Annotated in this window: 48 protein-coding genes and 2 tRNA genes (2 of these 50 cut by a window edge); 32 read left to right on the forward strand and 18 right to left on the reverse strand. The window is 71.3% G+C overall.

All coding sequences use genetic code 11. The annotated features are described in order from the left end of the window. Positions 1-986, reverse strand: partial view of a hypothetical protein gene (locus tag ACH4LD_RS02010; RefSeq protein WP_398053268.1) — the 5' portion only. The gene continues 76 nt to the left of window position 1, outside the view; the window shows 986 of its 1,062 coding nt (coding positions 1-986); its start codon is at positions 984-986; its stop codon lies beyond the left edge, outside the window. 207 nt (positions 987-1,193) lie between these two features. Beyond that, positions 1,194-3,773 (reverse strand): aminopeptidase N, encoded by a 2,580-nt coding sequence (gene pepN, locus ACH4LD_RS02015; RefSeq protein ID WP_398053270.1) that lies wholly within the window; start codon positions 3,771-3,773, stop codon positions 1,194-1,196. Between the two features lie 137 nt (positions 3,774-3,910). Between pepN and ACH4LD_RS02020 the strand changes: the two genes are divergently transcribed. Further along, a complete protein-coding gene (locus tag ACH4LD_RS02020; RefSeq protein ID WP_132786252.1) occupies positions 3,911-4,549 on the forward strand; it encodes a DsbA family protein in 639 nt (212 codons plus the stop codon). A 113-nt stretch (positions 4,550-4,662) separates the two neighbouring features. Here ACH4LD_RS02020 and ACH4LD_RS02025 read toward each other — a convergent pair whose 3' ends face one another. From ACH4LD_RS02025 to ACH4LD_RS02060, 8 genes are all read right to left on the reverse strand, one after another. Further along, a complete protein-coding gene (locus ACH4LD_RS02025) occupies positions 4,663-5,310 on the reverse strand; it encodes a superoxide dismutase (RefSeq protein ID WP_103810377.1) in 648 nt (215 codons plus the stop codon). Positions 5,311-5,431: 121 nt separating this feature from the next. Continuing rightward, positions 5,432-6,817: an amino acid permease gene (locus ACH4LD_RS02030; protein ID WP_398053271.1), complete on the reverse strand. Its 1,386-nt coding sequence runs from the start codon at positions 6,815-6,817 to the stop codon at positions 5,432-5,434. A 123-nt stretch (positions 6,818-6,940) separates the two neighbouring features. Further along, complete coding sequence (locus tag ACH4LD_RS02035) at positions 6,941-7,831, reverse strand: TauD/TfdA dioxygenase family protein (RefSeq protein ID WP_398053272.1); 891 nt, start codon at positions 7,829-7,831, stop codon at positions 6,941-6,943. Between the two features lie 11 nt (positions 7,832-7,842). Next, positions 7,843-9,180: an LLM class flavin-dependent oxidoreductase gene (locus ACH4LD_RS02040; protein ID WP_398053273.1), complete on the reverse strand. Its 1,338-nt coding sequence runs from the start codon at positions 9,178-9,180 to the stop codon at positions 7,843-7,845. Next, the gene (locus ACH4LD_RS02045) at positions 9,177-9,911 is read right to left on the reverse strand and encodes an ABC transporter ATP-binding protein (RefSeq protein ID WP_398053274.1); all 735 of its coding nucleotides are present in this window, start codon (positions 9,909-9,911) and stop codon (positions 9,177-9,179) included. The genes ACH4LD_RS02040 and ACH4LD_RS02045 overlap by 4 nt, the downstream gene beginning before the upstream one ends. Further along, positions 9,887-10,732 carry an ABC transporter permease gene (locus ACH4LD_RS02050; RefSeq protein WP_398053275.1) on the reverse strand — a complete coding sequence of 282 codons (846 nt, stop codon included), beginning with the start codon at positions 10,730-10,732 and terminating at the stop codon, positions 9,887-9,889. The genes ACH4LD_RS02045 and ACH4LD_RS02050 overlap by 25 nt, the downstream gene beginning before the upstream one ends. Next, the gene (locus ACH4LD_RS02055) at positions 10,729-11,772 is read right to left on the reverse strand and encodes an ABC transporter substrate-binding protein (protein WP_398053276.1); all 1,044 of its coding nucleotides are present in this window, start codon (positions 11,770-11,772) and stop codon (positions 10,729-10,731) included. The genes ACH4LD_RS02050 and ACH4LD_RS02055 overlap by 4 nt, the downstream gene beginning before the upstream one ends. 206 nt (positions 11,773-11,978) lie before the next feature. Beyond that, positions 11,979-13,178 carry an ROK family protein gene (locus ACH4LD_RS02060; RefSeq protein WP_398053277.1) on the reverse strand — a complete coding sequence of 400 codons (1,200 nt, stop codon included), beginning with the start codon at positions 13,176-13,178 and terminating at the stop codon, positions 11,979-11,981. Positions 13,179-13,613: 435 nt separating this feature from the next. Between ACH4LD_RS02060 and ACH4LD_RS02065 the strand changes: the two genes are divergently transcribed. Continuing rightward, on the forward strand, positions 13,614-14,195 hold the full coding sequence (locus ACH4LD_RS02065; RefSeq protein ID WP_398053278.1) for a biotin transporter BioY: 582 nt from the start codon (positions 13,614-13,616) through the stop codon (positions 14,193-14,195). On the opposite strand, the gene ACH4LD_RS02070 is transcribed toward ACH4LD_RS02065, so the two are convergent. Both ACH4LD_RS02070 and ACH4LD_RS02075 read right to left on the reverse strand, forming a co-directional pair. Continuing rightward, positions 14,182-15,510 carry an FAD-binding oxidoreductase gene (locus ACH4LD_RS02070; RefSeq protein WP_398053279.1) on the reverse strand — a complete coding sequence of 443 codons (1,329 nt, stop codon included), beginning with the start codon at positions 15,508-15,510 and terminating at the stop codon, positions 14,182-14,184. The two genes, ACH4LD_RS02065 and ACH4LD_RS02070, sit on opposite strands and share 14 nt — an antisense overlap. A gap of 77 nt (positions 15,511-15,587) precedes the next feature. Then, the gene (locus ACH4LD_RS02075; RefSeq protein ID WP_398053280.1) at positions 15,588-17,006 is read right to left on the reverse strand and encodes an amino acid permease; all 1,419 of its coding nucleotides are present in this window, start codon (positions 17,004-17,006) and stop codon (positions 15,588-15,590) included. A 214-nt stretch (positions 17,007-17,220) separates the two neighbouring features. On the opposite strand from ACH4LD_RS02075, the gene ACH4LD_RS02080 reads away from it, so the two are divergent. Next, a complete protein-coding gene (locus ACH4LD_RS02080) occupies positions 17,221-17,709 on the forward strand; it encodes a ribose-5-phosphate isomerase (RefSeq protein ID WP_103810387.1) in 489 nt (162 codons plus the stop codon). Positions 17,710-17,740: 31 nt separating this feature from the next. Continuing rightward, positions 17,741-18,550 carry an Fpg/Nei family DNA glycosylase gene (locus ACH4LD_RS02085; protein WP_398053281.1) on the forward strand — a complete coding sequence of 270 codons (810 nt, stop codon included), beginning with the start codon at positions 17,741-17,743 and terminating at the stop codon, positions 18,548-18,550. A 96-nt stretch (positions 18,551-18,646) separates the two neighbouring features. On the opposite strand, the gene ACH4LD_RS02090 is transcribed toward ACH4LD_RS02085, so the two are convergent. Beyond that, positions 18,647-19,888 (reverse strand): GNAT family N-acetyltransferase, encoded by a 1,242-nt coding sequence (locus ACH4LD_RS02090; protein WP_398053282.1) that lies wholly within the window; start codon positions 19,886-19,888, stop codon positions 18,647-18,649. 159 nt (positions 19,889-20,047) lie between these two features. Here ACH4LD_RS02090 and ACH4LD_RS02095 point away from each other — a divergent pair, with 159 nt between their 5' ends. After that, the gene (locus ACH4LD_RS02095) at positions 20,048-21,220 is read left to right on the forward strand and encodes a PP2C family protein-serine/threonine phosphatase (RefSeq protein ID WP_132786264.1); all 1,173 of its coding nucleotides are present in this window, start codon (positions 20,048-20,050) and stop codon (positions 21,218-21,220) included. A gap of 67 nt (positions 21,221-21,287) precedes the next feature. Beyond that, positions 21,288-21,734, forward strand: coding sequence for an HD domain-containing protein (locus tag ACH4LD_RS02100; protein WP_398053284.1), 447 nt, complete (start codon positions 21,288-21,290; stop codon positions 21,732-21,734). 88 nt (positions 21,735-21,822) lie between these two features. On the opposite strand, the gene ACH4LD_RS02105 is transcribed toward ACH4LD_RS02100, so the two are convergent. After that, the gene (locus tag ACH4LD_RS02105; protein WP_398053285.1) at positions 21,823-22,998 is read right to left on the reverse strand and encodes an acyltransferase family protein; all 1,176 of its coding nucleotides are present in this window, start codon (positions 22,996-22,998) and stop codon (positions 21,823-21,825) included. Between the two features lie 441 nt (positions 22,999-23,439). Here ACH4LD_RS02105 and ACH4LD_RS02110 point away from each other — a divergent pair, with 441 nt between their 5' ends. Next, positions 23,440-23,634, forward strand: coding sequence for a hypothetical protein (locus ACH4LD_RS02110; RefSeq protein ID WP_030648672.1), 195 nt, complete (start codon positions 23,440-23,442; stop codon positions 23,632-23,634). Positions 23,635-24,117: 483 nt separating this feature from the next. Here ACH4LD_RS02110 and ACH4LD_RS02115 read toward each other — a convergent pair whose 3' ends face one another. Continuing rightward, positions 24,118-24,597, reverse strand: a complete 480-nt coding sequence (locus ACH4LD_RS02115; RefSeq protein ID WP_398053286.1) for a hypothetical protein — start codon at positions 24,595-24,597, stop codon at positions 24,118-24,120. A 192-nt stretch (positions 24,598-24,789) separates the two neighbouring features. Next, positions 24,790-24,860, reverse strand: a tRNA-Gly gene (locus tag ACH4LD_RS02120). 159 nt (positions 24,861-25,019) lie between these two features. On the opposite strand from ACH4LD_RS02120, the gene ACH4LD_RS02125 reads away from it, so the two are divergent. The 5 genes from ACH4LD_RS02125 to clpX all read left to right on the forward strand — a co-directional run bounded on the left by ACH4LD_RS02125 (position 25,020) and on the right by clpX (position 29,750). Next, positions 25,020-25,096, forward strand: a tRNA-Pro gene (locus tag ACH4LD_RS02125). Positions 25,097-25,290: 194 nt separating this feature from the next. Next, positions 25,291-26,679: a trigger factor gene (gene tig, locus ACH4LD_RS02130; protein ID WP_398053287.1), complete on the forward strand. Its 1,389-nt coding sequence runs from the start codon at positions 25,291-25,293 to the stop codon at positions 26,677-26,679. Between the two features lie 274 nt (positions 26,680-26,953). Next, on the forward strand, positions 26,954-27,559 hold the full coding sequence (locus tag ACH4LD_RS02135) for an ATP-dependent Clp protease proteolytic subunit (protein ID WP_051009690.1): 606 nt from the start codon (positions 26,954-26,956) through the stop codon (positions 27,557-27,559). A gap of 67 nt (positions 27,560-27,626) precedes the next feature. Then, positions 27,627-28,292 carry an ATP-dependent Clp protease proteolytic subunit gene (locus tag ACH4LD_RS02140; RefSeq protein WP_030648613.1) on the forward strand — a complete coding sequence of 222 codons (666 nt, stop codon included), beginning with the start codon at positions 27,627-27,629 and terminating at the stop codon, positions 28,290-28,292. Positions 28,293-28,463: 171 nt separating this feature from the next. Next, entirely contained in the window at positions 28,464-29,750 is a 1,287-nt protein-coding gene (gene clpX, locus ACH4LD_RS02145; protein ID WP_030648610.1) for an ATP-dependent Clp protease ATP-binding subunit ClpX, read from the forward strand. A gap of 73 nt (positions 29,751-29,823) precedes the next feature. On the opposite strand, the gene ACH4LD_RS02150 is transcribed toward clpX, so the two are convergent. Beyond that, on the reverse strand, positions 29,824-30,783 hold the full coding sequence (locus tag ACH4LD_RS02150) for a hypothetical protein (protein WP_398053288.1): 960 nt from the start codon (positions 30,781-30,783) through the stop codon (positions 29,824-29,826). Between the two features lie 137 nt (positions 30,784-30,920). Between ACH4LD_RS02150 and ACH4LD_RS02155 the strand changes: the two genes are divergently transcribed. The 11 genes from ACH4LD_RS02155 to ACH4LD_RS02205 all read left to right on the forward strand — a co-directional run bounded on the left by ACH4LD_RS02155 (position 30,921) and on the right by ACH4LD_RS02205 (position 46,381). Further along, entirely contained in the window at positions 30,921-33,545 is a 2,625-nt protein-coding gene (locus ACH4LD_RS02155; protein WP_398053289.1) for a valine--tRNA ligase, read from the forward strand. 173 nt (positions 33,546-33,718) lie between these two features. Then, positions 33,719-35,233 (forward strand): folylpolyglutamate synthase/dihydrofolate synthase family protein, encoded by a 1,515-nt coding sequence (locus tag ACH4LD_RS02160; protein ID WP_103810397.1) that lies wholly within the window; start codon positions 33,719-33,721, stop codon positions 35,231-35,233. A 9-nt stretch (positions 35,234-35,242) separates the two neighbouring features. Beyond that, positions 35,243-35,605: a DUF4233 domain-containing protein gene (locus ACH4LD_RS02165; protein ID WP_132786271.1), complete on the forward strand. Its 363-nt coding sequence runs from the start codon at positions 35,243-35,245 to the stop codon at positions 35,603-35,605. Positions 35,606-35,670: 65 nt separating this feature from the next. Further along, positions 35,671-36,084, forward strand: a complete 414-nt coding sequence (gene ndk / locus ACH4LD_RS02170; protein WP_132786272.1) for a nucleoside-diphosphate kinase — start codon at positions 35,671-35,673, stop codon at positions 36,082-36,084. A gap of 261 nt (positions 36,085-36,345) precedes the next feature. After that, positions 36,346-37,365, forward strand: coding sequence for a rod shape-determining protein (locus ACH4LD_RS02175; protein ID WP_014672705.1), 1,020 nt, complete (start codon positions 36,346-36,348; stop codon positions 37,363-37,365). Positions 37,366-37,530: 165 nt separating this feature from the next. Next, complete coding sequence (mreC, locus tag ACH4LD_RS02180) at positions 37,531-38,469, forward strand: rod shape-determining protein MreC (protein ID WP_132786273.1); 939 nt, start codon at positions 37,531-37,533, stop codon at positions 38,467-38,469. Between the two features lie 13 nt (positions 38,470-38,482). Then, positions 38,483-39,160 (forward strand): rod shape-determining protein MreD, encoded by a 678-nt coding sequence (gene mreD, locus ACH4LD_RS02185; RefSeq protein ID WP_132786274.1) that lies wholly within the window; start codon positions 38,483-38,485, stop codon positions 39,158-39,160. Positions 39,161-39,351: 191 nt separating this feature from the next. Continuing rightward, on the forward strand, positions 39,352-41,604 hold the full coding sequence (mrdA, locus tag ACH4LD_RS02190) for a penicillin-binding protein 2 (protein ID WP_398053291.1): 2,253 nt from the start codon (positions 39,352-39,354) through the stop codon (positions 41,602-41,604). Further along, on the forward strand, positions 41,601-42,797 hold the full coding sequence (gene rodA, locus ACH4LD_RS02195) for a rod shape-determining protein RodA (RefSeq protein WP_132786276.1): 1,197 nt from the start codon (positions 41,601-41,603) through the stop codon (positions 42,795-42,797). The genes mrdA and rodA overlap by 4 nt, the downstream gene beginning before the upstream one ends. 49 nt (positions 42,798-42,846) lie before the next feature. Beyond that, positions 42,847-44,349, forward strand: coding sequence for a CHAD domain-containing protein (locus ACH4LD_RS02200; protein WP_398053292.1), 1,503 nt, complete (start codon positions 42,847-42,849; stop codon positions 44,347-44,349). 70 nt (positions 44,350-44,419) lie between these two features. Further along, a complete protein-coding gene (locus tag ACH4LD_RS02205) occupies positions 44,420-46,381 on the forward strand; it encodes a TIGR03960 family B12-binding radical SAM protein (protein WP_398053293.1) in 1,962 nt (653 codons plus the stop codon). 193 nt (positions 46,382-46,574) lie between these two features. Here the strand turns inward: ACH4LD_RS02205 and ACH4LD_RS02210 are convergent, their stop codons facing one another. Then, positions 46,575-46,817 (reverse strand): hypothetical protein, encoded by a 243-nt coding sequence (locus ACH4LD_RS02210; RefSeq protein ID WP_132786279.1) that lies wholly within the window; start codon positions 46,815-46,817, stop codon positions 46,575-46,577. A gap of 440 nt (positions 46,818-47,257) precedes the next feature. Between ACH4LD_RS02210 and ACH4LD_RS02215 the strand changes: the two genes are divergently transcribed. From ACH4LD_RS02215 to obgE, 9 genes are all read left to right on the forward strand, one after another. Then, a complete protein-coding gene (locus ACH4LD_RS02215; protein ID WP_398053294.1) occupies positions 47,258-47,413 on the forward strand; it encodes a hypothetical protein in 156 nt (51 codons plus the stop codon). 37 nt (positions 47,414-47,450) lie between these two features. Further along, complete coding sequence (locus ACH4LD_RS02220; protein ID WP_398053295.1) at positions 47,451-48,563, forward strand: hypothetical protein; 1,113 nt, start codon at positions 47,451-47,453, stop codon at positions 48,561-48,563. Between the two features lie 46 nt (positions 48,564-48,609). Further along, positions 48,610-49,380 (forward strand): TIGR03936 family radical SAM-associated protein, encoded by a 771-nt coding sequence (locus tag ACH4LD_RS02225; RefSeq protein ID WP_103810408.1) that lies wholly within the window; start codon positions 48,610-48,612, stop codon positions 49,378-49,380. A gap of 261 nt (positions 49,381-49,641) precedes the next feature. Beyond that, positions 49,642-54,186, forward strand: a complete 4,545-nt coding sequence (locus tag ACH4LD_RS02230) for an Rne/Rng family ribonuclease (protein ID WP_398053296.1) — start codon at positions 49,642-49,644, stop codon at positions 54,184-54,186. Positions 54,187-54,334: 148 nt separating this feature from the next. Then, positions 54,335-55,087, forward strand: a complete 753-nt coding sequence (locus ACH4LD_RS02235; RefSeq protein WP_398053297.1) for a sugar phosphate nucleotidyltransferase — start codon at positions 54,335-54,337, stop codon at positions 55,085-55,087. Further along, on the forward strand, positions 55,075-56,136 hold the full coding sequence (locus tag ACH4LD_RS02240; protein ID WP_165951520.1) for an iron-containing alcohol dehydrogenase family protein: 1,062 nt from the start codon (positions 55,075-55,077) through the stop codon (positions 56,134-56,136). Before ACH4LD_RS02235 ends, ACH4LD_RS02240 begins: the two co-directional genes overlap by 13 nt. Before the next feature lie 188 nt (positions 56,137-56,324). Further along, a complete protein-coding gene (gene rplU, locus ACH4LD_RS02245; RefSeq protein WP_030653874.1) occupies positions 56,325-56,645 on the forward strand; it encodes a 50S ribosomal protein L21 in 321 nt (106 codons plus the stop codon). A 14-nt stretch (positions 56,646-56,659) separates the two neighbouring features. Beyond that, positions 56,660-56,914: a 50S ribosomal protein L27 gene (gene rpmA, locus ACH4LD_RS02250; protein ID WP_010041940.1), complete on the forward strand. Its 255-nt coding sequence runs from the start codon at positions 56,660-56,662 to the stop codon at positions 56,912-56,914. Between the two features lie 118 nt (positions 56,915-57,032). Continuing rightward, positions 57,033-57,671, forward strand: partial view of a GTPase ObgE gene (gene obgE, locus ACH4LD_RS02255; protein WP_398053298.1) — the start only. Its footprint extends 807 nt past the window's final position; only the first 639 of its 1,446 coding nucleotides appear in the window; its start codon is at positions 57,033-57,035; its stop codon lies off the right edge, out of view.

Raw genomic sequence — 57,671 nt, forward strand, 5'->3', positions numbered from 1 at the left:
GCCTGCTGCTCCATGGAGTCCCGCAGCTTCCTGGGCGTGATGTACACGACCGTGATGCCGAGACGTTCCAGGTGCTCGCGCTTGCGGGCGTACTCGGACCACAGCGCGTCGTCGTCCTGCCCCCGGCCCTGCCCATGGCCTTGCCGGGGCGCGCGGGTGTCGAGTTCCACGGCGACCGCCTGGTCCGGCCAGTAGGCGTCCAGGCCGCCCAGATGCGGGCCGCCGGGCAGGCGCAGGTCGACGTTCCAGACCGGGTCGGGCAGGCCGTACTCACGGACCATCCGGTACAGGCGGTCCTCGGCGATCGAGCGGCCCTCCGCGAGCAGCGCGTCCACGGCGTCCACCACGTGCGGGCGGTTCAGCAGCTTGGCGCAGGTCAGCTCCCGGACGACCGCCGCCGGTTCGCAGTGGCCGCCGCGCACCGCCTCGGTCAGCAGCCGCCGCACCGCCTCGGCGTCCCTCAGCTCCGCGACCGCGTCCGCCAGCGCCCGGGGCACCGGTGCCACCGGCAGGCCGGTCACCGCCTGGGGGGCGGGCAGGTCGGAGGTGCGCAGGACGCGGACGTAGCCGGCGGAGCGCAGCCGGCGCTGGCGCGGGACCAGGACGTCCACGTGGTCCAGGGTGGTCAGCGGCGGGGTCGACGAGAAGCCGTGCAGGGTCAGCGCCGCCAGTCCGGTGAGCACCGCCTCCTGGTACAGCGGCCGGTGCGGGCTCCCGGCCGTCGGCTGGACCGGGACGCCCGGCTCCGTCGCGCGGGCCGCGTACAGCAGGGCCCCGTGCAGCCGCTCCTCGCCGGTGGGCGGGCCGGGGTGCAGCAGGATCACGTGGGGGAGCAGCTCCCGCCAGGGGCCGTCGGGGCGGCACTGCTCGGCCAGCTCCGCCGTCCTCACGCCGTGGGCGCGCAACTGGGCGGCCGTCAGGACGCGGCGGTGGACGTCGGAGAGGTGGCTCAGGGGGCGGGGGGAGAGCGGGGTGTTGTGGGTCATGGCCTCGGGATTCCCGCCCCCGGTGCGGACCGTAACCACTGTTACACGGCCGTCGAGAAATGCGGACAAGACGGGACTAAAGGTCAGGTGTTCGGATGCCGAGTAGGGAAGCAAAACCCCTGGTCCGATCGGGTGCGGACCAGGGGTTACGGCTATGTTTGACCGAATTTCGTAACGGTCACCGGCCGGGCAAGCTCAGGCCAAAGCTCACCGGCCGGCCGCGGCGTCGCACTCCTGCGCGCGCAGCGCCCGCGCCAGGTCGTCCCGCGCCTCCAGCACCAGCCGGCGCAGCGCCGGCGCCGCGTCCCGGTGCGCCTCCAGCCACGCGTCCGTCGCGTCCAGCGTCTCCGGCCGGTCCTGGTACGCCGGGAACAGACCCCGCACCACGTCCATGCCGATCTGGATCGACCGCTCCCGCCACACCCGCTCGATCGCCGCGAAGTACAGCTGCGCGTACGGCGCGGTCAGCTCCCGCTGCGACGGCTGCTGGAAGCCCGAGATCGTCGCCTCCACCAGCGCGTTCGACAGCGCGTCGGACTCCACCACCTGCGCCCACGCCTGCGCCTTGACCGGCGCCGACGGCCGCGCGGCCAGGCAGCGCACCTGGTGCCGCTTGCCGGACGCCGTGTCGTCCCGGACCAGCTCCGCAGCCAGTACCGACTCGTCCGCCGCCCCGTGCGCGGCCAGCGGCTCCAGGAACGCCCAGCGCAGCTCCTGGTCCACCTCCAGCCCGTCGATCTCGACCGTGCCGTCCAGCAGGTCCGTCAGCAGCTTCAGGTCCGGCTCGGCGGACGCCACGGAGGCGAAGAACCGCGCCCACGCGAGCTGGTGCTCGCTGCCCGGCTCCGCCTCCCGCAGCTCCCGCAGCGCCCCCTCGGCCAGCAGCTCCCCGCCGGTCTCCCGCCAGTCCGGCGCCGCGTAGTGCGCCAGCGCGGAGTTCGCCCAGGCGTGCAGCATCTGGAGCACCCCGATGTCCGACTCGCGGCCCGCGAAGCGCAGCACGAGATCGATGAAGTCCCGCGCCGGCAGCAGTGCGTCCCGGGTCATGTTCCACAGCGCCGACCAGCACAGGGCGCGGGCCAGCGGATCGGTGAGCGCGCCCAGGTGCGTGCGCAGCGTGGCCAGCGAGGTCTCGTCGAACCGGACCTTGCAGTAGGTGAGGTCGTCGTCGTTGACCAGCACCAGCTCCGGTGCCTCGGCGCCCGCCAGCTCCGCCACCACCGTGCGCGGCTCGTGCACGTCCGTCTCCACGCGCGCGTACCGCTCCACCGCGCCCTCGGGCGTACGCCGGTACAGGCCCAGCGCGATCCGGTGCGGACGCAGCTCCGGGTGCGACTCCGGGGCCTCCTGGAGGATCGCCAGCTCGGCGATCCTCCCGCCCTCGGTGTCCAGCAGCACCTGCGGGGTCAGCGAGTTCACCCCGGCCGTCTGGAGCCACGACGCCGCCCACGCCGTCATGTCCCGGCCGCTGGTCTCCGCCAGCACCGACAGCAGGTCGCCGAGGCGCGTGTTGCCGTACGCGTTCCGCTTGAAGTAGCGCCGGGAGCCCTCCAGGAACGCGTCCTGGCCGACGTACGCCACCAGCTGCTTGAGCACCGAGGCGCCCTTGGCGTAGGTGATGCCGTCGAAGTTCAGCTTGGCGTCCTCCAGGTCGCGGATGTCCGCCGTGATCGGGTGCGTGGACGGCAGCTGGTCCGCGCGGTACGCCCAGGCCTTGCGGCGGTTGGCGAAGGTGATCCACGCGTCCTTGAAGCGGGTCGCGCCCACGTTGGCGAAGGTGCCCATGAAGTCCGCGAAGGACTCCTTCAGCCACAGGTCGTCCCACCACTCCATGGTGACCAGGTCGCCGAACCACATGTGCGCCATCTCGTGCAGGATGACGTTGGCCCGCGCCTCGTACGACGCCTGCGTCACCTTTCCGCGGAAGATGTACTCCTCGCGGAAGGTCACCAGGCCCGGGTTCTCCATCGCGCCGAGGTTGTACTCGGGCACGAACGCCTGGTCGTACTTCCCGAACGGGTACGGGTAGTCGAAGTGGTCGTGGAAGAAGTCCAGGCCCTGCTTGGTCACCAGGAACACGTCGTCCGCGTCGAAGTGCGGCGCGAGACCCTTGCGGCACATCGCGCCGAGCGGGATCTCCAGCTTCGTGCCGTCCTCGAAGGTCCGGGTGTAGGAGTCCGTCACATAGTGGTACGGGCCCGCCACCACGCACGTGATGTACGTCGAGATCGGCTTCGTCTCCGCGAACCGCCAGACGCCGTCGGCGAGTTCACCGGCGCCGTTGCTCCACACCGTCCAGCCCTCCGGCGCCCGCACCTCGAAGCGGTACGGCGCCTTCAGGTCCGGCTGCTCGAAGTTCGCGAACACGCGGCGGGCGTCGGCCGGCTCGTACTGCGTGTACAGGTAGACCTCGCCGTCCTCCGGGTCGACGAAGCGGTGCAGACCCTCGCCGGTGCGGGAGTAGGCGCACCGCGCGTCCACCACCAGCTCGTTCTCGGCGGCCAGGTCCTCCAGCGTGATCCGGGAGCCGTCGAACACCTCGCCCGGGTCCAGGTCCCGTCCGTTCAGCGACACGGAGGTCACGCCGGGCGCGACCAGATCGGCGAAGCTGGACGCGCCCGGCTCGTTGCAGCGGAAGCGGATGGCGGTCACCGAGCGGAACGTGCGCGGCTCGCCGCCCGCGTCGCCGACGGCTGACCGCAGGTCCAGGGACACCTCGTAGCCCTCGACGGACAGCAGGGCGGCCCGCTCCCGGGCCTCGTCGCGGGACAGATTCTCACCGGGCACGGACGGCACTCCCTCGTGATCGCGTGGATGGCGGCTGAACAGCACCGATCCTGCCATGTGCTCCTGACGGGGGTGACGGGGAATGGCACGGCCGGCGGCGGCGTTTCTCTCAGAAAGTGTTCCCCGTGAGGAGAGACATGTCGGACAAGACCCCCGTCGACTTCTGGTTCGACCCGCTGTGCCCCTGGGCCTGGATGACCTCCCGCTGGGTGCTGGAGGTGGAGAAGGTCCGGGACATCGAGGTCCGCTGGCATGTGATGAGCCTCGCCGTGCTCAACGAGAACAGGCTCGACGAGCTGCCCGAGGAGTACCGGGAGATGCTCGCGACCAAGGCGTGGGGTCCCGTCCGCGTCGTCATCGCGGCCCAGCAGGAGCACGGCGCGGAGGTGCTCGGCGACCTCTACACCGCGCTCGGCACCCGCATCCACAACCAGGGCGAGGGCCCGGAGAAGTCGGCCGTGGCCGCCGCGCTGAAGGACGTGGGGCTGCCCGAGTCCCTCATGGACCACTGGGACTCCACCCCGTACGAGCCCGAGCTGCGCGCCTCCCACAAGGAGGGCATCGAGAAGGTCGGCCAGGACGTCGGCACCCCGGTCATCGCGGTGCCCGGCCCCGACGGCGAGCAGATCGCCTTCTTCGGCCCGGTGGTCACCCCGGCCCCGAAGGGCGAGGAGGCGGCCCGGCTGTGGGACGGCACGATCGCCGTGGCCTCGGTACCGGGCTTCTACGAGATCAAGCGGACCCGCACCAAGGGCCCGGACTTCAGCAACCTGTAGCCCGATCCGTCCCGCGCAGGGGAAGACCCCCGTGAGTCACGTCCTCACGGGGGTCTCCTCTCATCCGCCTGCCGTCGTGAAGGGTGAGAAGACGATCACGAGGCAGGACGTTCTCAGGGGGCCAGGAGCAGCACGTTCGCGCGGGACTTCGCCGCCTCGTAGCGCTTGGCGACGTCCTGCCAGTTGACGACCTGCCACATGGCCTCGATGAAGTCGACCTTCTGGTTCCTGTACTGCAGGTAGAAGGCGTGCTCCCAGGCGTCGAAGACCAGGATCGGGGTGGAGCCCTGGCCGACGTTGCCCTGGTGGTCGTAGACCTGCTCCACGACCAGCCGACCGCTCAGCGGCTCGTGGGCGAGGACGCCCCAGCCGGAGCCCTGGGTGGTCGCGGCGGCCTTGGACAGCTGGGTCTTGAAGGCGGCGAAGGAGCCGAAGGACTCCTTGATCGCCTCGGCCAGCTCGCCCACGCCGTCGGCGGCCAGCGGCTCGCCGCCGCCGTCCTTCGGGCCCGTCATGTTCTGCCAGTAGATCGAGTGCAGGATGTGCCCGGACAGGTGGAACGCCAGGTTCTTCTCCAGGCCGTTGATCGAGCCCCACGACTCCTTGTCCCGCGCCTCGGCGAGCTGCTCCAGCGTGTCGTTCGCGCCCTTCACATAGGCCGCGTGGTGCTTGTCGTGGTGCAGCTCGATGATCTCGGGACTGATCACGGGAGCGAGCGCCGCGTAGTCGTAGGGCAGGTCGGGCAGCGTGTAGACGGGCATGGGTGATCCCCTCCGGAACCTTATTGCAAGTATCTTGCAACTACACGCTAGCAACAACAGCGTCGGAGCAACAGAAAGACCCCCACGTGTCGCACGTGGGGGCCTCGCGGGGGTGCGGTGGTCAGCGCCGGGCCCGCGCCCGCTGCCAGGCGTACCCCACCGCTGCCAGGACCAGCGTCATCCCGCCCGTCGAGCAGAGCTGGACACGGGTGCCGGGCTCGCGGGCCATCAGGACGAAGATCGCGACCATTCCGGCCAGGGCGACCCAGGTCAGCCACGGGAAGCCCCACATGCGCACGACCAGCTTCTCGGGGGCCTCGCGCTCGATGCGGCGGCGGAGCAGCAGCTGGGAGACCGCGATGAAGATCCAGACGACCAGGATGACCGCGCCGATCATGTTCAGCAGCCAGGGGAAGACGTCGTCCGGGCGCCAGTAGCTGAGCAGCACGCACACGAAGCCGAAGAAGCAGGAGGTGAGGACGGCGGCGCGCGGGACCCCGCCGGACAGCCTGGCCAGCGCCTTCGGGCCCTGGCCGCGCTCGACCAGCGAGTAGGCGATGCGCGACGAGCCGTAGATGTTGGCGTTCATCGCGGACAGCAGGGCGACCAGGACGACCACGTTCATCAGCTGGCCCGCGCCGGGGATGCCCAGGTGGTCGAGGGTGGCGACGTACGGGCCCTTCGCCACGACCTCCTCGGAGCTCCAGGGGACGAGGGTGACGACGACCGCCATCGAGCCGATGTAGAACAGGGCGATCCGCCACATCGCCGTGCGGACGGCGGAGGCGACACCGCGCACCGGGTCCTCCGACTCGGCCGCCGCGATGGTGACCGTCTCCAGGCCGCCGTACGCGAAGACCGAGGCGAGCAGGCCCACCAGCAGGCCCTCGCTGCCGTGCGGCAGGAAGTCGGTGAGGTTCGACGCGCCGGGGGAGTCGGTGCCGGGCAGCACACCCGCGATGGCCAGCCCGCCCAGGATCAGGAACAGGCTGATCGCGCCCACCTTCAGCGCGGCGAACCAGAACTCGAACTCACCGAAGTTCTTCACGGCGGCCAGGTTCGCCCCGCAGAAGACGACCATGAACAGCGCGACCCACATCCACTGCGGGGTGCCCGGCAGCCAGCCCTGGACGATCTTCGCGGCGCCGATGCCCTCCAGACCCACCGCCGTGCAGAGCAGGACCCAGAAGGACCAGCCCGCGGCGAAGCCCGCCCAGGGGCCGATCGCCCGCTCGGCGTGCGCGGAGAAGGAGCCCGAGGACGGGTAGGCGGCCGACATCTCGCCGAGCATCCGCATCACCAGCATCACCAGGACGCCGGAAAGGGTGTAGGCGATCACGATGGACGGGCCGGCGGCGGCGATGCCCGCGCCGGAGCCGACGAAGAGGCCCGCGCCGATCACCCCGCCCAGGGCGATCATCGACAGATGGCGCTGCTTGAGGCCGTGGGAGAGGGAGGCGTCCGCCCGCTGCTGCGGTGGCGTCTCCGTGGTCGTGCTGCTGGGCATGGGGGGCGGCTCTCCCAGTGCGTATGGGCGGGCAAAAACCCCGCCAGTGTGGGCGGCCCGTCCGCTCGCACGACAGGGCCGCCCATCATCCGGACACCCGGCGTACGCAGGGTGAATTCCCGGTTACGCGGCCACGGGCGTGTAGTGCGAGGCGTCGCCCTCGATCGAGTGGCTCTCCTTGCCCTCGATGCCGACCGGGACGTCCCCGGCGACGGTCACCCGGTGCAGACGGCGCGGCAGGCCGTCGTAGTTGTCGATGGCGTAGTGCTGGGTGATGCGGTTGTCGAAGAGGACGAGCTGGCGCTCCGACCAGCGGTGGCGCAGCACGTTCTCCGGGCGGGTGACGTACGCCTGGAGCAGGTCCAGGATCTTGCGGGACTCGCCCGCCGACAGGCCGACGATCCGCTGCGCGAACCCGCCGATGAACAGCCCGCGCTCGCCGGTCAGCGGATGGACGCGGACCACCGGGTGGGCGGTGCGGTACCTGATGGAGGTGAACTGGGCCCGCTGGGCGGCCCTCTCCTCGTCGATCTCCTCGTCCGGCACCGCGTAGTCGTAGTCGTTCGTGTGCTCCGCCCACAGGGTGTCGGCCAGCCGGCGCAGCGGCTCGGGCAGGTCCCGGTAGGCCGCCGCCGCGTTGGCGATGAGCGTCTCGCCGCCGTACGGCGGGACGGTGAGCGAGCGCAGGGTGCTGGCCTGCGGCGGGTTGAGGACGAAGGTGACGTCCGTGTGCCAGTGGTTGGCGCGGCCCCGCTCGCTGTCGACCGGCAGCACGTTCGGGGCGCCGTCGACCGCGCCGACCGTCGGGTGCGCCGTGGTCAGGTTGCCGAAGTGGCGGGCGAAGGCCTGCTGGCCGGTGTCGTCCAGGCCGTCGGCGTCGAAGACGAGCGCCTTGTGGACGCCCAGGGCCTCACGGATCGCGGTGACCTCCTCCGGGGCGAGCGGCCGGGTGATGTCGACTCCGGAGACGCGCGCGCCGATACGGGCGGTGACCTTGGTGATCTCGATGGACATCGGGGTTCCTCTCAGCTGAAGGCGGGGGTCAGGTACTGGTTGGCGGGGCGGGGGAGGCCGTAGCGCTCCCGGAGGGTCTGCCGGGGCCCGTACTCGGCGCGGAACAGGCCGCGGGCGCGCAAGCGCGGTACGACGTGCTCGACGAAGGCGTCCAGGCCGGAGGGCAGCACGGCCGGCATGACGTTGAAACCGTCGGCGGCGTCGCGCGTGAACCAGGTCTCGATCCGGTCGGCGACCTGCTCGGGCGTCCCGGCGAAGGTGAGGTGCCCGCGCCCGCCGCCGAGCCGGCCGATCAGCTCCCGGACGGTCAGCCGGTCGCGCCGGGCCAGCTCCACGACGAGCGTGTAGCGGCTCTTGGCGCCCTCGATGGCGGACTCGGGAGGCAGGTCGTCGGGCAGCGGACCGTCCAGCTCCAGCGTGCCCGCCGGCAGACGCAGCAGGCTCTCCAGGCGGTCCACGCCGTGCTCGTACACGATGTGGTCCTCCAGCAGCCGTTCGGCGGCCCGTGCCTCGGCCTCGGTCGACCCGAGCACCGGGACGATCCCCGGCAGCACCTTCAGGTGCCCGGGGTCCCGGCCGGCCCGTGCGGCCCGGGACTTGAGGTCGGCGTAGAAGGCCTGGGCGCCGGCGAGGGTCTGCTGGGCGGTGAACACCGCCTCGGCGTACCGGGCGGCGAAGGCCTTGCCGTCCTCCGACGAACCGGCCTGGACGAGCAGCGGGTACGCCTGCGGGGTGCGCGGCACATTGAGGGGGCCGGCGACGCTGAAGTACGTCCCCCGGTGCCGGGGCGGGTGGATCTTGCTGTCGTCGCCCCAGACACCGGCCGCCTTGTCGGCGACGATCGCGTCGTCCTCCCAGCTGTCCCACAGCTTGAGGGCCACGTCCAGGAACTCGGCGGCGCGCGCGTACCGCTCCGCGTGCGGGGGCTCTTCGTCGAGCCCGAAGTTGCGGGCGGCCTCCTTGCCCGCGGTGGTGACGATGTTCCAGCCGGCCCGGCCGCCGCTGACGATGTCCAGCGAGGCGAACCTGCGGGCCAGGTTGTACGGGGAGTTGTAGGAGGTGGACGCGGTGGCGATCAGGCCGATGTGCTCGGTGGCCGTCGCCAGCGCGGTCAGCAGGGTGAGCGGTTCCAGGGCGCCGGCCGGCCGCTGGGCGAGGTTGCTCCACAGCTGGGGGCCGTCGGCGAGGAAGAGGGAGTCGAAGGTGCCGCGTTCGGCGGTCCGGGCGAGCCGGACGTAGTGGCTCAGCTCCACGTGGGCGTGCGGGTCGCTCTCGGGGAGCCGCCAGGACGCCTCGTGGTGGCCGGTGTTCATCAGGAACGCGTTCAGGTGGAGCTGTCTTCCGGTCACCGGTGGTCCTCCGTGACGCCGAGGGCGGCCAGCAGCCGCTCGCGGTACTCGCCCAGCAGCGGCTCGCGGTAGGAGCGCGGGTGGGGACGGTCGATGGTCAGGTCGAGGCCGATCCGGCCCCGGTCCAGGACGAGGACCCGGTCGGCGAGCACGATCGCCTCGTCCACGTCGTGGGTGACGAGCAGGACGGACGGCCGGTGGCGCGTCCACAGCTCGCGCAGCAGGTGGTGCATCCTGATCCGGGTGAGCGCGTCCAGCGCCCCGAACGGCTCGTCCGCCAGCAGCAGTTCCGGCTCGCGGACCAGGGAGCGGGCCAGCGCCGCCCGCTGGGCCTCGCCGCCGGACAGCTCACCCGGCCAGGCCCGCTCCCGGCCCGCGAGGCCGACCTCCGCCAGGGCGGCCCGGCCGCGTGCGACGGCGTCCTTGCCGTCCAGGCCGAGCAGGACGTTGTCCAGCACCCGGTGCCAGGGCAGCAGCCGTGAGTCCTGGAACACCACCGACACCCGCTCGGGCGCGGTGAGCCGCCCGCCGCCGGCCACGCCGTGATCGAGCCCGGCCACCGCCCGCAGCAGGGTCGACTTGCCGGAGCCGCTGTGCCCGAGCAGGGCCGTGAACTGTCCGGCGGGCAGGTCGAGGTCGATGCCGTCGAGGACGGTACGGCCCGCGAACGACCGGGTCAGACCGCGCAGTCGGACGGCGGGCCGGGTCAGTTGCTCAGTGTGCGGCGCCATGACAGCACCCTCCGTTCGATCAGACGGACCACGCTGTCGGAGACCAGGCCGAACACGCCGTAGATCAGCAGGCCGACCAGGATGACGTCGGTCTGGCCGTAGTTCTGCGCCTGGAACATCAGGTAGCCGAGCCCGCTGGTGGCGTTGATCTGCTCCAGGACCACCAGGCCCAGCCAGGAGCCGGTCACACCGAGCCGTAGTCCCACGAAGAATCCGGGCAGCGCGCCGGGGATCACCACCTGGCGGACGAAGGCGAGCCTGGACAGGCCCTGCACCTCGGCGAGTTCGACGAAGCGGCTGTCGATGCCGGACAGCGCGGCGTGCGTGTTCAGGTAGACCGGGACGTAGACGACGATCGCGATGATGGCGATCTTGAAGGTCTCGCCGATGCCCAGCCAGAGGATGAACAGCGGGATCAGGCCGAGGGTGGGGATCGCCCGGTTGAGCTGCACCGTCCCGTCGATCAGTGCCTCGCCGGCCCGGCTCAGACCGGAGGCGAGGGCGAGCAGCACCCCGGCGCTCAGGCCGATCGCGAAGCCGTAGCCGGCCCGCTTGAGGGAGGTCAGCACATCGGTGGGCAGGGTGCCGTCGGTCCACAGGTGGCCGGCGGTGCGCAGGACGGTCCAGGGCGCGGGGATCGCCCCCGGGTCCAGCGCTCCGGCGGCCGAGGCGGCGGCCCACACGGCGAACAGCACCAGCGGTCCGATGAGCCGGGCGGCGGGCAGTCGGCGGCCGGGGGAGAGCCGGCGGCGCCGGCGGACCTGGGGGAGGTCCCCGGCGGCGGTCCGGGGAACGGCGGTCGTGGTGGTCACGGCGGTCACCTCCGGTACTCCTCCGGTACGGCCTCGGCGGCGATGGACTCGAAGCGGTGGTCGAAGAGCGAGGACACGTCGAACTTCTTCACGAAGCCGCCCTCGGCGAGCAGATCGGCGGTCTCCTGCTCCCACTTGACCGCCTCGTCCCAGCTGGGCGGGAACAGCGGCTTGTTGGCCAGCTCGGTGATGCCCCGCGCCTGTGCGAGGGTCAGGTTCTGCGTCTTGACGTAGAACTCCTCGTTCCACACGTCCGGGTGCTCGTACTGCCACACCTGGCCCCTGGCCCACTGCGGGATGTAGGCGGCGATCGCCGCTGCCCTGGCCGGGTCGTTCAGCACGGACTGCGGCGCCCACAGCAGGTTGAGCAGGTCGACGACGTCGGTGGGGATGGAGCGGGCGCCCTTGGACGCGTACTGCTTCAGGTAGGCCGGCGCCTGGTTGATGGCGAGCGGGGCCACGTCCACCTGCCCGGACTGGAGGGCGGTGAGGAACTGGTTGCTGGTCAGCGGGACCAGCTTCACCTCGTCGTAGGCCAGGCCCGCCTTCTTCAGCGCCCGCAGCAGCACCACACCCTGGGCCTGGCCCTGCGAGAAGGCGAGCTTCCTGCCCTTGAAGTCCGTGACCGCGCGGATGTCGCTGCCGGGCCTGGTGGCGAACAGGTAGTTGGGCTTGCGGGTGATGCCGATCGCCACGATCTTCGCGTCGAAGCCCTGGTAGTGGGCCTGGATCGGCGGGATGCCGGCGTTGTTGGAGAGGTCCAGGGACCGGGCGCGGAACGCGTTGATCACGTCCGGACCCGCCCCGATGTTCACCCAGGCGGAGACCTTGAACGGCAGTGGGGGCAGCTTCGCCAGCCGGAACTGGAGTTGCTGCTGGTTCAGATAGGAGGCGATCTTCAGGCTGGTACCGGCCGGGACCTTGTCGGCGAGCGGCTCGGTGGCGGCACCACGGGTGTCGGCGGCGGCATCGCCCCGTGCGCAGCCGGACAGTCCGGCGACGGCGGCGGACGCACCGAAAACGGAGGTGAGAAAGGCACGACGGTGCATGGGAAGACTCCCAGGAGAAAACGAAGAGAAAAGCAGGAGGAATTCCGGGGGAAGCAGGCCGGAGGAAGAGGACTCACGCAGCGGGAAACACGCGCTTCATGCGCGGCAACATGTCAGCAACAGAGAGTGCGACAGCTCGTGAGATGGCTCATGACCAGGATGTTCGCGGCCATGCTCGACCCCTGTCAACATTCCGAGTTTCTGAATTAAATACCCTCAGGTGACGCGCCCAGCGGATCCCGGAACAACGCGTCCAGTACGACGGACCCGCCCGCCACCGCCAGCACGGAATCCGGGAAACTCGTCGGGAGGACAGCGGCGGAACGCGCCGGACCGACCGCGTCCCGGAACGCGTCGAGGCAGCCCTCGACATGGATGACACCGATCTCGGTGACGACGACCGTCTCCGGGTTCAGCACGTCCAGCAGCAGTCCGGCCGCCCGCCCGGTCGTACGCGCCCGCTCCACCAACAGCCGCCGGGCCACCGGGTCCCCGCCCGCCGCCGCGGCCACCACACGCATCGGGTTGGCCGAGTCGGCCACCCCGGCCGCCCGCGCCCGCCGGCACAACGTCCGCTCGCTCAGTTCCACCTGGAGGCAGCCGGTACGGCCGCACGCGCACGGCTCGGTGCCGCCCGGCACCGGCAGATGGGCGATCGCGCCGGCCGCTGACCGGGGGCCGTAGTGCACCCCGTCACGGGTGGCGAAGGCGGCGTCCACCACGTTGCCGACGAACAGGTGCAGCACGCTCCGGCTGCCCCGGGCCCGCCCGAACAGCCGCTCCCCGTGCACCAGCGCCCGCGCGTGCCCGTCCACTTCGACCGGCAGGCCGGTGCGGGCGCCGAGCAGCTCCCGCACCGGCACGTCCCGCCAGCCCAGCAGCTCGTGCTCGACCACGGTGCCCGTCTCCCGGTCCACCCAGCCGCCGACCGCCACCCCGACGCCCAGCGGGCGCCGGCCCGGCACCCCGGCGAGCAGCCCCGCGAGGCCGTCGGCGGCCCGCGCCACCACCCAGGCCGGATCGGTCCGTTCGTGCCGCAGCTCCCGCCGGGCCACCACCCGGCCCCGCAGGTCCAGCAGCGCCACCGTGGTGTACGGCACGGCCACGTGCACCCCGGCGACCAGGAAACGGGTGTCGTCCAGGTCGACGGGCACGTGCGGCCGGCCGACCCCGTTCGAGCGGCGGGGCGCGGCCGACTCCCGGATCAGGCCCCGCTCGGCCAGCCGGGCGCAGTGCTCGGTCACCGACGCCGGGGACAGTCCCGTCAGCCGGGCTATGGTGCTGCGCGCCACCGGGCCGTGCTCCAGCACGGAGCGCAGCACGACGCTGGCGCTGGTGCGCCGCCGGTCGCTGTCGGCGGCACGCGGCACGGGCGAGGGCAGGGTGGGAACGGCGGTACGGGGCATGGAGGACCGTCCTCGGGAGCGGGGCCGACACGTCTCGGAGGCTCGGAGGGGATGAGGCGTGCCGGACGGCCCGCCGCTATCCCGGACGGCGACAGGTGGCCGTGCCCTGGCGTCGCAGATCGACATAGCGACGCGAGGTGAGATAACGGGCCTGGGCAACCATGGCTGAAGGGTAGGGCAGGTGGAACGAATCCGACAGACGACCACGGTCCGTTTGGTGAGACCGCACAGTTCCGTCGGCACCGGCTTCACGTGAGCGAAACGTCCCTGCCTCAGTGATCAGGGTCACGCCCCGACCGGTGTAGCCGGCACTCTTTGTCCGGAGCCCACGAAGCTCTCGTTCCGTCCTTTGTCGGGCGCTGACGGTGATCGGCCGCGGCCGGCTCGGATAGCGTCACCCTGTCCCAGCATGTCCCCGTCACCCGCGGAGTCCCCATGAGCACCGCCACCGCCGCCGCCCGCCCCGGCGCCGTCCTCGCCGACCTGCTGCCCGCGTCCCGCGTCCGTGACGTCGCCCTCGTCGTCGGCGGCGCGGTGCTCACCGGTCTCGCGGCCCAGCTCTCCGTGCCGGTGCCCGGCTCCCCGGTGCCGGTGACCGGCCAGACCTTCGCCGCGCTGCTCGTCGGCACCACGCTCGGCGCCCGCCGCGGCTTCCTCTCCCTCGCGCTGTACGCGGTGGCCGGCGTGGCGGGCGTGCCGTGGTTCGCGCAGGGCGCCTCCGGCGCGGGCATGGTCTCCTTCGGCTACGTCCTCGGCATGCTGCTCGCCTCCGCCCTCGTCGGTGCCCTGGCCCGCCGCGGTGCCGACCGCTCCCCGCTGCGCATGGCCGGCACGATGATCCTCGGCGAGGCCGTCGTCTACGCGGTCGGCGTCCCCTACCTCGCCCTGGCCGCCCACCTGTCCGCGTCCCAGGCCGTCGCGGCCGGCCTCACCCCGTTCCTGATCGGTGACGCCCTCAAGGCCGCCCTGGCGATGGGCGCGCTGCCCACCGCGTGGAAGCTGGTCAACAAGCTCTGACGCCGTAGTTCCTGCGGAAGAGGTTCGCCGGGTCGTAGGTCTCCTTCACCCGGGCGAGCCTCTTTCGCGTTTCGGCGTCGTACAGCCCCGCGCCCCGGTCGCCCGCGCCGAAGGCGAAGTTGAGCGACCGGCCGAGCGTGTCGTCGGCCAGCAGCGCGAACACCGGGTCCAGCACGGCCCGCGCCCGCTGCCGGTCCCCGACCGTCAGCACCCGCACCAGGAACCGCCCCTCCCGGTACGGCACCGCGTTGGGCGCCGGCCGCGCGAGCGCCCCGCCCAGGTGGTTGACCTGCACCACACACATCAGGTCCGCCGCCGGCCCGGTCCGCCGCAGCAGCTCACCGGCCCGCTCGACGTCCAGCTCCCGCAGCACCGCGCTGTCGCCGTAGTAGGCGTGCGGGAAGTCCGGGTCGCTGTGGATGGTGTGGCTCTCGGCGTACGGCATCTCGCGCAGCGAGTCCGACAGCACCGGGCCGATCTCCCGCAGCGGGGCGACGATGTCCGGGCCGCCGGGACCCGTGTGGGCGACCCGGACCGAGACCACGTACGTGCCGCGCAGGTGCGGCGGCAGCGCGGGCACGTCCGGGTACGGTACGGCCGCGAAGGACGAGGTCAGCCCGTCCGGCACCGTCCGCGTCCAGGCCTCGTACGCCCGCAGCGCGGCCGCCGGGTCCACCGTCCGCCCGTCGAAGGCGAGCGAGCCGCCGTACAGCGTCCGTACCGGGACGAGGCCGATCTCCAGCTCGGTGACGATGCCCAGGTTCTGCCCGGCGCCGAGCAGCGCCCAGTACAGGTCGGGGTCGGAGTCCGGGGTGACCCGGCGGAGCGTGCCGTCGGCGGTGACGAGCTCCAGCCACCGCACGTGGTCGGCCGCGTACCCGAACTCGCGGGCCAGGATGCCGAGCCCGCCGCCCAGGGTGTACGACACCGCGCCCACGCCCGGCGCGGAACCGTTGAGCGGCGCCAGCCCGTACGGCTCGGCCGCCCGGACCACCTGCCCCCAGCGCACCCCGGCCCCCACCCGGACCGTACGCGCCCCGGGGTCGACGGTGATCCCGTCCATCCGTTTCGTCGTCACCAGCAGCCCGCCCTCGTAGCCGCCGGGCAGTCCGTGTCCGGTGGCCTGCACGCCCACGGGCAGGCCGCGCCCGGCGGCGTACCGTACGGCGGCTACCACGTCCCGCGCGGTACGGGCGGGCGCGATCACCTCGGGCCGCTGGACGAAGCCGAGCTGGAAGGCGGCGAGTTCGTCGTCGTGGCCGACGTCGCCGGGGCGGAGGAGGGTCAGGTCGGTGCGCCGGTCCGTGTGCGTCATGGAACGCAGCATGGCCGCATAACCTGACAGCTTCCGTCAGGTTATGCGGCCAGGGCGTGCGGCCGTGCGGGGCCGGATCAGCCGACGGACACCTTGTCGGCCGGGGCCTCGGCGGCGGGGGCCGGGCGGCCGGCCCGGATCCGCTCCTTCACCACGGCGATCACCAGCACGATCGCCGCGACCAGCAGCGACAGCAGCACGGTCTCGCGGCCGTCGTGCTCGGTGTCGGTCAGCATGTAGCCGAGGACGAACACGATCAGCGCGGCCGTCGCCCAGGTCAGGTACGGGTACAGCCACATCCGCACGACGAGCTTCTCCGGCGCCTCGCGCTGGATGATCTTCCGCATCCGCAGCTGCGAGAAGCAGATGACCAGCCACACGAACAGGGCCACCGCGCCGGAGGAGTTGACGAGGAAGAGGAAGATCTTGTCCGGGGACAGGTAGTTGAAGAAGACGGCGACGAAGCCGAACACCACCGACACGAGGATCGCCGTCATCGGCACACCCCGGCCGTTGACCCGAGCGAACGCCTTCGGCGCGTCGCCCCGCTCGCCGAGCGAGAAGGCCATGCGGGAGGCCGTGTACAGGCCGGAGTTCAGACAGGACAGCACCGAGGTCAGCACGATGAAGTTCATGATCTGACCGGCGTGCGCGATGCCCAGCGAGTTCAGCGCGGCGACGTAGGAACCGTCCTTCGCGATGGACGCGTCGTCCCACGGCAGCAGCGAGACCACGACCAGGATCGAGCCCAGGTAGAAGACGCCGATCCGCCAGATGATGCTGTTGGTGGACTTGGTGACCGCGCGCTGCGGGTCCTCGGACTCGCCGGCCGCCAGCGTGGCGATCTCGCTGCCCATGAAGGAGAAGACGACCAGCAGCACACCGGTGAGGATCGAGCCCGGACCGTGCGGCAGGAACCCTCCGTGCGAGGTCAGGTTGCCGAAGCTCGCCTGGTCGGCGTGGACGCCCGGCAGGACGCCGAAGATGGCCAGCAGGCCGACGACGATGAACGCGCCGATCGCCACCACCTTGATGCCGGCGAACCAGAACTCGAACTCGCCGTAGGAGCCGACGGAGACCAGGTTGGTCGCGGTCAGCACGGTCATCACGATGAGCGCCCAGCCCCACTGCGGGACGGCCGGGATCCAGCCTTCGAGGATCTGGGCACCGGCGGTCGCCTCGACGGCGAGCACGACGACCCAGAAGAACCAGTAGAGCCAGCCGATGGAGAACCCGGCCCAGCGGCCCAGCGCGCGGTCGGCGTGGGCCGAGAACGAGCCGGAGGTCGGATTGGCGGCGGACATCTCGCCGAGCATGCGCATCACGAGCACGACGAGCGTGCCGACGAGGGCGTAGGACAGGAGGATGCCGGGTCCCGCGGTGGCGATACCGGCTTTGGAACCGACGAAGAGGCCGGCTCCGATGACACCGCCGATCGCGATCATCGAAAGGTGGCGGTTTTTCAGTCCTGCTTGGAGGCCCGAACCAGGGGTCATGGACGGATTTCCTTTGCGCCAGGTAGTGCTGCCCGTACGAGCGGTGTACGAGTCGGTCCAGTGAATCCGAGGTGAACGAATTCGGGAACCTCTGAATCCGTATCGTTACTTGAGGTTCCCTTGAGGATCTATGGCCTGTCTCACAATTTCCGCCCCGGGTGCCCGCCGACACCCTGAGGCTGCTGCCCCGATACGGGCGTGTCACACTCGTGGCATGCGCGTGTATATCGGCTCCGACCATGCGGGCTACGAACTCAAGAACCACCTCGTCGAGTGGCTGAAGGCCGCCGGCCACGAGCCCGTCGACTGCGGGCCGCACATCTACGACGCCCAGGACGACTACCCGCCCTTCTGCCTCCGCGCCGCGGAGCGGACGGCCGCGGACCCGGACGCCCTCGGCATCGTCATCGGCGGCTCCGGCAACGGCGAGCAGATCGCCGCGAACAAGGTGAAGGGCGTGCGCGCGGCGCTGGCCTGGAGCGAGGAGACGGCGACGCTCGGCCGGCAGCACAACAACGCCAACGTGGTGGCCGTGGGCGCGCGCATGCACAGCACGGAGGAGGCGACCAAGTTCGTCGAGGTCTTCCTCAACACCCCGTTCTCCGGTGACGAGCGTCACATCCGCCGCATCGACATGCTGTCGGCGTACGAGACCACGGGCGACCTCCCGCCGATCCCGGCCCACCACCCGCAGCAGGACTGAGCCCCCCAGGGGGCGGGAAGGAACGGGACCCGTGCCAGAGGGGCACACGATCCACCGGCTGGCCCAGGACTACGCCGAGCGCTTCTCGGGACGGGCCGTCCGCGTCACCAGCCCCCAGGGCAAGTTCTCCGACGCCGCCGCCCTCCTGGACGGCACCGAGCTGACCGCCACGGAAGCCCACGGCAAGCACCTCTTCCTGGGCTTCCGGGACGGCGACTGGGTCCACATCCACCTGGGGCTCTTCGGCAAGGTCGGCTTCGGGGACGCCCCGGCGCCCCCGCCGGCCGACACCGTCCGGCTCCGGCTCGCCGACGGCACGTCGTACGTCGATCTGCGCGGCCCCACCACCTGCGCCCTGATCACGGACGCCGAGAAGCGGGCGGTCCACGACCGGCTCGGCCCCGACCCGCTGCGCGCGGACGCCGACCCGGGCACGGCCCACCGCAGGATCTCCCGCAGCCGTACGACGATCGCCGCCCTGCTCATGGACCAGAAGATCGTGGCCGGCGTCGGCAACGTCTACCGCGCCGAGGTGCTGTTCCGGCACGGCATCGACCCCTACCGCGCGGGCCGGGACATCACCCCGGCCGAGTGGGACGCGGTCTGGGCCGACCTGGTCGCGCTGATGCGGGAAGGCGTCCGCAACAACCGGATCGACACCGTCCGCCCGGAGCACACCCCGGAGGCCATGGGCCGCCCGCCCCGCGTCGACGACCACGGCGGCGAGGTGTACGTCTACCGCCGGGCGAACCTGCCCTGCCACATCTGCGGCGACGGGATCCGCACCGCGGACCTCGCCGCCCGCAACCTCTTCTGGTGCCCGACCTGCCAGAAACGCTGAGCCAGAGCGCCCTGACCCGCCGGAGGCGCCGGCCTGGCTAGGGCCTCTCGTTGGGATCACGCCGGGCTCGCTGATCCGGCCTGATCCAAATAGACCCTAGAAGCCGTGGGGCAGCCACGGGGCCACCGGTGAGCCGAACGCCACCGACGCCTCCGTCAGCGCCCCCGGCCGCAGCTCCCGCACCCACCCGGCCGCCGCCAGCGACAGCAGGGTCGCCCCGCCCAGATACGCCGCGCCCAACTCCCGCACCGACAGGGCGACATCGGCCGCGTCGGCCGTCCGCTCGCAGGACGCGCCCTTCGGATCGCCGGTCAGCCGCCAACGCCCCGCGTTCCACGGGCAGAAGGCGTCCTCCACCTCGAACACGACGTCGACGGGCGTCAGATACGTACGGGCCGTGAGGGCCGCTCCCACGTCCACCAGCCGGACGTACCCGGCGTCCCGCTGCTGCGGCAGGCAGCGGCGGATGTCGGAGACCAGGTACTGCCAGGCGTCGTCGACCGGCCGGGCGCGCATCTTCAGCGTCGTCATCAGGTCGATGCCGAACAGGAAGCGCCACAGCGCCGCCTCGCTCGCCGGATCCAGCGCGGCCAGGTCCTCCAGGGTCACCGTGCCGTCGTGACCGCTGCGCCCCCAGCCCATCTTCGTACGGAAGCGCGTGTAGCCGGTGATCTCACCGTCCCGTTCGGCGACCACACACTGCAGGGCCGACGCGCCCTCCCGCTCGCTCTCCGGGTCGAGCAGCGCGGCCCGCTCCCAGCCGGGCTGCCGTGCCAACATGCCCGGGCGCCGGGGCACCAGGGCCGCGTACACCGCCTCGCACTGCGCCAGCACCTCGGCGGGCGCGGCGTAGCGCAGGCGCGGCTCATCGGTGCCCTCGGGCACCGCCAGGGTCACCCGGCCGGTGTCGATCTCGGCGATGAGCTGGGAGGTCGCCGCGCCGTACCCGAAGCGGCCGTAGATCGCGGGCTCGGAGGCGAACAGCGCGGCCAGCGGCTCGGCCTTCCCACGCGCGTCGTCCAGCAGCCGCCGCATCATCGACGTCAGCACCCCGCGCCGCCGGTGCGTCGCGGCCACGCTGACCATCGTCACGCCCGCGGTGGGCACCACCGCCCCGCCCGGCACGGTCATCCGGAAGCTGAAGGCCCCGGACGTGCCGACGAGCGCGTCCCCGTCCCAGGCGGCCAGGGAACGGTGGAACTCGGTGAGTGACTTGTCCAGTTCCCGTTCCTCGGCGGAGGCCGCCCCGCCGCCGAACGCGCGGACCAGATGGTCCCACCACGGGTCGAACTCCTCCGGGCGCAGTGTCCTCAACTCGGTCCCGCTCTCAGTCCCCATGCGCCATGCCTATCAGGGCGAAGGGGGACGAGCCAGTGATTTTCGCCCCGGCCCGGCCCGCCGGAACCCGGCCGACGAGCGGCGAAGCGGAATCCCACAGGGGGACAAGTGGGACCTCCCGTGCCAAGCAGCCGGTCCGCTGGATAGGGTCGCGAACTGATGGCAGCAGGACGACAGCGGCGCGCGAAGGCCGAGACGTTCACGGCCCGGTGGAAGATGCAGTGGCACCGGGCCCGCGTCGGGCTGCGCAGAAGCGCCGTGGACTACTTCCGCGGGGACGGCTCCGACTGGATCGCCTTCGCCGGACTGCTGCTGATGATCCCGGTCCTCGCGACCATGACCCTCCTCGACTCCGTGTGGTGCTCCCCGGCCACCCTGGTGCTGCCGATCGTCGCCGGCGGCCTGCTGCTGCGCCCGGCGAGCCTGCTCGGCCTGTACGCGGCGGCGGCCACCGCGCTGATCGTGGAGTCGGTACAGCTCGGCCCGTACACCGAGGGTCCCTCCCGGGTCACCCCGGGCGTGGTCCTGGTGGTGGCCGCCTGCGGTTTCTTCGGGCTGCTGACCGCGCAGTTCCGCAGCCGGGTCGGCGTGCCCTGGCGGCGCGGCGGCACCATGCTGTTCGACCTGCGCGAGCGGATCCGGGTGCAGAGCAAGCTGCCGAAACTGCCGCAGGGCTGGCACCACGAGATGGCGCTGCGCCCGGCGGGCGGCCAGTCCTTCTCCGGTGACTTCGTCGTCGCCGCCCGCACCAACGGCGGCCGGACGCTGGAGGCCGTGCTCACCGACGTGTCCGGCAAGGGCATGGACGCGGGCTCGCGCGCCCTGCTGCTGTCCGGCGCGTTCGGCGGCCTGCTGGGCTCGCTCCCGCCGCACGCCTTCCTCCCGGCCGCCAACGGCTACCTCCTCCGCCAGGACTGGGACGAGGGCTTCGCCACCTCCATCCACCTGGTGCTGGACCTCGACTCCGGGGACTACGAGCTGTACTCCGCCGGGCACCCGCCGGGGCTCCAGCTCAGCGCGGGCAGCGGACGCTGGGAGGAGAAGACCGCCGAGGGGCCGCTGCTCGGCGTGTACGACGGCGCCCAGTTCGACCCCGTGAAGGGCTCGCTGCGCCCCGGTGACGTGCTGATGCTGTTCACCGACGGACTCGTGGAGACCTCCGACCGGGACATCGTGGAGGGCATCGACCGGCTCACCGGCGAGGCCGACCGCTATGTGGCCGGCGGCTTCCACGGCGCCGCCTGGCACCTCATCGAGGCGGTCGCCAAGGACGTCAACGACGACCGCGCGCTGCTCCTGATCTGCCGCCAGCCGACGGCGAACGGCCGCTGACCCGCTCACCGGGCCGGGTCGCTCTCCGCGGGGGCGCCGGGTACGGGGGCAGAGGGACACTGGAGCCATGACCCAGCTCACGCTCGCGGAGGTCGAGGCCGTCGCGCGGGCCGCCCACGAGGGGCAGACCGACAAGGCGGGGCAGCCGTACGCCGAACACCTCGCGGCCGTCGCCGAGGGAGTGCGGGCCCGTGGCGGCGACCCGGAGCAGATCGCGGCGGCCTGGCTGCACGACTCCGTCGAGGACGACGCGCTCAGCCGGGAATGGCTGGCCGCCGCCGCCCTGACCCCGCGCACCAAGGCCATCGTGGACGCCCTCACCAAGCGGCCCGGGGAGGAACTGGAGGCGTACACGCGCCGCATCCTCGCCACCCCGGGCGCGCTGCTGGTGAAGGAGGCCGACCTGGCGCACAACGCCGACCCGCGGCGGCTGGCGGCGCTCGACGAGCCGACCCGGAAACGGCTGACCGAGAAGTACGCCAGGACACGCGCACTTCTCGGTTCCCGGGCCTGAGCGAGGTTCCGGACGGGCGGGTTGCGGACGGGCGGGTTGCGGACGGGCAGGGTAGCTGACGGGCGGGTTGCGGACGGGGCGGGGCCGGCTAGACGCCGACCGTCTCCCGCGGCTTCTGCCGCTCGCGGGCCAGTTCGGCCGCGTCCTCCCGGAACGCCCACTCCATCCTCGGCTCCATCGCGAAGCGGAAGACGCGCTGCACCGGCTTGGTGCACAGCACCGTGACGGCGGCGGCCGCGAGGACGGTGACGGCGACCGTGCCCAGGGCGCCGTACCGCTCGGCGAGGTCGAACCCGCCCGCGTAGAGCGTGCCCTTGACCACGAAGCCGTGGAGCAGATAGCCGTACAGCGTGCCCGCGCCGAGCGCGGTGAACCACGTCCGGCGGCCCGGCACCCAGGCGAGGAAGCAGGCGGTCAGCAGCAGCGCGCAACCGAACATGGCCAGCGTCATCAGCGGTCCGGTCCACCAGGGCGCACCGATGTCCTGCGCCGAACTCTGCCGGTAGAACCATCCGCCGTCCACGCGCGGCACCGTCCACCAGCCGACGGCCAGGGCCGCGGCGAACACCGGTACGGACAGCACCCGCACCGCGGGCCGGCGTATCAGCGCGAAGTGCTCGGGCTTCAGCAGCAGGCCGAGGACGAAGCAGGGCAGGAACTGCAGGACGCGGCCGAGGTCCAGGTTGTCGTCGAGGCCTGGGGTGACCGATCCGACCATGGCGATGCCCAGTGCGAGGGGCAGCGGCCGGCGGACCAGCTTCCACAGGGGGGTGGTCAGGCGCCAGATGAACAGCGCGCACAGGAACCAGGTCAGGTAGTAGGGCGAGACGAGACTGATCGGGTCGTCGGCGTGGCCCGCGTAGCGCCGGAACAGCGAATAGGCGATCTGGAACAGCAGGTACGGGACGGCTATGCCGGTGACCAGCCGCTTCAGCCGGTCCGGGCGCATGTCGAAACTGCGGGAGAAGTAGCCGGAGATGACGATGAACGCCGGCATGTGGAAGGTGTACACGACGTTGTACAGGCCTTCGAGGGCCCGGTTGTCGGTCTTGATGGCCGACCAGGAGTGCCCCAGTGCCACCAGCACGATCGCGAGGTACTTGGCGTTGTCGAAGAACGCGTCACGCTGTCTGCCCGGTCTGTCGGTCCGCGACTGCTCCGGCGTGTGCGTCGGGGTTCGCCGGTCGGGCACTCCGCGCACCGGCGGCTGTGCCGGGGGGAGCGGCCTGCGGCTGTGGCCGGGGGACGTTGCGGCGTCGAACATCTCAGGCACCCTAGCGTCGGCTGTGGGATTCCGTAAAACCCGCACTGTCATTCCTGGTTATCCAGCGCGGGTACCCCGTAATTCACCGAACTTGCCATCCGGGTCCACGTGATGATGGGCACACAGGTGTCGCCCGTTCGCCCTGGATGTACCGATTAATACAGACTAATTCGGGCATACGGCGCCTCGGTGTCCCGTACGCGGATTCCTCGCCCCGTGCATTGCGTGGTTATTGAAACGAAGTCCCTGGAATTCGTGTGGATTTCGTGACCGCGTCGCCGGTCGCATTCCTGTGCGAGGTGTCCCGCGCATGTGTACCCGTCCGGCGTTGCGTCAGGACCCGCATACCGGGGGCGCGTTGGTGGCACGATGGTTCTGGCGGGGGTGCGCGGGCCGTACCTCCGGGCCGGGAGAGCGGACCGACCGAGGGTGTGATCAGTTGTGGCCATTTCACTGTCTGTGGTGCTGCTGTTGGCGATCATCCTGGTGGTGTTGATCCGAGGGGGGAACATCAAGGCCGGCCCAGCGATCGTCGCCATCCTCTTCGGCTTCTTCCTCGCCTCGACCGGCATGGCGCCGTCGATCAACCGGTTTCTGAACTCGATAGCGGAGTCCATCAACTCGATCAGGTTCTGACCCGGCGGCGGAGCGGGGGTCCTGAACAGGCCGGACGACGCCGGCAACGGGGGATACGTACGGGGTAGGGCGCCGGGCTGCCTCCGGCCGCCGCGTCCGGTTCCGCAGCGGGGTGACCGCCGCCCGCGACACCCTCACGGCACCCGCCGAGGGACCGCACCCCTGGACGGCCGCCCCTCTGATCCCCGGCGAGGACCTCGGCACCCACGCCCGCCGACACGGCCCGCTCCACCCCGTCCGACCGCGCGCACTCGCCACCGGGCCGGAGTGCTCCACCGGGACACATCCGAGCCACCTCGTGCCGGTGGCGACCCGCCCACCACCTTCGCCACCTGGCCCCGCCGCCGTCCGGCGCGCCGCCGCCGACCTGCGCACCCGCAAGGTCACCGGCACGCTCCGCGACCGCGACGACAGCACCACGGCGGTCCCCGTCCTGTCCGGCGGCGCCCTGTGCGTCCTGCTTCCCGCGCGCACGTCGAGCGCTCAGCCCGGGACACCTTCCAGCGGCAGGCGGTCGCGGTGGTACTCCGACTCCAACCACTCCTCCTTCACGAAGAGCGGGCGCGTAAGGAGCGCTTCCCCGACCCGCTGCTCACGAAGGAGGATCCCGAGATCGGTCAGGGAGAGCGATGCGTCAGGTGTGTACAGCACCCAGTTCCCGTGCTCGGCGGCGTGGTCCAGGAGGAACTGGTGCCCCTGCGCCGGATCGCTGCCCGCCAGCGGGAAGCCTGCCAGGAAGACCTGCGGTCCGGCGACCGCATCCAGCGCGACGCATGCGAGCCTGCCCGCGTCGTAGAACGCCTTCACGCCGCCCGGGAAGTCCTCCTGGCCGTACGGGCCGCCCACCCGTGCCTCCGGCTCGGAGACCGTCAGTGCCTCGGCAACCTCTGCCGGCGACATCCCGAACCGCAGCGGCCCCACGCCGCCCTCGGCCCGCAAATCCCACCGCTCGCGCTCGTCCATCTCACTCCCACGTTTGATCGGCCCATGGTCGTGTCCCCCGCATGCGCCGCGACGGATCCGCGGTCGGCGACGGCGCCCCCTCCATCCCGGCCGAAGGCACACGCAGGGGGCACGGAGGGCTGATCCGCCCCAGTGACGGCCGAAGGCCCAGGAAGAGGAGAACAACCTCTCACCTGGGCCTTCGGCATCCAGAGCGGGCGACGGGAATCGAACCCGCGTAGCTAGTTTGGAAGACTAGGGCTCTACCATTGAGCTACGCCCGCAGCAGTGCGCCGCAGGTCGGTGACCGCGGCACGTAAGGCATCGTAGCGGGTCGCCCGCCGCCGAGGCCAACGAGTCGGCCCCGTCGCACCGCGCGTCCCGCCCCGGAGAATGCGGCCGACGGATCGGGCCGGGGCATGTACCCTACGTGTCGCACCAGACGGGGTGTGGCGCAGCTTGGTAGCGCGTCCGCTTTGGGAGCGGAAGGCCGTGGGTTCAAATCCCGCCACCCCGACCACCGGCTCGTGACGTCCGGCTCAGTGACGTCGCGGTGATCGCCTTTTGGGGCGCTGACCGGCTGCGGTTACTATGCAAGCTGCGCGCCCGTGTGTCCCGGCCCTCACGGCCTACGTACTCCTCCGGGCGGCGAAATCCGCCGGACCCATCGGGCTCCGGCAGAACCCGAGAAGTCAGCCACAAGGAGACCGAACCGTGAAGAGCGCCGTGGAGACCCTGAACCCGACCCGGGTTCGGCTCACTGTCGAGGTGCCCTTCGAGGAGCTCAAGGACAGCCTCGACGCGGCGTACAAGAAGATCAACCAGCAGGTCACGGTGAAGGGCTTCCGCAAGGGCAAGATCCCGGCCCGCGTGATCGACCAGCGGTTCGGCCGCGGTGCGGTGCTGGAGGAGGCCGTCAACGACGCGCTGCCCAAGTTCTACACCGAGGCGGTCAACGAGGCCGAGCTGAGCCCGCTGGGCCAGCCCGACGTCGACATCACCGAGCTGAAGGACGGCGAGACGCTGAACTTCACCGCCGAGGTCGACGTCCGCCCGGCCCTGGAGATCCCGGACTACTCCGGTATCGAGGTCGAGGTCGACGCCGTCGAGGTGACGGACGAGGACATCGAGAAGTCCGTGGAGCAGCTCCGTGAGCGCTTCGCGTCGACCTCTCCCGTCGAGCGCGCCGCCGAGGACGGCGACGTCGTCACCATCGACCTGGAGGCCAAGGTCGACGGCGAGGTGCTGGAGGACGGCATCGCCAACGGCGTCTCCTACACCATCGGCTCCGGCGAGCTGCTGGACGGCATCGACGACGCCGTCAAGGGCCTGTCCGCCGGTGAGGAGGCCACCTTCACCTCCGAGCTGAAGGGCGGCTCCGCCGCGGGCAAGGAGGCCGAGGTCACCGTCAAGGTCACCCAGGTCGCCGCCCGCGAACTGCCCGAGCTGGACGACGAGTTCGCGCAGCTGGCCTCCGAGTTCGACACCCTGGAGGAGCTGAAGGCGGACAGCCGCAAGCGCCTCACCAACATGAAGCAGTTCGACCAGGCCACGCAGGCCCAGGAGCGCGTCCTGGAGAAGCTGCTGGAGCTGGTGGAGGTCCCGGTCCCCGAGAAGCTCCTTGAGGACGAGATCAACACCCGCAAGCACAACCTGGAGCACCACCAGCTCGCGCAGATGGGCCTCACCCTCGACAAGTACCTGGAGATCCAGGGCAAGACCGCCGAGGAGTTCGAGACCGAGACCCGCGAGGCCGCGGTCAAGGGCATCAAGACCCAGTTCGTCCTCGACGAGCTGGTCAAGAAGGAGAACCTCAACGTCAATCAGGAGGAGCTCACCGAGCACCTCATGCGGCGTGCGGCCTCCTCCGGCATGTCCCCCGACCAGTTCGCCCAGGCCGTCGTCGAGGGCGGCCAGGTGCCGCTGCTGGTCGGCGAGGTCGCCCGTGGCAAGGCCCTGGCCGTCGTGGTCGAGTCCGCCACGGTGAAGGACACCAACGGCGAGGTCGTCGACCTGGACGACGAGGAGGAGACCGAGGAGGCACCGGCCCAGGCCGAGGCCACCGAGGCGTCCGACTCCGCCGAGGAGAAGACCGAGGGCTGAGCGGCCCCGCGGCGCCTGTGAGGCACGTACGACGGGCCCTGGGGGCTTCCCCCGGGGCCCGTCGGCTTCCCCCGGACCCGTCGCCCGCCGCCTGCCCCGGCACGGCCGTGGCGGGCATTCCGCGGCGCCCCCGCGGAGCGACCTGCGCTCACAGCGAACAGCTCACTTACCGGGATTCCCCGGAGGGAACGTCGCGTTAGGGTCCATGAAAGGCAGAACAATGAGACGGCCCGGCGCCGTCGTAAGACGAGCAGGTGGATACGTGACGAATCTGATGCCCTCCGCCGCCGGCGAGCCTTCCATCGGTGGTGGCCTCGGCGACCAGGTCTACAACCGGCTGCTCAACGAGCGGATCATCTTCCTCGGCCAGCAGGTTGACGACGACATCGCCAACAAGATCACCGCGCAGCTGCTGCTCCTTGCCGCCGATCCGGACAAGGACATCTACCTCTACATCAACAGCCCGGGCGGCTCGGTCACGGCCGGCATGGCGATCTACGACACCATGCAGTACATCCCGAACGACGTGGTGACGATCGCCATGGGCATGGCCGCCTCGATGGGCCAGTTCCTGCTGACCGGCGGCGCGGCCGGCAAGCGCTTCGCCCTGCCGCACGCGGACATCATGATGCACCAGGGCTCCGCGGGCCTCGGCGGTACGGTCTCGGACATCAAGATCCAGGCCGAGTACCTGATGCGCACCAAGAAGCGCATGTCGGAGCTGACCGCCCTCCACTCGGGCCAGACGGTCGAGGCGATCATCCGCGACGGCGACCGCGACCGCTGGTTCACCCCGGAGGAGGCCAAGGAGTACGGTCTCATTGACGAGATCATCACGCATGCCTCGGGTGTTCCGGGAGGCGGCGGCACCGGTGCCTGACCGGTCCGGCCACGCCACGCACCGCCGAGACACCAGCCCCCCGAACGCCACCAGGACGGTGAACCCCATGAGCAACTTCCCCGGCGCCGCCAGCGGCATGTACGAAGGGCCCCGCCCCGACAGCCGCTACGTCATCCCGCGCTTCGTCGAGCGCACCTCCCAGGGCATCCGCGAGTACGACCCGTACGCGAAGCTCTTCGAGGAGCGCGTGATCTTCCTGGGCGTCCAGATCGACGACGCCTCCGCCAACGACGTCATGGCGCAGCTGCTGTGCCTGGAGTCGATGGACCCGGACCGGGACATCTCGATCTACATCAACAGCCCCGGTGGCGACATGACCGCCCTCACGGCGATCTACGACACGATGCAGTTCGTGAAGCCCGACATCCAGACGGTCTGCATGGGCCAGGCGGCCTCCGCCGCGGCCATCCTGCTCGCCGCGGGCACCCCCGGCAAGCGCATGGCGCTGCCGAACTCCCGGGTGCTGATCCACCAGCCGGCCGGCTCCACCGGCCGCGGTCAGCTCTCCGACCTGGAGATCATCGCCAACGAGTTCACCCGGATGCGTGAGCAGCTGGAGAACATGCTGGCCAAGCACTCGAACCGACCGATCGAGCAGGTCCGCGAGGACATCGAGCGGGACAAGATCCTCACGGCCGAGGAGGCGCTGGAGTACGGCCTCGTCGACCAGATCATCTCCACCCGCAAGCTGAACAACAGCGCGGTCCGCTGACAGCGCAACCACGCACGTGGGGCCCCTCTTGGCACGGTGCACGTCAAAGTGAACCCTGCCAAGGGGGGCCCGAACACCGGGCCCGGCAAGGTACCGTCGGACATAAGGCAGCACCAGGAGCCGCTGGACTCATAGCGTCCAGGCGTCTCCCAGGCGAAGGGGAAGCACACCGTGGCACGCATCGGTGACGGCGGCGATCTGCTCAAGTGCTCGTTCTGCGGCAAGAGCCAGAAGCAGGTCAAGAAGCTCATCGCAGGGCCCGGTGTGTACATCTGCGACGAGTGCATCGATCTCTGCAACGAGATCATCGAGGAGGAGCTCGCGGAGACCAGCGAGGTGCGCTGGGAGGAGCTGCCCAAGCCCCGCGAGATCTACGAGTTCCTTGAGGGCTACGTGGTCGGCCAGGAGGCCGCCAAGAAGGCGCTCTCCGTCGCGGTGTACAACCACTACAAGCGGGTCCAGGCGGGCGAGAACGGCGGCGCGAGCGGCCGGGACGACGCCATCGAGCTGGCGAAGTCCAACATCCTGCTGCTGGGCCCCACGGGCTCCGGCAAGACGCTCCTCGCGCAGACGCTGGCGCGCATGCTGAACGTCCCGTTCGCGATCGCCGACGCCACGGCGCTGACCGAGGCGGGCTACGTGGGCGAGGACGTCGAGAACATCCTCCTCAAGCTCATCCAGGCGGCCGACTACGACGTCAAGAAGGCCGAGACCGGGATCATCTACATCGACGAGATCGACAAGGTCGCGCGGAAGAGCGAGAACCCGTCGATCACCCGTGACGTCTCGGGCGAGGGCGTCCAGCAGGCCCTGCTGAAGATCCTGGAGGGCACCACGGCCTCGGTCCCGCCGCAGGGCGGCCGCAAGCACCCCCACCAGGAGTTCATCCAGATCGACACGACGAACGTGCTGTTCATCGTGGGCGGCGCCTTCGCGGGTCTGGAGAAGATCATCGAGGCGCGGGCCGGCGCCAAGGGCATCGGCTTCGGCGCCACGATCCTCTCCAAGCGCGAGCTGGAGTCGAAGGACGTCTTCGAGGACGTCATGCCGGAGGACCTGGTCAAGTTCGGCATGATCCCCGAGTTCATCGGCCGCCTGCCGGTGATCACGTCGGTCCACAACCTGGACCGCGAAGCGCTCTTGAAGATCCTGGTCGAGCCCCGCAACGCGCTGGTCAAGCAGTACCAGCGCCTGTTCGAACTCGACGGCGTGGAGCTGGACTTCGAGCGCGAGGCGCTGGAGGCCATCGCCGACCAGGCCATCCTGCGCCAGACCGGCGCCCGCGGCCTGCGCGCCATCATGGAGGAGGTCCTCCAGGGTGTGATGTACGAGGTCCCGTCCCGCAAGGACGTCGCCCGCGTCGTCATCACCGCCGACGTGGTCCTCTCCAACGTCAACCCGACCCTGATCCCGAGGGACGCCCGGGGGCGGGGCTCGGGGGAGCAGAAGACGGCGTAGCCGCACCCGTCACGCACACGAAGGGGCCCCGGTCGACCGACCGGGGCCCCTTCGTATGTCGCCGGGGAACGCGTCAGCTCTTGACGCGGACCTGCGAGCGGAACTTGGCGGTGAGTTCCGCGTCCTTCGCCGGGTCGCTGCTCCGGCCCGCCGCGAGGTTGGCGATGTCCATCGGCATGACCAGGCCGAGGGTGCTGTGGTCACCCCAGATGCAGATGGTCATCGTCACCTGCTTCGGGCCGCCGCTGGTCGCACCGGTGGGGGCGGTGGCCTGCTGGCACTTGAGGACCGCGCCGTCGAGCCCGGCCGGCTCGTACGCCTTCGGCTCACCCTTCAGTGCGGCCTCGCTGTCGCCGTCCTTCTGGGCTTCGGTCTTCATGTAGGCGAACATCGCGTCGACGGCCTTCTCGGGGTCGTCGATGGTGCCGTAGACACCACCGAAGTTGATCCCCTTCTGGCTCAGCGGGTTGTCCTTGTCGCCGGACTTGTACTCCGCGCTGACGTCCTTCGGATCGTGCACGCCCCACTTCTCGGCGTCCTTCAGATCCTCCTCCGTCATCGTGTCGCCCTTGCCGTCCGTCTTCTTGTACTCGGACAGCACCGTCGCCGGCGTCGTCAGCTTGTGCGGTCCGTCGTCCGCCACGCCGCCGCTGCCGCTGCCGGAGAGCAGGAAGTACGCGCCCACCGCCACGGCCGCCACCACGGCCACCGCGCCGATGACCAGGCCCGTCTTCTTCTTGCCCCCGGCCGGCTGCGGTGCCTGCGGCATGCCGTAGGGCGGCTGCTGCTGCCCGTAGGGGTTCGGCTGCTGGCCGTACGGGCCGGGCTGCTGCGGCGCGCCCTGCTGCGGGTAGCCGTATCCCGGCTGCGGGGTCTGCGGGGTCTGCTGGGGGTAGCCGTAGCCGGGCTGGGGAGCCTGCGGCGGCTGGCCGTAGGGGCCCGGTTGGCCGTACGGCCCAGGCTGCCCCTGCTGGCCGTACGGACCCGGCTGCTGGGGCTGCTGGCCGTACGGGCCCGGCTGGTTGTTGCTCATTCCTGGGTTCCCCTCCAGAAGCTTATGTGTTCCTGACATCCTGACCCAGGCACGGGAACGGCACGGCACCGGGGGCCGCACCGTTACAGAACAAAGGCGTTTCGGGACCACCCCGTGACACCTCTAAACTGACCCCCGTGACCGAGAACGCTCAGCAGCAGCCACCCGCGCCCGACACCGAACTGCCGACCCAGTACGCGCCGGCCGATGTAGAGGGGCCGCTGTACGAGCGCTGGGTAGAGCGGGGCTACTTCGAGGCGGACGCGAAGAGCGACAAGCCGCCGTACACGATCGTCATCCCGCCGCCGAACGTCACGGGCAGCCTGCACCTCGGGCACGCCTTCGAGCACACGCTCATCGACGCCCTCACCCGCCGCAAGCGGATGCAGGGCCACGAGACGCTGTGGCAGCCCGGTATGGACCACGCCGGCATCGCCACGCAGAACGTGGTCGAGCGCGAGCTGGGCAAGGAGGGCAAGTCCCGGCAGGACCTGGGCCGAGAGGCCTTCGTCGAGCGGGTCTGGCAGTGGAAGGCCGAGTCCGGCGGGCAGATCTCCGGGCAGATGCGGCGCCTCGGTGACGGCGTCGCCTGGTCGCGTGAGCGCTTCACCATGGACGAGGGCCTGTCCCAGGCCGTCCAGACCATCTTCAAGAAGCTCTACGACGACGAGCTGATCTACCGCGCCGAGCGCATCATCAACTGGTGCCCCCGCTGTCTGACCGCGATCTCGGACATCGAGGTCGAGTACCAGGACGACGACGGTGAGCTGGTCTCCATGAAGTACGGCGAGGGGGACGACACCATCGTCGTCGCCACCACCCGTGCCGAGACGATGCTCGGTGACACCGCCGTCGCCGTCCACCCGGACGACGAGCGGTACAAGCACCTCGTCGGCAAGCTCATCCGGCTGCCGCTGACCGACCGCTCCATCCCGGTCGTCGCGGACACGCACGTCGACCCCGAGTTCGGCACCGGTGCCGTCAAGGTCACCCCGGCGCACGACCCGAACGACTTCGAGATCGGCCAGCGCCACGACCTGCCGGCCGTCACCGTGATGGACGAGCACGCCGTGATCACCGTCCACGGCCCCTTCCAGGGCATGGACCGCCTGGAGGCCCGCTCGGCGATCGTCGCCGCGCTGCGCGCCGAGGGCCGGATCGTCGCCGAGAAGCGGCCGTACGTCCACTCCGTCGGCCACTGCTCGCGCTGCAAGACCACCATCGAGCCGCGCCTGTCCATGCAGTGGTGGGTCAAGGTCGGACCGCTGGCCAAGGCCGCCGGCGACGCCGTCCGCGAGGGCAAGGTCAAGATCCATCCGCAGGAGATGGAGAAGCGCTACTTCGACTGGGTCGACAACCTCCACGACTGGTGCATCTCGCGCCAGCTCTGGTGGGGCCACCGCATCCCGGTCTGGTACGGCCCGGACGGCGAGGTCGTCTGCGTCGGCCCGGACGAGCAGCCCCCCTCCGGCGAGGGCTGGCACCAGGAGACCGACGTCCTCGACACCTGGTTCTCCTCCGGCCTGTGGCCCTTCTCCACGCTCGGCTGGCCCGAACAGACCGAGTCGCTCGCGAAGTTCTACCCGAACTCCGTCCTGGTCACCGGCTACGACATCCTCTTCTTCTGGGTCGCCCGGATGATGATGTTCGGCCTGTACGCGATGGACGGCACCCCGCCGTTCCACACCATCGCCCTGCACGGCATGGTCCGCGACCAGTTCGGCAAGAAGATGTCCAAGTCCTTCGGCAACGCGGTCAACCCGCTGGACTGGATGGACAAGTACGGCTCCGACGCCCTGCGCTTCACCCTGGCCCGCGGCGCCAACCCGGGCGTCGACGTGCCGATCGGCGAGGACTGGGTCCAGGGCTCCCGCAACTTCGCCAACAAGATCTGGAACGCGACCCGCTTCGCGCTGATGAACGGCGCGACGGTGGACGGCCCCCTGCCGGACCCGTCGGCCATGTCGGCCACGGACCGCTGGATCCTCTCCCGCCTCAACTCCGTCGTCGCCGAAGTCGACGCGTACTACGACGACTTCCAGTTCGCCAAGCTCTCCGACGCCCTCTTCCACTTCGCGTGGGACGAGGTCTTCGACTGGTACGTCGAGCTGTCCAAGACGGTCTTCCAGGCGGGCGGCGAGCCGGCCGAGGTCTCCAAGCGCGTCCTCGGCGAGGTCCTGGACGTCACCCTCAAGCTGCTGCACCCGGTGGTCCCGTTCGTCACGGAGACCCTGTGGACGACGCTGACCGGCGGCGAGTCGGTCGTCATCGCCGACTGGCCGACCGACAGCGGCTTCCGTGACGCGGCGGCCGAGCAGGAGATCTCCACCCTCCAGTCGGTCATCACCGAGGTCCGCCGCTTCCGCGCCGACCAGGGCCTCCAGCCCGGCCAGCGGGTCCCGGCCCGTCTGACGCTGGACGGCACGCCGCTCGCCCCGCACGAGGCCGCCATCCGCCAGCTCCTCCGCCTCCAGCCGGAGGGCGAGGGCTTCACGGCCACGGCGACCCTGCCGGTGGCGGGCGCCGAGGTGGCCCTCGACCTCTCCGGCACGATCGACGTCGCCGCGGAGCGCAAGCGGCTGGCCAAGGACCTGGCCGCCGCGGAGAAGGAGAAGGCCCAGGCCACGGGCAAGCTCGGCAACGAGGCGTTCCTGGCGAAGGCCCCGGAGAACGTGGTGGACAAGATCCGCACGCGCCTGGCCAAGGCGGACGAGGACATCGCCCGCATCACCGCGCAGCTGGAGAAGCTGCCGGAGGCGTAGCCGGTTGTACGCGGGTGAGGCCCCGGTGCTGTGCAGCGCCGGGGCCTTCACCGTGCCCCTTCAGGGGCGCGGGGAACTGCGCGACCAGCCCATGGCGGCCCGCACCCGCCCGGCAAGACAAGCCACCCCATACCGGCGCCGCGCCGCAGCCACCCGCTCCGTAGACTGGCCCCGTGAGCGAAGCGCCCGGCACCAGCGACACCCCCGACCCCCTCGACTCCTTCGACGAGATCATCGAAGCCGAGACCACCCGCGACCCCGACCTCGCGGTCATCGAGGCCGGCAGCCGCACCCTGCGCACCCAGGGCGGCCCTCCGCAGGCGGACGTGCCCGCCCGTCCCGAGGACCCCGAGGTCGACAGGGCCCTGCGTGAGGTCGAGGCGGAGCTCGCCACCCGCTGGGGCGAGACGAAGCTGGAGCCCTCGGTCAGCCGCATCGCCGCGCTGATGGACGTGCTGGGCGAGCCCCAGCGGTCGTACCCCTCGATCCACATCACGGGCACCAACGGCAAGACCTCCACCGCCCGCATGATCGAGGCCCTGCTCGGCGCCTTCGAGCTGCGCACCGGCCGCTACACCAGCCCGCACGTGCAGTCGATCACCGAGCGGATCAGCCTGGACGGCGCCCCGATCACCGCCGAGCGGTTCATCGAGACGTACCAGGACATCAAGCCGTACGTCGAGATGGTGGACGGGCAGCAGGAGTACCGGCTGTCCTTCTTCGAGGTGCTCACCGGCATGGCGTACGCGGCCTTCGCGGACGCCCCCGTGGACGTCGCCGTCGTCGAGGTCGGCATGGGCGGCTCCTGGGACGCCACCAACGTGATCGACGGCGACGTCGCCGTCGTCACCCCCATCGACCTCGACCACACCGACCGGCTCGGCGAGACGCACGCGCAGATCGCCGGCGAGAAGAGCGGCATCATCAAGCAGGACGCGACCGTCATCCTGGCCCAGCAGCCGGTGGACGCGGCGCAGGTGCTGCTGAAGAAGGCCGTGGAGGTCGACGCCACCGTGGCCCGCGAGGGGCTGGAGTTCGGGGTCGTCGACCGGCAGGTCGCCGTCGGCGGGCAGCTCCTCACGCTGCGCGGCCTCGGCGGCGAGTACCACGAGGTGTACCTGCCGCTGCACGGCGCCCACCAGGCGCACAACGCGGCCGTCGCGCTCGCCGCCGTGGAGGCGTTCTTCGGCGTCGGCGCGCAGCGCGCCGAGCCGCTGGACATCGACACCGTGCGCAAGGCGTTCGCGGCCGTGTCGTCCCCGGGCCGGCTGGAGGTCGTACGGCGCTCTCCCACCGTCGTGCTGGACGCCGCGCACAACCCGGCGGGTGCCGAGGCCACCGCCGAGGCCGTGCGGGAGGCGTTCGACTTCACCCGGCTGATCGGGGTCGTCGGCGCGAGCGGCGACAAGAACGTGCGCGGGCTGCTGGAGGCCTTCGAGCCGATCTTCGCGGAGGTCGTCGTCACGCAGAACTCCAGCCACCGCGCCATGGACGCGGACGAGCTGGCCGCGATCGCCGTCGAGGTGTTCGGCGACGAGCGCGTGCAGGTCGAGCCGCGGCTGCCGGACGCCCTGGAGGCCGCGATCACGCTGGCCGAGGAGGAGGGCGAGTTCGCGGGCGGCGGTGTGCTGGTGACCGGTTCCGTCATCACGGTCGGCGAGGCCCGGCTGCTGCTGGGGAAGGGCTGAGAGTCGAAGATGCGTACGCTCTGTGCATCGACCCTGATCGGCGAGTTCTTCGTCATCGGCTTCGCCGGGCTCGTCGCCATGAAGGACCCGGACCTGTCCACGTCGACGGTGTGGACGGTCAGCGGCATCGCCATGCTGCTGTGCGTGCTGCTGTGCGGCATGGTGACCCGGCCCGGCGGGGTCGCCCTCGGCTGGGCCCTGCAGCTCGCCCTGATCGCCTCCGGTGTCTTCGTCCCGACCATGTACTTCCTGGGCGCGGTGTTCGCGGCGCTGTGGTGGGCGTCGGTGCACTTCGGGAGAAAGGTGGACGAGGCGAAGGCCCGCTTCGCGGCCCAGGACCCGTCCTCCTCCTCCACGGCTGACGCTGCGTAACAAAGGCCCCGACACGCCCTGTAACCTCGTCCCACCGCACCCGCAAGTCGTGTAAGGAGCCTCCCGTGAGCCAGCGCACCCTCGTCCTCCTCAAGCCCGACGCCGTTCGTCGAGGCCTGACCGGCGAGATCATCAGCCGCATCGAACGCAAGGCCGGCTGGCGGATCGCGGCGCTGGAACTGCGCACCCTGGACCGTGCCACACTGGAGCAGCACTACGCCGAGCACGTCGGCAAGCCGTTCTACGAGCCGCTGGTGGAGTTCATGTCCTCCGGTCCGGTCGTCGCGCTGATCGTGGAGGGCGAGCGGGTCATCGAGGGCGTGCGCCAGCTCGCCGGCCCGACCGACCCGATCGCCGCCGCGCCCGGTTCGATCCGCGGTGACTACGGCGTGATCGTCCGCGAGAACCTGATCCACGCCTCCGACTCCGAGGAGTCCGCCGAGCGCGAGGTGAAGATCTTCTTCCCGGGCCGCGCGTAACGCCCGTCCGCCGCGGAGGGGGTCCGGGACCACGCCCGGACCTTTCCGGCACAGTCCTGGCATTTGAGGGAACGAGCGCCCCCGAACGCCCGTCTCCACAAGCGGGGCGGCACGCCATCTGGTGACAATGGCGGAGACCCTCGCGCAGTGTTCGTGCAGGCGCGTTTACGATGGAAGCCTTCACGTCACAGCACCCGCCTCGCCGACCTGACATGCCCTCAAGGGCTCAGGACGGCCAGATGAATCCGGATGGGGAACTCAATGTCGTTCATCGGCCGTGACATGGCTGTCGACCTCGGGACCGCCAACACGCTGGTGTACGTCAGGGGTCGCGGGATCGTACTGAACGAGCCGTCCGTCGTGGCGATCAACACCAACACGGGTGGGATCCTCGCGGTCGGTGCCGAAGCGAAGAAGATGATCGGCCGGACTCCGGGCAACATCGTGGCGGTCCGTCCGCTGAAGGACGGCGTGATCGCCGACTTCGAGATCACCGAGCGGATGCTCCGCTACTTCATCCTGAAGATCCACAAGCGGCGGTATCTGGCCCGGCCGCGGGTCGTCGTCTGTGTGCCCTCGGGCATCACGGGCGTCGAGCGCCGGGCGGTCATCGAGGCGTCCTCCCAGGCCGGCGCCCGCCAGGTGCACATCATCGAGGAGCCCATGGCCGCCGCCATCGGCTCCGGCCTGCCGGTCCACGAGGCCACGGGCAACATGGTGGTGGACATCGGCGGCGGCACCACGGAGGTCGCGGTCATCTCGCTCGGCGGGATCGTCACCGCACAGTCCATCCGCGTCGCCGGCGACGAACTGGACAACGCGATCATCCAGTACATCAAGAAGGAGTACAGCCTCCTCCTGGGTGAGCGCACGGCGGAACAGATCAAGATCACGATCGGTTCGGCGTACGACCTGGACACCGACGAGCACACCGAAGTGCGCGGCCGGGACCTGGTGTCCGGGCTGCCGAAGACCGTCGTCATCTCGGCGGCCGAGGTCCGCAAGGCGATCGAGGAGCCGGTCAACGCGATCGTGGACGCGGTGAAGACCACCCTCGACAAGTGCCCGCCGGAGCTGTCCGGCGACATCATGGACCGAGGAATCGTTCTGACCGGCGGCGGAGCCCTGCTGCGCGGGCTCGACGAGCGGCTGCGGCGGGAGACCGGCATGCCGATCCACATCGCCGAGGACCCGCTGGACAGCGTCGCGCTCGGCTCCGGCAAGTGCGTCGAGGAGTTCGAGGCGCTGCAGCAGGTCCTGGACGCCCAGCCGCGCAGATGACGCGACGTGTCGATTCCGCCGTACGAGACGTTCTCCTCTCGTGCGGCGGATCGTTGATATAGAGGCATAAGCTCCCACGAATGGGCCTCTTGGGCCGCGTCACAGCACGCGCGTTCTCCAGGGGTCCGACGAATTCCTACTTGAGGAAGGGCACGGCCGCCGCACGTGAGGGACACGAAAGAGAGCCGGTTGCTCCTGGTCCTGTTGGTCGCCATCGCGTTCGCGCTGATCACGGTGGACATCCGCGGAGGCCGGAACTCACCGGTCGACGGTGCCCGGCACGCCGCCGCGGCCGTGTTCGGCCCCGTCGAGAACGGGCTGTCCTCCGCGGTGGACCCGGTCGGCAACGCCGTCTCCGCGATCCGCGACTCCGGCAGCCGGCACGACCGGCTCGCCGCGCTGGAGAAGGAGAACGCGGCCCTCAAGGCCAAGCTCGGCAGCGACGACCGCAACCGCAGCCGTCTGGCGCAGCTCGACAAGCTGCTCAAGGTGGCCGGCGAGGGGCAGTACGGCATCAAGGGCGCCCAGGTCATCGCCATAGGCTCGGCCCAGGGCTTCTCCTGGACCATCACCATCGACGCCGGCGCGAACGACGGCATCAAGCGGGACATGACCGTCCTGAACGGCGACGGCCTGGTCGGCCGGGTCACCACCGTCGGCCCCAGCACCTCCACCGTGCTGCTCGCCAACGACCCCGACTTCACCGTCGGCACCCGCATGGAAGCGGGCGACGAACTCGGCTTCGCCTCCGGGCAGGGCGACCGCCCGCTGCGCGTCGAACTGCTCAACGGCAAGGCGGAGGTGAAGAAGGGCGACCGGCTCGTCACGTTCGGCTCGCAGGCCGACAAGCCGTTCGTGCCCGGTGTCCCGGTCGGCGTGGTCTCCCGCGTCGACCCCTCCGGCGGCGGCCTGACCCGCACGCTGTACGTCACCCCGTACGTCAGTTTCACCAAGCTCGACATCGTCGGCGTGGTCGTCGCGCCACCGAAGCAGGACCCGCGGGACACCGTGCTCCCGGCCAAGCCGAAGCCGGTCCCGACGCCGACGGTGACCGTGACGGTCACCCCGTCGGCCGACGCCCCCGCCACCGACGAGCAGCAGTAGGAGCTGTATCCCCATGCGTGTCAACCGGATCCTGCTCTCGACCCCGCTGGTCGTCGTGGCCCTGGTGATCCAGGTGAGCGTCCTCGCCCGGCTGCACCTGCCGGGCGCCGTACCCGACCTGCTGCTGCTCACCGTCCTCGGCCTGGCGATGGTCTACGGCCACGTGGGCGGCGCCCTCGTCGGTTTCGGCGCCGGTCTCCTCGCCGACCTGGCCCCGCCGGCCGACCACGCCGCCGGCCGGTACGCGCTCGTGCTGTGCGTCATCGGCTACTTCGCCGGGCTCGTCAAGCCGGAGAACGGCCGGCTGAAGTCGGCGACCGGTCCGATGGCCGTCGTGGTCGCCGCCGCCATCGGCTCCACCCTGCTCTACGCCGGAGTGGGCGCCCTGGTCGGCGACACCGCCGCCCGCCATGTCGGGCTGCCCGGGCTGCTGTTCTCGGCCGCCCTGTACGACCTGCTGCTCGCCCCGTTCGTCGTGCCCGGCGTGATGTGGCTGGCCCGCCGCGCCGACAACGACCCGCTCACCGAGACCGGGCCCGCGGCCAAGGCCGGGGACATCTCCTCGGGCTGGCTCTCCTCCGGCACGGGCCTGCGCATCGGCAGCCAGCGCGGCGGCCTGGGCGCCCTGAAGGCCAAGGCGCGCACGCGTTCCGCCCGGGTCGGCCGCATCAAGGGGGTCAAGCGACTGTGAGGGGCGGGGAGTTCCACACCGGTGCGTCGGCCTCCGGCGCGTCGACGTCCGGTACGTCGGCCTCCGGCGCGTCGGCCTCCGGTGAGTTCACTCGAACGGGTCAGCGTTCCTGGAACGCGGGTTCACAGGCTGGTCGTTCATCCTTCGTAAGCGTTCCCGCACAGATGCACTGAGAGGGGGAGACAACCGCAGTGACCAACATCCCCGAGACCGGTCGGACCCCACGGGTCCAGGTCCGGCTCGTCGTCATCCAGATCCTCGTTCTCTCCCTCCTCGGCACGCTCGGCGGCCGGTTGTGGTACCTCCAGATCCGGGAGGGCGCCGAGTACCAGAAGGAGGCGTCCGGCAACCACGTCCAGCAGGTCGTCGACCCGGCCGTGCGCGGCGACATCCTGGACGCCCGGGGCGTCCCCCTCGCGGACAACGAGACCCGCCTGGTGGTCTCCGCCTCCCGCACCGACCTGCTGAAGCAGAAGGACGACGGCAGGGCCGTCCTCACCAAACTGGCCGGCGTCCTCGGCATGCGCCCCGAGGAGGTCATGCAGAAGGTCCGGCTGTGCGACGCCAAGACCCCCCAGCCCTGCTGGAACGGCTCGCCCTACCAGCCGATCCCGATCACCGACGAGGCCACCGCCAAGCAGGCCCTGCAGATCCGCGAGCGCTCCGAGGACTTCCCCGGCATCACCGCCGAGCCCGAGGCCGTCCGCCGCTACCCGGGCCCGGGCAAGTCCAACACCGCGCAGGTGCTCGGCTATCTCTCGCCCGTCACCGACGACGAGATCCAGCAGGCCAAGGACACCGACTCGCCCTACCTGCGCTCCGACATGGTGGGCCGCTCCGGCCTGGAGCGGACGTACGACAAGGTGCTGCGCGGCAAGGCCGGCGTCACCCGCTACGAGGTCGACAACCTCGGCCGGGTCATCGGCAAGGCCAAGTCGGACGCGGCGGAGCCCGGTTCGAACCTGGTCACCAGCATCGACTCCCGCGTCCAGCGGGTCGCCGAGTACGAGCTGGACAAGGCGATGAAGGCAGCCCGCCAGCAGTTCGACAAGATCACCGGCACCAACTACAAGGCGGACTCCGGTGCCGTCGTGGTGATGGAGGCCAAGACCGGCCGCATCGTCGCCATGGCCTCGGCGCCGACGTACGACCCCAACGTCTGGGTCGGCGGCATCTCCGCCAAGGACTACAAGGCCCTCACCGGCAAGGACTCGGACTACCCCCTGCTCAACCGGGCCATACAGGGTCAGGCCGCCCCCGGCTCGACGTTCAAGGTGGTCTCCACGGCCGCCGCGGTCGAGGCCGGATACGACTTCAACGGCCGCTACCCCTGCACCAGCTCCTACTCGGTCGGCGGCCAGGTCTTCAAGAACTTCGAGGGCGAGAACTTCGGTCCGATCCCGCTGGGCCGCGCCCTGGAGGTCTCCTGCGACACCGTCTTCTACTACCTGGCCGACAAGGAGTGGAAGAAGGACGGCGGCATCAACCCCAAGAAGGGCCAGCCGAAGGACTACTTCTACAAGGCCGCCCACCAGTTCGGCCTCGGCAAGGAGACCGGCATCGACCTGCCCAACGAGGTGACCGGCCGCGTCCCCGACCGCCAGTGGAAGCAGGCGTACTGGAAGGCGAACAAGGACGCCTGGTGCAAGACCGGCAAGAAGGACGGCTCCTACGTCGAGAAGATCGCCTACGAGAACTGCCTCGAAGGCAACAAGATGCGCGAGGGCGATTCGATCAACTACTCCATCGGCCAGGGTGACACCCTCGTCACCCCGATCCAGGAGGCCGTGATCTACGGCGCCGTCGCCAACGGCGGCACGATGTACCAGCCGACCATCGGCAAGGCGGTCATCAGCGCCGACGGCAAGACCGTGCGGGAGATCAAGCCGACGAAGCGCGGCAAGCTGCCCGTCAGCCAGGCCACCCTCCGGGGCATGGACGACGCCTTCGCGGGCGTCATCACCCGCGGTACGGCCGCCTGGAAGTTCGGTGGCTGGCCGCAGGACAAGATCCCGCTGCACGCCAAGACCGGTACCGCCGAGGTCTACGGCAAGCAGACCACGTCCTGGCTGGCCACCTACTCCAAGGACTACACGGTGATCATGACGATCGCCCAGGCCGGTACGGGTTCCGGCGCCTCCGGTGAGGCCGTGCGCAACATCTACAGCGCGCTCTACGGCGTCCAGGGCGACGGCTCCATCGACAGCAAGAAGGCGCTGCTGCCCGAGCCGCAGAAGGGCCTGCCGAAGGTCCGCACGGACGGCACCATCGCCGCCCCGAAGGTCACCGGCGACCCGGCGAAGGACGCCGAGGCCGCCCAGAAGAACAACCCGACCAACGGCGACGACCAGCAGCCCGCGGGTACCACGCCCTCGCCCGGTACGGGCAACCGTGACACCCGCAGACGGTCCCGCAGGAGGGGAAGCCGGAGGATGCCCTCATGACCGGCGCGAACAGCTTCTCCGTCTCCGGGTACGGCCCCGAGCGGGCCGGCTGGACCAGGATCTTCGCCCGCGACTCGCTCACCCGCAGGCTGGACTGGCCGATACTGCTCGCGGCCACCGCCCTGTCCCTGCTGGGCTCCCTGCTGGTGTACTCCGCGACCCGCAACCGCACCGAGCTCAACCAGGGCGACCCGTACTTCTTCCTGCTCCGGCACCTGATGAACCTCGGCATCGGGATCGCCCTGATGATCGGCACCGTCTGGCTCGGCCACCGCGCCCTGCGCAACGCCGTGCCGATCCTCTACGGCCTGTCGGTGCTCCTCGCCCTGGTTGTCCTCACCCCGCTCGGCGCCACGATCAACGGCCAGCGCAACTGGCTGGTGATCGGCGGCTTCTCGCTCCAGCCCGCCGAGTTCCTCAAGGTCTCGATCATCCTGGGCATGGCCATGCTCCTGGCCGCGCGGGTGGACGCGGGCGACAAGCCGTACCCCGACCACCGGACCGTGTTCCAGTCCCTGTGCCTGGCCGCCGTCCCGATCATGATCCTGCTGCTCATGCCCGACCTCGGCTCGGTGCTGGCCATGGTGGCGATCATCCTCGGCGTGCTGCTCGCCTCCGGCGCCTCCAACCGCTGGGTCTTCGGTCTGCTCACCGCCGGTGTCATCGGCTGCATCGCGATCTGGCAACTGCACATCCTGGACGAGTACCAGATCAACCGGTTCGCGGCCTTCGCCAACCCGGACCTGGACCCGGCCGGTGTCGGCTACAACACCAACCAGGCCCGCATCGCCATCGGGTCCGGCGGACTCACCGGGGCCGGGCTGTTCCACGGCTCGCAGACCACCGGCCAGTTCGTGCCCGAGCAGCAGACCGACTTCGTGTTCACGGTCGCGGGGGAGGAGCTGGGCTTCGTCGGCGCCGGCTTCATCATCTTCCTGCTCGGCGTCCTCCTGTGGCGCGCCTGCCGGATAGCGCGTGACTCCACCGAGCTGTACGGGACGATCGTCGCCGCCGGGATCGTGGCCTGGTTCGCCTTCCAGTCCTTCGAGAACATCGGCATGACCCTCGGCATCATGCCGGTCACCGGTCTGCCCCTGCCGTTCGTGTCGTACGGCGGCTCCTCCATGTTCGCGGTGTGGGTCGCGGTGGGACTGCTGCAGTCGATCAAGGTGCAACGGCCCATGTCGGCATAGGCCCCGGCGCCCTCTGCCGTACCGGCGCCCCGCACACTAGATTCGGTGCATGGCGGATGCGAAACGCGAGATCGAGCGCAAGTACGAGTCCGAGGACAGCGGGCTGCCGGACCTGACCGGCGTCGGCGCGGTGGCGGCCGTCCTGGACAAGGGCCTGATGCAACTCGACGCGACGTACTACGACACCATCGACGAACGTCTGGCCGCCGCCGCCCTCACCCTGCGCCGCCGCACCGGCGGCGCGGACGCCGGCTGGCACCTGAAGTTCCCGGTCGCCCCCGGAGTCCGCGACGAGATCCAGGCCCCGCTCTCCGACACCGTCCCCGAGGAGATCGCGGCCCTCGTCCGCTCCCGCGTCCGGGACGCCGAGCTCGTCCCGCTGGTCCGGCTGCGCTCCGCCCGGGACGTCCGGCACCTGGTCGACGCCGAGGGCGTGCTGCTGGCCGAGGCCAGCGTCGACGCCGTGACCGCCGAGCGGCTGAGCGGCAGGGGCGGGGTCGCCCAGTGGACCGAGATCGAGGTGGAACTGGCCGACGGCGGCGACCCGGCTCTCCTCGACCGGTTGGAGAAGCGGCTGCGCAAGGCGGGCGTACGGCCGTCCCGGTCGCCGTCGAAGCTGGCGCGTGCCCTGGAACAGACGGCCGGCGGCCGGCGCCGGAAGAAGGCCGGGCCCCCGCCGCCGGTGACCGCCGGTGACCACGTCCTCGCCTACCTCCGCGCCCAGCGGGACGCGCTGGTCGAGCTGGACCCCGCCGTCCGCCGCGACCTGCCCGACGCCGTGCACCGGATGCGGGTCGCGACCCGGCGCGCCCGCAGCGCCCTGCGCACCTTCGGCGCCCTCCTGGACCGCACCGTCACCGACCCTGTCAGCGCAGAGCTGAAGTGGCTCGCCGGCGAACTGGGCGTCGACCGCGACCAGGAGGTGCTGGCCGACCGCCTGACCACCGCCCTCGACGCGCTCCCGGCCACCCTGATCACCGGCCCCGTCCCCGAGCGGCTGACCGCCTGGTCCCGGGCCCGGCACGGCGGCGCCCACGCCCACCTCAGCGGCGTGCTGGACTCCCGCCGCCATCTGGCCCTGCTGGACGCCCTGGACGCCCTGCTCACGGACCCGCCGCTGCGCAAGGCGGCCGGCCGGAAGCCGGGGAAGGCCCTCGCCAAGGCCGTGGGCAAGAACGAGAAGAAGCTGACCGAGGCCGTGGAGCACGCGCTGGCCCTGCCGCCGGGACAGGACCGCGACCTCGCCCTGCACGAGGCCCGCAAGAAGGCCAAGCGCACCCGCTACGCCGCCGAGGCCGCCACCGAGGCGCTCGGCGCCCCCGCCCGCACCCTGACCAAGGCCATGAAGTCCCTGACCACCCTCCTGGGCGACCACCAGGACAGCGTCATGGCCCGCCGCACCCTGCGCGAGCTCGCGGCGGTGGCGCACGCGGCGGGGGAGAGCGCGTTCACCTACGGGGTGCTGTACGGCAGGGAGGAGGCACGGGCGGCGGCGACCGAGGCGGAGCTGCCCGGACGCTGGAAGGAGATCAGGTCCGGGGCGGTTCGCTGAGCGTTCGGGGCAGGCCGCCGGGCGGGTTAGGCTTGATGGTCCCCCCTGTCAGCTCATGAAGGTTCGCGAGATGCCTGTCGAGTCGGTTTTCCCGCAGCTCGAAGCTCTGCTCCCGCACGTGCAGAAGCCGATCCAGTACGTCGGCGGAGAGCTCAATTCCACGGTCAAGCCGTGGGACGAGTGCGACGTCCGCTGGGCGCTCATGTACCCGGACGCCTACGAGGTCGGTCTGCCCAACCAGGGCGTAATGATCCTCTACGAGGTCCTCAACGAGCAGGAGGGGGTCCTCGCCGAGCGCACCTACAGCGTCTGGCCGGACCTGGAGGAGCTGATGCGGGAGCACGGCGTCCCGCAGTTCACGGTGGACAGCCACCGCCCGGTGAAGGCCTTCGACGTGTTCGGCCTCAGCTTCTCCACGGAGCTGGGCTACACGAACATGCTCGCCGCGCTGGACCTGGCCGGCATCCCGCTGGAGTCCAGGGACCGCACGATCGACGACCCGATCGTCCTGGCCGGCGGCCACGCCGCCTTCAACCCGGAGCCGATCGCCGACTTCATCGACGCGGCGGTCATCGGCGACGGCGAGCAGGCCGTGCTGGACATGACCCGGATCATCCGCGAGTGGAAGGCCGAGGGCCGCCCCGGTGGCCGCGAGGAGGTCCTCTTCCGTCTCGCGAAGACCGGCGGGGTCTACGTACCGGCGTTCTACGACGTCGAGTACCTCCCCGACGGCCGTATCGCCCGCGTGGTCCCGAACAAGTCGGGCGTCCCGTGGCGCGTGTCCAAGCACACGGTGATGGACCTGGACGAGTGGCCGTACCCCAAGCAGCCGCTGGTCCCCCTGGCCGAGACGGTCCACGAGCGGATGTCGGTCGAGATCTTCCGCGGCTGCACCCGCGGCTGCCGCTTCTGCCAGGCGGGCATGATCACCCGTCCGGTGCGCGAGCGCTCCATCACGGGCATCGGCGAGATGGTCGACAAGGGCCTCAAGGCGACCGGCTTCGAGGAGGTCGGCCTGCTGTCGCTGTCGTCGGCCGACCACTCGGAGATCGGCGACATCGCCAAGGGCCTCGCCGACCGCTACGAGGACGACAAGATCGGCCTGTCCCTCCCCTCCACCCGCGTCGACGCCTTCAACATCGACCTGGCGAACGAGCTGACCCGCAACGGCCGCCGCTCGGGTCTGACCTTCGCCCCCGAGGGCGGCTCGGAGCGCATCCGCAAGGTCATCAACAAGATGGTCTCGGAGGAGGACCTGATCCGTACGGTCGCCACGGCCTACGGCAACGGCTGGCGCCAGGTGAAGCTGTACTTCATGTGCGGCCTGCCGACGGAGACCGACGACGACGTCCTCCAGATCGCCGACATGGCGACCCGCGTCATCCAGAAGGGCCGCGAGGTCTCGGGCTCGAACGACATCCGCTGCACGGTCTCGATCGGCGGTTTCGTCCCGAAGCCCCACACCCCCTTCCAGTGGGCCCCGCAGCTCTCCGCCGAGGAGACGGACGAGCGCCTCGCGAAGCTCCGCGACAAGATCCGCGCCGACAAGAAGTACGGCCGCTCCATCGGCTTCCGCTACCACGACGGCAAGCCCGGCATCGTGGAGGGGCTGCTCTCCCGCGGCGACCGCCGCATCGGCGCGGTCATCCGCGCGGTGTACGACGACGGCGGCCGCTTCGACGGCTGGCGCGAGCACTTCTCCTACGACCGCTGGATGCGGTGCGCCGACAAGGCTCTCGCCCCCTACGGCGTGGACGTCGACTGGTACACCACCCGCGAGCGCACCTACGAGGAGGTCCTGCCCTGGGACCACCTCGACTCCGGCCTGGACAAGGACTGGCTCTGGGAGGACTGGCAGGACGCCCTCGACGAGACGGAGGTCGAGGACTGCCGCTGGACCCCGTGCTTCGACTGCGGCGTCTGCCCGCAGATGGACACCCACATCCAGATCGGGCCGACCGGCAAGAAGCTGCTCCCCCTGACGGTGAAGAACGCGGGTCCGGCGCCGGCCGCGAGCGGTCACGCGCACTGACGCGAGCGGGGTCGAGCCGCTCCGCGTGGCGCGCCAAGTGGCCCCGGGACACGGGGCGCAGGCCGGCGGACGTGGTCGACAGGGCGGTCGGGAAAGGGGAGTTCGCCCCTGTTCCCGGCCGCCCTGTGTCGGATGGTGGACCTTGCATGTGCGGTTGTGTGATTGACGGGCGGGAACTACTCCCGCCCGTCGGTCAGTTGCAGAAGTTGAGGATGGGGAGGAGGCCGTTGCCGCACTGGAACTCGTCGCCGTCCCCACCGCCGCCGTGGCCGCCGTAGGCCGGGGTGGCGGGGGCGGCGTGCGCGGCGGGTGTCGCGGCGACGGCGGACGTGGCGGTCGCCACTCCCGCCGCACAGGCGATGCCCACGGCGGCACTCACCACGAAGAGTCGCGAGATACGGGAAACGGCCTTCTTGGAGCGAGGTGTTGTGTTCATGGACTCACCATGCACACCCCCGCGACCGGTTGCTCGCCGAGCGCATCCGAGCGGGTGAGCGCCCCTGTCGGGGGCGGACCGGGATGCGATTTCCCGGGACAGGCCGACCTCGGCTGACCGCTCTTCAGAGGTGCGCGGCGTTTTCAACGAGCCTGCTGCCGGGCCGAGTTGTCCGGGCGTCGGGCCGCAGCGCGGCCAGGGCGGTGTTCAGCCGATCGAGGACTCGCTGTTTCGCATCGCACCGAACGGGACGTTCCGGACGCTCTCCGCCGTCCGGACCGCATGCTCGCGCCAGGGGCCTTCCGCCGGGATGCGCACGGCGGGCGCAGGGCGGCCTCCCGGCGGCACGATAGGCAGTACGCCGGGGAACGGACACCCCGGCAATTCTGGGACTCGCCCGTCTTCCGGCACGTCAACCGGGTGCTGACGGCCCTGTGGGGGTGGCCTTCGCCCTGATGGCGGTCTCCACCTGGCCGGCCGTCCGCTACCCGGCCCAGGACGACTGGTTCAACTGGGTCGTTCCCATCGCCCTGCTGGTCGTGCCCGTGAAGTTCACACGACGCTGTCCGGAGTCGTACAAGGCACGCGTGATCTGACCGGATCCGAACGGGCGGTCCGCGCGTCCACCCCTGTATGGACCTCCAGAAGCCGCCGCCCGCCTCCCACCAGCCCGGAGGATGCCTCGTCGTCGCCGTCCGCCTCCCGGTGCGGATCGTCGCCTTGGTGCTGGTCGTGCCGGTGCGGATGGTGTGGGACGCGCTCGTCGTCACGGGGCGGTTTCTGCGCGACACCGTGTTCAGGCCGCTCGGGCGGGCCCTGCTGTGGGCCGGCCGGGCCCTGTTCGTGTGGCCCTTCGTGGGCCTGTGGCGGTACGTCCTGGTGCCCGCCGGCAAGGCGCTCGCCTGGCTCGGCACCGTACTCCTGGTGCTGCCGGCCGTGTGGTCGTACCGCTGCCTCCTCACGCCCGTCGGCCATGCCCTCGCCTGGCTGGCGCGCGGGGCCGCGGCCGGGCTCGCGTGGGTGTACGCGCGCCTGCTCACCCCGGCCGGACACGCGCTGGCCTGGCTGCTGAAGGGAATCGGCGCGGTACTGGCCGCCCTCGGCGCCGGGGCGTACACGGCCGTCGCCTGGTTGCTGCGGTACCTGCTCGTCGTACCCGCGCGGTGGCTGTACACCTGGGTCCTCGCACCCGTCGGCCGGGCCGTCGCCTGGTGCGCACGGGGAGCGGGGTGGCTGCTGGGGCTGGTCGTCACCGGGGCCGGCCTGGCTCTGTACTGGACCTGCCGCGTCCTGCTCGTGCTGCCCGCGCTCGCGCTGTGGCGCTGGGTGCTCGCGCCCGCCGGCCGGTTCCTCGCGGTCGTCGCGCGTGAGGCGGGGGAGGCCCTCGGACACGCCTGGCGGGTCGCCGGACGGATCTCCCTGGCCGTCGGGCGCGCACTGGGGACCCTCTTCCGGTGGATCTTCGTGGACCCGGTGCGCTGGGTGTACCGGACCGTCCTCACCCCGGTCGGACATGTCGTGCGGGACGCCGTCCTGCGGCCCCTCGCGGAGGGCCTGCGCGTGGTGGGCCGGGTCTCGCGGGAGGCGCTGGCCACGGCCCGGGACACCGTGCGGCAGGCCCGCGCGGACGTCCGCCGGATGCTGTTCGGGGAGCCCCGGCAGCCGGCGGCGGTGGACCGGCGGGAACCCACCGCCCGCGACACACGTACTCTTGGTAGGAGTACGACCGCTCTCACGAAGGACTAGGACACTGGGCAAGCGACAGCCCGAAGGCCCGCCGCCCGCACCCGCGGTGCAGCGCATCCGACTGCGCTACACCAAGCGCGGCCGCCTGAGGTTCACCAGCCACCGAGACTTCCAGCGCGCCTTCGAGCGTGCGCTGCGCCGCGCCGAGGTGCCCATGGCCTACTCGGCCGGGTTCACGCCGCACCCGAAGGTGTCGTACGCCAATGCCGCACCCACCGGCACGGGCAGTGAGGCGGAGTACCTGGAGATCGCGCTCACCGAGGCGCGCGATCCCGAGACCCTGCGCGTCCTCCTCGACGAGTCGCTGCCCGCCGGGCTCGACGTCGTCGAGGCGGTCGAGGCGCGGACCTCGGGTCTCGCCGACCGGCTGACGGCCTCCGTGTGGGAGCTGCGGCTGGACGGCGTCGACCCGGCCGACGCCGAGCGCGCGGTCGAGGCCTTCACCAAGGCCGACGCCGTCGAGGTGCAGCGGCTGACCAAGAACGGCGTCCGCACCTTCGACGCCCGCCCGGCCGTGGTGAGCCTGGAGACGCACGGTGCGCCGGCTGATAGGCCGACCGACCAGCCCTGTGCGATACTGCGGCTGGTTGTTCGGCACGTGACGCCTGCCGTACGACCCGACGACGTCCTGTCCGGTCTCCGCGCCGTGGCCGACCTGGCGCCGCCGGTCCCCGCAGCGGTGACCAGGCTGGCGCAGGGGCTGTTCGATGAAGAGACCGGCACGGTGACCGACCCGCTCGCGCCCGACCGCGAGGCTGCCGGGGCCCTGACGGCCCAGCCGGCCGCCGCCGCGACGGCGCCGGAAGGTCCCGCGTAGGGACGGACGTCGTAGCGCCGCCCTCGTACTCGGGAGCCACCTGGGTCGGGCAGCGCACCGACCAGAAGACTTTCGCCAGGCCGTACCGACAAGGCGTACGGAACCGGCGAGACAGGACACAGAGTGCTCCCGTGCGGCGCCCGCGCCCCGGACGGCGGCCACCGCGCATCGCGCGGGCCGCGGACGTCAACGGCGGACGGTCCCTGAGACCGGTGCCGGACCAGGTGCGGCGCCCGGGAGCCTGACGGGAGAAACGCCCGCATGCTCGAACCGACCGAACCCACTGAGGGTTCCGAACTGAACACTCCGAGCGACACCCTGCCGCCGCGCAGGCGTCGTCGTGCCGCCTCGCGCCCGGCGGGCCCGCCCGCCGCGGTGGCGGAGGCGCCCGCGGAGGTCACCGTGCCGGCCGTACCGGCCGCGGAGGCCGACGAGGTCACCGAGGTGACCGAGGACGTCAGCGAGGCCACCGGGACCGGCGAGATCGCCGAGGCCGCGGAGACCGGAGCGGCTGCCGCCGCCGAGGTCGCGCCCGCCGAGGAGGCCGCTCCGGCGCGTCCGCGTCGTCGTGTGGCCCGCCGGGCGTCCGCGCCCGCCGGTTCGCCGACGTCGGCCGAGGCCGCCGAGACCGTCGTACCGGCCGAGCCGGAGAAGACCGCCGAGGTCCCCGAGGCCGGCGAGGTCGTCGTCGGGGAGGAGGCCGCCCCGCGCCGCACCCGGCGCCGTGCCACGCGCAGCGTGTCGACGCCGGCCGCCGATGCCACCGTGGCTGCCGAGGCTCCGGTGACGGAGGCCGCCGCCGAGGAAGCCCCCGCCGAGGAGGCCGCTCCCGCGCGTCCGCGTCGTCGTGTGGCCCGCCGGGCGTCCGCGCCCGCCGGTTCGCCGTCGTCCGCCGAGGCCGTCGAGACCGTGGTCCCGGCCGCCGCCGCGTCCGACACGGCGGCGGCCGCCGAGGAAGCCGCCGCCGAGGCCCCCGCCCCCGCCGAGGAGGCCGCTCCCGCGCGTCCGCGTCGCCGGGCCACCCGCCGGGCGTCCGCGCCCGCCGGTGCCCCGAAGGGCGCCGAGGAGACCGCTGCCCCCGCCCCGGTGGCGCAGCCCGAGGCCGTGGCGCAGGTGGAGGCCGCTCCGGCCGCTGAGGCCGCTGAGGCCGCCGAGGAGGCTCCGGAGGCCGCCGTGGCCGAGGAGGCCGCTCCGCGCCGTACGCGTCGTCGTGCCACACGCCGGGTGACCGCGCCCGACACCACGCCGGACACCGGGGAAACCGCGGAGGCCGCTCCGGCCGCCGAGACCGCCCAGGCCGCTGAGGCTGCCGAGGAGGCTCCGGAGGCCGCCGTGGCCGAGGAGGCCGCTCCGCGCCGTACGCGTCGTCGTGCCACCCGCCGGGTGACCGCGCCCGACACCGCCCCCGCCACCGAGGACGCCGCAGAGGCCGAGGCCGCGGTGGCCACCCACACCCCGGAGGTCCCCGCGACCACGCACACCACCGAGCCGGCCGCGGCCACCCAGCCCGCCCAGGCTCCGCAGGTTCCCGCACCGGCCGCCGAGGCCGAGGCCGGGGGCCCGCGCCGGGCCCGGCGGCGGGTCGTCCGCGCCGCGTCCGGGTTCTCCGCTCCCCGGGCCACCGAGTCGGACGAGGCCGAGGCCCCGCGTCGGCCCGCCCGCCCCGCCGTCGCCGTCTTCCAGGCGCCGGTGTTCACCGAGCCCAAGTTCCAGACGCCGGAGCGGGCCGCCGCCGAGGCGGCTGCCGAGGCCGCCGAGGTCGACGAGACCGCCGAGGCTGTCGAGACCGAGGAGCACGCGGAGGAGCGCGCCGAGACCGGTGGCCGCCGCCGTCGGCGTCGCCGTGGTGCCGCCGAGGAGAGCAGGCCGGCCGAGGCCGCCGTCGAGGACGAGGAGCCGGAGGAGGCCGAGGAGGCCCCGGAGGCCGCCGAGGACCTCGCCGAGGGCGATGAGGGCGACGAGTCCGAGGGCGCCGAGGGCTTCGAGGAGTCCGGCTCGCGCCGTCGCCGCCGCCGCGGCGGACGCCGTCGCCGGCGCGGTGACGCGGCCGACGGCGAGTCCGGCGAGGGCCTGGACGGCGACGCCGAGGAGCTGGCCGCCGAGCAGGCCGCGCAGGACGCCGAGGACACCGCCGAGCAGGAGGAAGAGGACGCCGAGGAGGCGCGTGGCGAGGAGTCCGGTGGCTCCAGCTCCAGCAGCCGCCGGCGCCGTCGCCGCCGCCGCCGGGCCGGTGACACCTCCGTGGACGCCGAGCCGTCCGAGGACGACCCGGAGCGCACGGTCGTCAAGGTCCGCGAGCCGCGCAAGCCCAGTGAGCCGTCCGACGAGGTGCAGTCCATCAAGGGCTCGACCCGTCTGGAGGCCAAGAAGCAGCGCCGCCGGGAAGGCCGTGAGCAGGGGCGCCGACGCGTTCCGATCATCACCGAGGCCGAGTTCCTGGCCCGCCGGGAGGCCGTCGAGCGCGTGATGGTCGTCCGTCAGCACGGCGACCGTACGCAGATCGGCGTCCTGGAGGACGGCGTGCTCGTCGAGCACTACGTCAACAAGGAGCAGTCGACCTCGTACGTCGGCAACGTCTACCTGGGCAAGGTCCAGAACGTGCTGCCGTCGATGGAGGCCGCCTTCATCGACATCGGCAAGGGCCGCAACGCGGTCCTGTACGCCGGTGAGGTCAACTTCGAGGCGCTCGGCATGGCGGGCGGCCCGCGCCGGATCGAGTCCGCGCTCAAGTCCGGCCAGTCCGTCCTGGTGCAGGTCACGAAGGACCCGATCGGGCACAAGGGCGCGCGGCTCACCAGCCAGGTCTCCCTGCCCGGGCGCTACCTCGTGTACGTCCCCGAGGGCTCGATGACCGGTATCAGCCGCAAGCTGCCCGACACCGAGCGGGCCCGGCTGAAGACCATCCTCAAGAAGATCGTCCCCGAGGACGCGGGTGTCATCGTGCGCACCGCCGCCGAGGGCGCGAGCGAGGACGAGCTGGGCCGGGACGTCGAGCGGCTCCAGGCGCAGTGGGAGGACATCCAGAAGAAGGCCAAGAACGGCGGCAACGCCCCGACGCTGCTGTACGGCGAGCCGGACATGACCGTCCGGGTCGTGCGCGACATCTTCAACGAGGACTTCTCCAAGGTCATCGTCAGCGGTGACGAGGCCTGGCAGACGATCCACGGGTACGTCTCGCACGTCGCCCCGGACCTGGCCGGCCGTCTGTCGAAGTGGACCTCCGAGGTCGACGTCTTCGCCACCTACCGGATCGACGAGCAGCTCGCCAAGGCGCTGGACCGCAAGGTCTGGCTGCCCAGCGGCGGTTCGCTGGTGATCGACCGGACCGAGGCGATGGTCGTCATCGACGTCAACACCGGCAAGTTCACCGGTCAGGGCGGCAACCTGGAGGAGACGGTCACCAGGAACAACCTGGAGGCGGCCGAGGAGATCGTGCGCCAGCTGCGGCTGCGCGACCTCGGCGGCATCATCGTGATCGACTTCATCGACATGGTCCTGGAGTCGAACCGGGACCTGGTGCTGCGCCGCCTGCTGGAGTGCCTGGGCCGCGACCGTACGAAGCACCAGGTCGCGGAGGTGACCTCGCTGGGCCTCGTCCAGATGACCCGCAAGCGGGTCGGCCAGGGCCTGCTGGAGTCGTTCTCCGAGACCTGTGTCCACTGCAACGGGCGCGGTGTCATCGTCCACCTGGACCAGGCGACCGCGAACGGTGGCGGCGGCAAGCGCAAGAAGCGCGGCCGGGGCGCCGAGGCGCCGGAGCCCGTGCACGAGCATGTGCACGAGACCGCCGCCGTGGCCGTGGAGACCGGCGAGGCCGTCGAGCCCGAGGTGGAGACCGCCGTGGAGGTGGCCGCCGAGGTCGCCGAGCCGGTGGCGCTGCCGGCGCCCGAGTTCGCGCCGGACGAGGAGCTGTACAGCAGCGTCGCCGAGGCGGAGGCGGCGGCCGGCCGTGGCCGTACGCGGCGCCGGGCGAGCCGCCGGGTGTCGGCTCCGGCGGGTGCGCCGAGGGCGGAGAAGGCGTCCAGGGCCGAGCGCGCGCCCCAGGCCGGCAAGGCCGCCGCGGAGGCCGAGGTTCCGACCGCCCAGGAGGTCACCGCCGAGCAGGCGGCGGCGCGCCCGGTGCAGCCGGAGCCGGCCGCCGAGGCGCTGGCCGAGCCGACAGCCGTCGAGGACCAGGTGGTCCCGGCGCCGCAGGCGGAGACCCCAACCGCCGAGGAGGCCGCGCCCAAGGGCCGTACGCGTCGTCGGGCGACCCGGAAGGTGTCGGCCCTGGCCGGCTCGCCCGAGGGCGCCGAGGCGGCCGTCGTGACGGTGCCCGAGACGGCACCCGCGGCCGAGGCACCGGCGGAGCAGCCCGCTCCGGTCGCCGGGACCACGGCTGAGGCCCCGGCCGAGCAGCCGGCGGAGGCCGTGAGCGCCGCCGCCCCGGCCCGCCCGCGCCGCCGTGCGGTGCGCAAGGCCACCGCGCCGACCGCGCCCGAGGAGGCGGCCGTCGTGGTCGTCCCGTCGGCCACGGCGGAGGAGGCCCCGGCGCCGGAAGCCCCGGCCGCCGAGGCTCCGGTGACCGAGGAGACGGCCGCGGCGCAGCCGGCTGCCGAGGAGGCCGCGCCGGCCAAGAAGACCGCCCGCAAGACGGCGGCCAAGAAGGCCACGGCGAAGAAGACGGCCGCCAAGAAGACCGCGGCCAAGAAGACGGCCGCCAAGAAGACGACGGCCAAGAAGGCGGCGAAGACCGCCAAGACGGCCGCCGCGAAGTCGACGGCGAAGAAGACCACCACGGTCTCCACCGCCGCGGACGAGGACTGAGTCCCTCGTCCCACCGGGTGTGGTCCTGTCCCTTCGGGCAGGGCCACACCCCTTGTCGGGGCCTTGGAGCGAGTTCTCCTCGGGGCGCCGGAGCCGAGTCAAGACGTACAGTGCCTCGGCACAGCTGAAACAAAGGAGAGAAACCGCGATGATAGGCCTCGTTCTGGCGGCCGGCGCCGGGCGCCGTCTGCGCCCCTACACCGACACCCTGCCCAAGGCTCTGGTGCCGGTGGGTCCCGAGGGCGCGGAGGAGTCGCTGACGGTCCTGGACCTGACCCTGGGGAACTTCGCCGAGGTGGGGCTCACCGAGGTCGGGATCATCGTCGGCTACCGCAAGGAGGCCGTGTACGAGCGCAAGGCGGCCCTGGAGCAGAAGTACGGCCTGAAGCTCACCCTGATCGACAACGACAAGGCCGAGGAGTGGAACAACGCCTACTCCCTGTGGTGCGGCCGTGACGCCCTGAAGGACGGCGTGATCCTCGCCAACGGCGACACCGTGCACCCGGTCTCCGTCGAGAAGACCCTCCTCGCCGCGCGCGGCGACGGCAAGAAGATCATCCTCGCCCTGGACACGGTGAAGAGCCTGGCCGACGAGGAGATGAAGGTCGTCGTGGACCCCGAGAAGGGCGTGCGGCGGATCACCAAGCTGATGGACCCGGCCGAGGCCACCGGCGAGTACATCGGCGTCACCCTGATCGAGGGCGACGCGGCCGAGGAGCTGGCCGACGCGCTGCGGGCGACGTTCGAGCGTGACCCGCAGCTGTACTACGAGGACGGCTACCAGGAGCTGGTCGACCGCGGCTTCAAGGTCGACGTGGCGCCGATCGGCGACGTGAGCTGGGTCGAGATCGACAACCACGACGACCTCGCCCGCGGACGGGTGATCGCGTGCCAGTACTGACCCGGCTCATCCCCTCGCCGGTCGTGGTGGACATCCGCGCGGGTGCCCTCGACGACCTGGCGAGTGTCCTGGCCGATCAGCGGATCTCGCACTCCGGGCGGCTCGCCGTCGCCGTCAGCGGCGGCTCCGGGGCCCGGCTGCGCGAACGCCTCGCGCCCTCGCTGCCCGGGGCGGTCTGGTACGAGGTGGGCGGCGGCACCCTGGACGACGCGGTCCGGCTGGCCGACGAGATGAAGTCGGGTCACTACGACGCGGTGGTCGGTCTCGGCGGCGGCAAGGTCATCGACTGCGCGAAGTACACCGCGGCGCGCGTCGGTCTGCCCATGGTCGCCGTCGCCACCAACCTCTCCCACGACGGGATCTGCTCGCCCGTCTCCATCCTGGACAACGACGCCGGCCGTGGCTCCTACGGCGTGCCGACCCCCATCGCCCTCCTCATCGACCTGGACGTCATCCGCGAGGCGCCGATGCGGTTCGTGCGGTCCGGCATCGGTGACGCCCTGTCCAACATCTCCGCGGTCGCGGACTGGGAACTGGCCAACCGCGTCAACGGGGAGCAGATCGACGGCCTGGCCGCCGCCATGGCACGCCAGGCGGGTGAGGCCGTGCTGCGGCACCCGGGCGGATGCGGCGAGGACGAGTTCCTGACCGTGCTGTCCGAGGGGCTGGTGCTGTCGGGCATCGCCATGTCGATCGCCGGGCACACCCGCCCGTCCTCCGGCGCCTGCCACGAGATCAGCCACGCGCTCGACCTGCTCTACCCCAAGCGGGCGGCGAGCCATGGCGAGCAGGTGGGACTGGGCGCCGCCTTCGCCATGCACCTGCGGGGCGACACCGAGCGCGCCCTGCTGATGGCCGAGTCGCTCCGGCGGCACGGGCTGCCGGTGGTGGCGGAGGAGATCGGGTTCCGTGACGACGAGTTCGTGCGCGCCGTGGAGTTCGCGCCGCAGACCCGGCCCGGCCGCTACACGATCCTGGAGCACCTGGAGCTGTCCCCGGAGGGCATCGGGAAGGCGTACGCCGCCTACGTGGCCGCGGTCGCCGGCTGAGCCGGGGCCCGGTTTGACCCCTACGGTCCGGGCCCGTAACCTTGACCGTCGGCGTGTCCACTGAACACGCCACATCCCCGTAAACCTCTTCCTCCCGGGCACACGGTTGGCCGGGAGAGGTCGTCCGTGGTTTTCCCGGGCGACTGGCCTGCGGGGGTGCCGTTTCTTCGAGCGAAAGTGAGATCCGCGTGTACGCCATCGTGCGCAGCGGTGGTCGCCAGCACAAGGTTGCTGTCGGCGACATCGTTGAGGTTGACAAGATTTCCACTGCCAAGGTTGGCGACACGGTCGAGCTCTCGACCCTGCTCGTTGTCGACGGCGACTCCGTGACCAGCGACCCGTGGGTGCTGGCCGGCATCAAGGTCCAGGCCGAGGTCGTGGACCACCACAAGGGCCAGAAGATCGACATTCTGCGCTACAAGAACAAGACCGGCTACCGCCGTCGGCAGGGCCACCGCCAGCAGTACACGGCGATCAAGGTCACGTCGATCCCCGCGGCTGCGAAGTAAGGGACTGAGGAGAAATGGCACACAAGAAGGGCGCATCGTCCACCCGGAACGGTCGCGACTCCAATGCCCAGCGGCTCGGCGTGAAGCGCTTCGGCGGTCAGGTCGTGAACGCGGGTGAGATCCTGGTCCGCCAGCGCGGCACCCACTTCCACCCCGGCGCGGGCGTCGGCCGTGGCGGCGACGACACGCTGTTCGCCCTGCAGGCCGGTTCGGTGCAGTTCGGCACCCACCGTGGCCGCAAGGTCGTGAACATCGTTCCGGTCGCCTGAGTCGGCTGATCGGAAGCTTTCGCGAGGCGGACCTCACTTCCCGGTCGGGAAGGCGGGTCCGCCTTTCGCGTGTTACCCACAAGACATACCCGGACGTTCCTTCTGGAGGCACTGAACCATGACCACCTTCGTGGACCGCGTCGAACTGCACGTCGCCGCGGGTAACGGAGGCCACGGCTGTGCCTCCGTCCACCGTGAGAAGTTCAAGCCGCTCGGCGGCCCCGACGGCGGCAACGGCGGCCGGGGCGGTGACGTCATCCTGACGGTCGACCAGTCGGTCACGACGCTGCTCGACTACCACCACTCCCCGCACCGCAAGGCCACCAACGGCAAGCCCGGCGAGGGCGGCAACCGCTCCGGCAAGGACGGCCAGGACCTGGTCCTGCCCGTGCCGGACGGCACGGTCGTGCTGGACAAGGCGGGCAACGTGCTCGCCGACCTGGTCGGCCACGGCACCTCGTACATCGCCGCGCAGGGCGGCCGTGGCGGCCTCGGCAACGCGGCGCTGGCCTCCGCCCGCCGCAAGGCGCCCGGCTTCGCCCTGCTCGGCGAGCCCGGTGATGTCCAGGACATCGTCCTGGAGCTGAAGACCGTCGCGGACGTGGCCCTCGTCGGATATCCGAGCGCCGGCAAGTCCTCGCTGATCTCCGTGCTGAGCGCGGCGAAGCCGAAGATCGCCGACTATCCGTTCACCACGCTGGTCCCGAACCTGGGCGTGGTGACCGCAGGTTCCACCGTCTACACCATCGCCGACGTG

This window comes from Streptomyces sp. NPDC017676 (genome assembly GCF_044329325.1).
Classification (GTDB): Bacteria; Actinomycetota; Actinomycetes; order Streptomycetales; family Streptomycetaceae; genus Streptomyces.

What these genes read in the sequence shown, in the direction of transcription:
- ACH4LD_RS02020 (WP_132786252.1), top strand. Translation starts at nt 3,911, where the DNA reads ATGTCGGACAAGACCCCCGTCGACTTCTGGTTCGACCCGCTGTGCCCC.
- ACH4LD_RS02025 (WP_103810377.1), bottom strand. Translation starts at nt 5,310, where the DNA reads ATGCCCGTCTACACGCTGCCCGACCTGCCCTACGACTACGCGGCGCTC.
- ACH4LD_RS02030 (WP_398053271.1), bottom strand. Translation starts at nt 6,817, where the DNA reads ATGCCCAGCAGCACGACCACGGAGACGCCACCGCAGCAGCGGGCGGAC.
- ACH4LD_RS02035 (WP_398053272.1), bottom strand. Translation starts at nt 7,831, where the DNA reads ATGTCCATCGAGATCACCAAGGTCACCGCCCGTATCGGCGCGCGCGTC.
- ACH4LD_RS02045 (WP_398053274.1), bottom strand. Translation starts at nt 9,911, where the DNA reads ATGGCGCCGCACACTGAGCAACTGACCCGGCCCGCCGTCCGACTGCGC.
- ACH4LD_RS02055 (WP_398053276.1), bottom strand. Translation starts at nt 11,772, where the DNA reads ATGCACCGTCGTGCCTTTCTCACCTCCGTTTTCGGTGCGTCCGCCGCC.
- ACH4LD_RS02060 (WP_398053277.1), bottom strand. Translation starts at nt 13,178, where the DNA reads ATGCCCCGTACCGCCGTTCCCACCCTGCCCTCGCCCGTGCCGCGTGCC.
- ACH4LD_RS02065 (WP_398053278.1), top strand. Translation starts at nt 13,614, where the DNA reads ATGAGCACCGCCACCGCCGCCGCCCGCCCCGGCGCCGTCCTCGCCGAC.
- ACH4LD_RS02070 (WP_398053279.1), bottom strand. Translation starts at nt 15,510, where the DNA reads ATGACGCACACGGACCGGCGCACCGACCTGACCCTCCTCCGCCCCGGC.
- ACH4LD_RS02075 (WP_398053280.1), bottom strand. Translation starts at nt 17,006, where the DNA reads ATGACCCCTGGTTCGGGCCTCCAAGCAGGACTGAAAAACCGCCACCTT.
- ACH4LD_RS02080 (WP_103810387.1), top strand. Translation starts at nt 17,221, where the DNA reads ATGCGCGTGTATATCGGCTCCGACCATGCGGGCTACGAACTCAAGAAC.
- ACH4LD_RS02090 (WP_398053282.1), bottom strand. Translation starts at nt 19,888, where the DNA reads ATGGGGACTGAGAGCGGGACCGAGTTGAGGACACTGCGCCCGGAGGAG.
- ACH4LD_RS02095 (WP_132786264.1), top strand. Translation starts at nt 20,048, where the DNA reads ATGGCAGCAGGACGACAGCGGCGCGCGAAGGCCGAGACGTTCACGGCC.
- ACH4LD_RS02100 (WP_398053284.1), top strand. Translation starts at nt 21,288, where the DNA reads ATGACCCAGCTCACGCTCGCGGAGGTCGAGGCCGTCGCGCGGGCCGCC.
- ACH4LD_RS02105 (WP_398053285.1), bottom strand. Translation starts at nt 22,998, where the DNA reads ATGTTCGACGCCGCAACGTCCCCCGGCCACAGCCGCAGGCCGCTCCCC.
- ACH4LD_RS02115 (WP_398053286.1), bottom strand. Translation starts at nt 24,597, where the DNA reads ATGGACGAGCGCGAGCGGTGGGATTTGCGGGCCGAGGGCGGCGTGGGG.
- ACH4LD_RS02135 (WP_051009690.1), top strand. Translation starts at nt 26,954, where the DNA reads ATGCCCTCCGCCGCCGGCGAGCCTTCCATCGGTGGTGGCCTCGGCGAC.
- ACH4LD_RS02140 (WP_030648613.1), top strand. Translation starts at nt 27,627, where the DNA reads ATGAGCAACTTCCCCGGCGCCGCCAGCGGCATGTACGAAGGGCCCCGC.
- ACH4LD_RS02150 (WP_398053288.1), bottom strand. Translation starts at nt 30,783, where the DNA reads ATGAGCAACAACCAGCCGGGCCCGTACGGCCAGCAGCCCCAGCAGCCG.
- ACH4LD_RS02165 (WP_132786271.1), top strand. Translation starts at nt 35,243, where the DNA reads ATGCGTACGCTCTGTGCATCGACCCTGATCGGCGAGTTCTTCGTCATC.
- ACH4LD_RS02175 (WP_014672705.1), top strand. Translation starts at nt 36,346, where the DNA reads ATGTCGTTCATCGGCCGTGACATGGCTGTCGACCTCGGGACCGCCAAC.
- mreD (WP_132786274.1), top strand. Translation starts at nt 38,483, where the DNA reads ATGCGTGTCAACCGGATCCTGCTCTCGACCCCGCTGGTCGTCGTGGCC.
- rodA (WP_132786276.1), top strand. Translation starts at nt 41,601, where the DNA reads ATGACCGGCGCGAACAGCTTCTCCGTCTCCGGGTACGGCCCCGAGCGG.
- ACH4LD_RS02200 (WP_398053292.1), top strand. Translation starts at nt 42,847, where the DNA reads ATGGCGGATGCGAAACGCGAGATCGAGCGCAAGTACGAGTCCGAGGAC.
- ACH4LD_RS02205 (WP_398053293.1), top strand. Translation starts at nt 44,420, where the DNA reads ATGCCTGTCGAGTCGGTTTTCCCGCAGCTCGAAGCTCTGCTCCCGCAC.
- ACH4LD_RS02210 (WP_132786279.1), bottom strand. Translation starts at nt 46,817, where the DNA reads ATGAACACAACACCTCGCTCCAAGAAGGCCGTTTCCCGTATCTCGCGA.
- ACH4LD_RS02220 (WP_398053295.1), top strand. Translation starts at nt 47,451, where the DNA reads ATGGACCTCCAGAAGCCGCCGCCCGCCTCCCACCAGCCCGGAGGATGC.
- ACH4LD_RS02230 (WP_398053296.1), top strand. Translation starts at nt 49,642, where the DNA reads ATGCTCGAACCGACCGAACCCACTGAGGGTTCCGAACTGAACACTCCG.
- ACH4LD_RS02235 (WP_398053297.1), top strand. Translation starts at nt 54,335, where the DNA reads ATGATAGGCCTCGTTCTGGCGGCCGGCGCCGGGCGCCGTCTGCGCCCC.
- rpmA (WP_010041940.1), top strand. Translation starts at nt 56,660, where the DNA reads ATGGCACACAAGAAGGGCGCATCGTCCACCCGGAACGGTCGCGACTCC.